This window comes from Mesorhizobium sp. M0030, from assembly GCF_040323695.1.
Taxonomy (GTDB): domain Bacteria; phylum Pseudomonadota; class Alphaproteobacteria; order Rhizobiales; family Rhizobiaceae; genus Mesorhizobium.
In genome coordinates this window covers 1-57,671 of sequence record NZ_JAMYVE010000020.1, presented here as the reverse complement: position 1 = coordinate 57,671, position 57,671 = coordinate 1, and the positions used below count along the sequence as shown (strand labels likewise).

Annotated in this window: 45 protein-coding genes and 5 pseudogenes (1 of these 50 running past the window's edge); 21 read left to right on the top strand and 29 right to left on the bottom strand. The window is 60.7% G+C overall.

Annotation, left to right across the window (positions count from 1 at the left end; genetic code table 11):
- On the top strand, positions 1 to 583 hold the 3' portion of the coding sequence (locus NKJ80_RS28950) for a LysR family transcriptional regulator (protein WP_023712679.1). The gene continues 443 nt to the left of window position 1, outside the view; the window shows 583 of its 1,026 coding nt (coding positions 444-1,026); the start codon falls outside the window, past its left edge; it ends in the stop codon at positions 581 to 583.
- Between the two features lie 80 nt (positions 584 to 663).
- Here NKJ80_RS28950 and NKJ80_RS31540 read toward each other — a convergent pair.
- From NKJ80_RS31540 to NKJ80_RS28940, 3 genes and pseudogenes are all read right to left on the bottom strand, one after another.
- Positions 664 to 897, bottom strand: a pseudogene (locus NKJ80_RS31540) (IS1634 family transposase); the annotation flags it as partial.
- A gap of 281 nt (positions 898 to 1,178) precedes the next feature.
- A complete protein-coding gene (locus NKJ80_RS28945; protein WP_023672231.1) occupies positions 1,179 to 2,210 on the bottom strand; it encodes a LacI family DNA-binding transcriptional regulator in 1,032 nt (343 codons plus the stop codon).
- A gap of 304 nt (positions 2,211 to 2,514) precedes the next feature.
- Positions 2,515 to 3,843 carry a dicarboxylate/amino acid:cation symporter gene (locus tag NKJ80_RS28940; RefSeq protein WP_023706359.1) on the bottom strand — a complete coding sequence of 443 codons (1,329 nt, stop codon included), beginning with the start codon at positions 3,841 to 3,843 and terminating at the stop codon, positions 2,515 to 2,517.
- Between the two features lie 1,151 nt (positions 3,844 to 4,994).
- Here NKJ80_RS28940 and nifA point away from each other — a divergent pair.
- From nifA to NKJ80_RS28925, 3 genes are all read left to right on the top strand, one after another.
- Positions 4,995 to 6,758 (top strand): nif-specific transcriptional activator NifA, encoded by a 1,764-nt coding sequence (gene nifA, locus NKJ80_RS28935; protein ID WP_352498805.1) that lies wholly within the window; start codon positions 4,995 to 4,997, stop codon positions 6,756 to 6,758.
- 234 nt (positions 6,759 to 6,992) lie between these two features.
- On the top strand, positions 6,993 to 8,132 hold the full coding sequence (hisC, locus tag NKJ80_RS28930) for a histidinol-phosphate transaminase (protein ID WP_352498804.1): 1,140 nt from the start codon (positions 6,993 to 6,995) through the stop codon (positions 8,130 to 8,132).
- 88 nt (positions 8,133 to 8,220) lie between these two features.
- Positions 8,221 to 9,261 (top strand): LLM class flavin-dependent oxidoreductase, encoded by a 1,041-nt coding sequence (locus NKJ80_RS28925; RefSeq protein WP_031194208.1) that lies wholly within the window; start codon positions 8,221 to 8,223, stop codon positions 9,259 to 9,261.
- Between the two features lie 554 nt (positions 9,262 to 9,815).
- Here NKJ80_RS28925 and NKJ80_RS28920 read toward each other — a convergent pair.
- The 15 genes from NKJ80_RS28920 to NKJ80_RS28850 form a co-directional block, all read right to left on the bottom strand.
- A complete protein-coding gene (locus NKJ80_RS28920) occupies positions 9,816 to 11,708 on the bottom strand; it encodes an ABC transporter ATP-binding protein (RefSeq protein WP_352498803.1) in 1,893 nt (630 codons plus the stop codon).
- Positions 11,708 to 13,576, bottom strand: a complete 1,869-nt coding sequence (locus NKJ80_RS28915; RefSeq protein ID WP_352498802.1) for an ABC transporter ATP-binding protein — start codon at positions 13,574 to 13,576, stop codon at positions 11,708 to 11,710. The genes NKJ80_RS28920 and NKJ80_RS28915 overlap by 1 nt, the downstream gene beginning before the upstream one ends.
- Positions 13,577 to 13,661: 85 nt before the next feature.
- Entirely contained in the window at positions 13,662 to 14,555 is an 894-nt protein-coding gene (locus NKJ80_RS28910; protein ID WP_352498801.1) for an SIR2 family NAD-dependent protein deacylase, read from the bottom strand.
- Between the two features lie 32 nt (positions 14,556 to 14,587).
- Positions 14,588 to 14,800 (bottom strand): putative nitrogen fixation protein NifT, encoded by a 213-nt coding sequence (gene nifT, locus NKJ80_RS28905; protein WP_023672220.1) that lies wholly within the window; start codon positions 14,798 to 14,800, stop codon positions 14,588 to 14,590.
- Positions 14,797 to 15,117, bottom strand: a complete 321-nt coding sequence (locus tag NKJ80_RS28900; protein WP_023687354.1) for a nitrogen fixation protein NifZ — start codon at positions 15,115 to 15,117, stop codon at positions 14,797 to 14,799. The genes nifT and NKJ80_RS28900 overlap by 4 nt, the downstream gene beginning before the upstream one ends.
- Positions 15,118 to 15,215: 98 nt before the next feature.
- Positions 15,216 to 15,410 (bottom strand): 4Fe-4S dicluster domain-containing protein, encoded by a 195-nt coding sequence (locus NKJ80_RS28895; RefSeq protein ID WP_023672218.1) that lies wholly within the window; start codon positions 15,408 to 15,410, stop codon positions 15,216 to 15,218.
- A 31-nt stretch (positions 15,411 to 15,441) separates the two neighbouring features.
- Positions 15,442 to 16,920 (bottom strand): nitrogenase cofactor biosynthesis protein NifB, encoded by a 1,479-nt coding sequence (nifB, locus tag NKJ80_RS28890; RefSeq protein WP_023724583.1) that lies wholly within the window; start codon positions 16,918 to 16,920, stop codon positions 15,442 to 15,444.
- 960 nt (positions 16,921 to 17,880) lie between these two features.
- On the bottom strand, positions 17,881 to 18,180 hold the full coding sequence (locus NKJ80_RS28885) for a ferredoxin family protein (protein WP_023687351.1): 300 nt from the start codon (positions 18,178 to 18,180) through the stop codon (positions 17,881 to 17,883).
- 11 nt (positions 18,181 to 18,191) lie between these two features.
- Positions 18,192 to 19,499 (bottom strand): FAD-binding protein, encoded by a 1,308-nt coding sequence (locus NKJ80_RS28880; RefSeq protein WP_023687350.1) that lies wholly within the window; start codon positions 19,497 to 19,499, stop codon positions 18,192 to 18,194.
- A gap of 10 nt (positions 19,500 to 19,509) precedes the next feature.
- Positions 19,510 to 20,619, bottom strand: coding sequence for an electron transfer flavoprotein subunit alpha/FixB family protein (locus NKJ80_RS28875; RefSeq protein ID WP_023685019.1), 1,110 nt, complete (start codon positions 20,617 to 20,619; stop codon positions 19,510 to 19,512).
- A gap of 18 nt (positions 20,620 to 20,637) precedes the next feature.
- On the bottom strand, positions 20,638 to 21,489 hold the full coding sequence (locus NKJ80_RS28870; RefSeq protein WP_023672212.1) for an electron transfer flavoprotein subunit beta/FixA family protein: 852 nt from the start codon (positions 21,487 to 21,489) through the stop codon (positions 20,638 to 20,640).
- A gap of 185 nt (positions 21,490 to 21,674) precedes the next feature.
- Positions 21,675 to 22,055, bottom strand: a complete 381-nt coding sequence (nifW, locus tag NKJ80_RS28865; RefSeq protein WP_023687348.1) for a nitrogenase stabilizing/protective protein NifW — start codon at positions 22,053 to 22,055, stop codon at positions 21,675 to 21,677.
- On the bottom strand, positions 22,052 to 23,260 hold the full coding sequence (nifV, locus tag NKJ80_RS28860) for a homocitrate synthase (protein ID WP_023750034.1): 1,209 nt from the start codon (positions 23,258 to 23,260) through the stop codon (positions 22,052 to 22,054). The genes nifW and nifV overlap by 4 nt, the downstream gene beginning before the upstream one ends.
- A 25-nt stretch (positions 23,261 to 23,285) precedes the next feature.
- Complete coding sequence (nifS, locus tag NKJ80_RS28855; protein WP_023685015.1) at positions 23,286 to 24,452, bottom strand: cysteine desulfurase NifS; 1,167 nt, start codon at positions 24,450 to 24,452, stop codon at positions 23,286 to 23,288.
- 442 nt (positions 24,453 to 24,894) lie between these two features.
- Positions 24,895 to 25,215: a HesB/IscA family protein gene (locus NKJ80_RS28850; protein WP_023672207.1), complete on the bottom strand. Its 321-nt coding sequence runs from the start codon at positions 25,213 to 25,215 to the stop codon at positions 24,895 to 24,897.
- A 536-nt stretch (positions 25,216 to 25,751) separates the two neighbouring features.
- Here NKJ80_RS28850 and hemP point away from each other — a divergent pair.
- The 6 genes from hemP (at position 25,752) to NKJ80_RS28820 (ending at position 31,710) form a co-directional block, all read left to right on the top strand.
- Entirely contained in the window at positions 25,752 to 25,856 is a 105-nt protein-coding gene (hemP, locus tag NKJ80_RS28845) for a hemin uptake protein HemP (protein WP_023685012.1), read from the top strand.
- A 30-nt stretch (positions 25,857 to 25,886) separates the two neighbouring features.
- Positions 25,887 to 26,978, top strand: coding sequence for a hemin-degrading factor (locus NKJ80_RS28840; protein WP_352498800.1), 1,092 nt, complete (start codon positions 25,887 to 25,889; stop codon positions 26,976 to 26,978).
- An 843-nt stretch (positions 26,979 to 27,821) separates the two neighbouring features.
- Positions 27,822 to 29,039 (top strand): cytochrome P450, encoded by a 1,218-nt coding sequence (locus NKJ80_RS28835; RefSeq protein WP_023727121.1) that lies wholly within the window; start codon positions 27,822 to 27,824, stop codon positions 29,037 to 29,039.
- Between the two features lie 40 nt (positions 29,040 to 29,079).
- Complete coding sequence (locus NKJ80_RS28830) at positions 29,080 to 29,271, top strand: ferredoxin (RefSeq protein ID WP_352498799.1); 192 nt, start codon at positions 29,080 to 29,082, stop codon at positions 29,269 to 29,271.
- Positions 29,272 to 29,598: 327 nt separating this feature from the next.
- Complete coding sequence (locus NKJ80_RS28825; RefSeq protein WP_352498811.1) at positions 29,599 to 30,210, top strand: nitrogen fixation protein NifQ; 612 nt, start codon at positions 29,599 to 29,601, stop codon at positions 30,208 to 30,210.
- Positions 30,211 to 31,212: 1,002 nt separating this feature from the next.
- Entirely contained in the window at positions 31,213 to 31,710 is a 498-nt protein-coding gene (locus tag NKJ80_RS28820; protein WP_352498798.1) for a hypothetical protein, read from the top strand.
- A 308-nt stretch (positions 31,711 to 32,018) separates the two neighbouring features.
- On the opposite strand, the pseudogene NKJ80_RS28815 reads toward NKJ80_RS28820, so the two are convergent.
- The 6 genes and pseudogenes from NKJ80_RS28815 to NKJ80_RS28790 form a co-directional block, all read right to left on the bottom strand.
- A pseudogene (locus NKJ80_RS28815) lies at positions 32,019 to 32,984 on the bottom strand (IS256 family transposase).
- Positions 32,985 to 33,293: 309 nt separating this feature from the next.
- A complete protein-coding gene (locus NKJ80_RS28810; protein WP_352498797.1) occupies positions 33,294 to 37,037 on the bottom strand; it encodes an anti-phage protein Upx-like protein in 3,744 nt (1,247 codons plus the stop codon).
- Between the two features lie 488 nt (positions 37,038 to 37,525).
- The gene (locus NKJ80_RS28805) at positions 37,526 to 37,771 is read right to left on the bottom strand and encodes a helix-turn-helix domain-containing protein (protein WP_352498796.1); all 246 of its coding nucleotides are present in this window, start codon (positions 37,769 to 37,771) and stop codon (positions 37,526 to 37,528) included.
- Positions 37,772 to 38,970: 1,199 nt separating this feature from the next.
- On the bottom strand, positions 38,971 to 39,243 hold the full coding sequence (locus NKJ80_RS28800) for a GNAT family N-acetyltransferase (RefSeq protein ID WP_352498810.1): 273 nt from the start codon (positions 39,241 to 39,243) through the stop codon (positions 38,971 to 38,973).
- On the bottom strand, positions 39,132 to 39,515 hold the full coding sequence (locus tag NKJ80_RS28795; protein WP_352498795.1) for a GNAT family N-acetyltransferase: 384 nt from the start codon (positions 39,513 to 39,515) through the stop codon (positions 39,132 to 39,134). The genes NKJ80_RS28800 and NKJ80_RS28795 overlap by 112 nt, the downstream gene beginning before the upstream one ends.
- Before the next feature lie 251 nt (positions 39,516 to 39,766).
- Positions 39,767 to 40,992, bottom strand: a pseudogene (locus NKJ80_RS28790) (ATP-grasp domain-containing protein).
- Positions 40,993 to 41,552: 560 nt separating this feature from the next.
- Between NKJ80_RS28790 and NKJ80_RS28785 the strand changes: the two are divergent.
- Positions 41,553 to 41,744 (top strand): annotated as a pseudogene (locus NKJ80_RS28785) (IS21 family transposase); the annotation flags it as partial.
- 15 nt (positions 41,745 to 41,759) lie between these two features.
- Here NKJ80_RS28785 and NKJ80_RS31535 read toward each other — a convergent pair.
- The 5 genes from NKJ80_RS31535 to NKJ80_RS28760 form a co-directional block, all read right to left on the bottom strand.
- Positions 41,760 to 42,020 carry a hypothetical protein gene (locus NKJ80_RS31535; RefSeq protein ID WP_023748880.1) on the bottom strand — a complete coding sequence of 87 codons (261 nt, stop codon included), beginning with the start codon at positions 42,018 to 42,020 and terminating at the stop codon, positions 41,760 to 41,762.
- 125 nt (positions 42,021 to 42,145) lie between these two features.
- On the bottom strand, positions 42,146 to 43,357 hold the full coding sequence (locus tag NKJ80_RS28775; RefSeq protein ID WP_352498794.1) for an MFS transporter: 1,212 nt from the start codon (positions 43,355 to 43,357) through the stop codon (positions 42,146 to 42,148).
- Positions 43,358 to 43,414: 57 nt separating this feature from the next.
- The gene (gene rpoN, locus NKJ80_RS28770; RefSeq protein ID WP_352498793.1) at positions 43,415 to 44,851 is read right to left on the bottom strand and encodes an RNA polymerase factor sigma-54; all 1,437 of its coding nucleotides are present in this window, start codon (positions 44,849 to 44,851) and stop codon (positions 43,415 to 43,417) included.
- A gap of 69 nt (positions 44,852 to 44,920) precedes the next feature.
- Positions 44,921 to 45,454 (bottom strand): peroxiredoxin, encoded by a 534-nt coding sequence (locus NKJ80_RS28765; protein ID WP_031243734.1) that lies wholly within the window; start codon positions 45,452 to 45,454, stop codon positions 44,921 to 44,923.
- Positions 45,455 to 46,653: 1,199 nt separating this feature from the next.
- Positions 46,654 to 46,914, bottom strand: a complete 261-nt coding sequence (locus tag NKJ80_RS28760) for a hypothetical protein (protein WP_352498792.1) — start codon at positions 46,912 to 46,914, stop codon at positions 46,654 to 46,656.
- Positions 46,915 to 47,120: 206 nt separating this feature from the next.
- Between NKJ80_RS28760 and NKJ80_RS28755 the strand changes: the two genes are divergently transcribed.
- From NKJ80_RS28755 to NKJ80_RS28710, 10 genes and pseudogenes are all read left to right on the top strand, one after another.
- Positions 47,121 to 48,323, top strand: coding sequence for a cytochrome P450 (locus NKJ80_RS28755; protein WP_352498791.1), 1,203 nt, complete (start codon positions 47,121 to 47,123; stop codon positions 48,321 to 48,323).
- A gap of 89 nt (positions 48,324 to 48,412) precedes the next feature.
- On the top strand, positions 48,413 to 49,702 hold the full coding sequence (locus NKJ80_RS28750; protein ID WP_352498790.1) for a cytochrome P450: 1,290 nt from the start codon (positions 48,413 to 48,415) through the stop codon (positions 49,700 to 49,702).
- Positions 49,686 to 49,829: pseudogene (locus NKJ80_RS31530) on the top strand (ferredoxin); the annotation flags it as partial. The gene NKJ80_RS28750 and the pseudogene NKJ80_RS31530, both read left to right, overlap by 17 nt.
- Before the next feature lie 168 nt (positions 49,830 to 49,997).
- Complete coding sequence (locus NKJ80_RS28740) at positions 49,998 to 50,840, top strand: glucose 1-dehydrogenase (RefSeq protein WP_031204274.1); 843 nt, start codon at positions 49,998 to 50,000, stop codon at positions 50,838 to 50,840.
- The gene (locus tag NKJ80_RS28735; protein ID WP_352498789.1) at positions 50,840 to 52,183 is read left to right on the top strand and encodes a cytochrome P450; all 1,344 of its coding nucleotides are present in this window, start codon (positions 50,840 to 50,842) and stop codon (positions 52,181 to 52,183) included. The genes NKJ80_RS28740 and NKJ80_RS28735 overlap by 1 nt, the downstream gene beginning before the upstream one ends.
- 129 nt (positions 52,184 to 52,312) lie before the next feature.
- The gene (locus tag NKJ80_RS28730) at positions 52,313 to 53,302 is read left to right on the top strand and encodes a polyprenyl synthetase family protein (RefSeq protein WP_352498788.1); all 990 of its coding nucleotides are present in this window, start codon (positions 52,313 to 52,315) and stop codon (positions 53,300 to 53,302) included.
- A 148-nt stretch (positions 53,303 to 53,450) separates the two neighbouring features.
- Positions 53,451 to 55,001, top strand: coding sequence for a hypothetical protein (locus tag NKJ80_RS28725; protein ID WP_352498787.1), 1,551 nt, complete (start codon positions 53,451 to 53,453; stop codon positions 54,999 to 55,001).
- Positions 54,998 to 55,900 carry a terpene synthase family protein gene (locus NKJ80_RS28720; RefSeq protein WP_352498786.1) on the top strand — a complete coding sequence of 301 codons (903 nt, stop codon included), beginning with the start codon at positions 54,998 to 55,000 and terminating at the stop codon, positions 55,898 to 55,900. The genes NKJ80_RS28725 and NKJ80_RS28720 overlap by 4 nt, the downstream gene beginning before the upstream one ends.
- 28 nt (positions 55,901 to 55,928) lie before the next feature.
- Complete coding sequence (gene fni / locus NKJ80_RS28715; protein ID WP_502902246.1) at positions 55,929 to 57,032, top strand: type 2 isopentenyl-diphosphate Delta-isomerase; 1,104 nt, start codon at positions 55,929 to 55,931, stop codon at positions 57,030 to 57,032.
- A 476-nt stretch (positions 57,033 to 57,508) separates the two neighbouring features.
- Positions 57,509 to 57,671, top strand: a 163-nt coding sequence (locus tag NKJ80_RS28710) for a transposase (RefSeq protein ID WP_352498808.1), incomplete at its 3' end; no start/stop codon positions are given.

The window sequence follows — 57,671 nt, the reverse complement described above, 5'->3', positions numbered from 1 at the left end:
TCTGATTATGCCGGAAGTGTTCATGTCGAAACATCCTCGCGCAGCCCTGTTCGAAGATAAGCTCGTAGGCGTAGGCTGCGGCACGAACAAGCAGCTGTCGGAGCCACTTACATTCGAGCGATACTTGTGCATGGGGCATGTTGTGCTCAAATTCAGGCACACCCGGCAGCCCACCATGGAGGAATGGTATTTGCTCGAGCACGGTTTCGAGAGACGTATCGAAGTTGTCGTACAGGGCTTTAGCCTGATCCCGCCCGTCCTGTCAGGCACCAGCCGCATCGGGACTATGCCCTTACGGCTGGCGCAGCATTTCGCAAAAACAACACCCCTGCGGATTGTCCAACTTCCGCCGCCACTTCCTCCTCCTGCATTCACGGAAGCCGTCCAATGGCCTGAGCTTCACAATAGTGATCCGGCAAGCATGTGGATGCGGGAAATGATGTTGCAGGAGGCATCTCGCCTGGCGCCTTTGCCTGAAATTATTGAGCGTCTCGGGCACGCCGATCCGACCTTTCGTTTCTTGGTACCGACTGCCACCTCGAAATCGCGTGCGAAGTCCCGGAAGATGTTGAGCCCCACTTAATCACCGCCTGTAAGACAGGCTGATCAGCATGTTCGACAAGCGCCGGCGCGGCGCGTGTTACCTACGTTCTGGGGCTGATCTCAGGCGAGTTGCTCGTCGAGGATGTGTGGCAGAGTGATGCCAGCTGCCTTGATTGCCCGCTTTGGCCGTAGGTGGTGACGACGCGAGCATTCTTTTCGATGGCGGCTCTGGAGGCGGACGCGATCGCGTAGGAGCGGTCGCCCTTCGGGCGTCGGGCCTTTGGCCCGGCAGAGCGGCGCAGTTCCTTGCTAAGTGTGGTCGCTGAGGGGCCGGAACGAGCAGAACACACGCCCGGGCTGCTACTGAATTGACTGCCGCCTCGATTTGCGTGCGAAGTCCCAGAAGATGGTTTTCCTACCTTGCCGGCTGTGCCGCAGCTTGTCACGTGCAGCCAGGCGAGGAGATGGCGGTCGACGAGGTCGACCCCAAATGGACTGTGCTGGCCTCGCTCGGCTCTTGCCGTGCGGGATCATTGACCACACCCCCCTTGCACGAGAACTTCGGGCATGTTGGCAAGTGAAGCCGGTGGAGGTTGACGCTGCGGATCTAGGCAATCTACCTCGCGCTTCCGCCTTCATATATTTTCCGGCAGATGGATGTCGAACGGCAGAAATGTCTGTCCGGGTGTTTCAGCGGTGCCGGTCTCGATAGCCCGTGTCATCAGCGTTATCAGCTCCTGGCAAAGCCGGCGCATTGGCGTGGCGACCGCCATCGTGACGATGTTATCTGCAAGCGCTGCCCGAGACTCAGGTGTGATTTCATTCACGATCGCGACGAGATCCCGACTTTTGCCCTCTTCTCGGAGCGCGGAGATCGCGCCCTCCATGCCGCCGCCGGCGACATAGAAGCCGACGAGCTCGGGCTCCCGCTGCATGAGATCAAGCGTTGCCTCGTAGGTGATCTGCCGTTTCTCGAGGTTCATGACCGGATCCAGCACCTCGAACGTGGGCGCGTTCTCACGGCAATAGGAGCGAAAGCCGACGTCACGGAGCTCGTGCCCCTGGAAACGATGGCTGCCGACAAACACCGCCACTTTGCCGGGCCGTTTTGCGACCTTGGACACCATCCAAGCGGCCGTGCGCCCCACCTTGCGGTTGTTGAGGCCGATATACCCCTGTCGCACGCCGGCGGCGAAGTCGGAAAGCAGTGAGAAAACCGGAATGCCCTTGGCCTTGAGGTCCTCAACCGCTGCTGTGATTTTCGGGTGGTCCGGTGCCACCATCGCGATTGCATGGCAGCGTGCGCCCAACTCCTTGAGCGGCGCGATCAGGTCGCTTGGCATATGTGACGGGGCGAATTCGACGAGCGGAATGCCGTGGAAGGACTGGGCCAAATTGACCGATGCTTCGACCTCGCGCGCAAAATCTTGGTAGAAATGCTGGGCCGGTTTTCTCAAGATGAAGCCCAGACGGTAGTGCGGTAGGTCTCGCCGCAACCGCTGCTTGATTAGCCCGGCAGCATGATAGCCGATCGCCTGGGCGGCGTCGTGGACCCGCCGCGCGGTCTCCTCGCGCACCGGATGGCGGGCGTTCAGAACCCGATCGATCGTTGCTACGCTGACTCGGGCTTCGCGGGCGAGATCGGCAATTGTGGGGCGCTTGGTCATAGGTCCTATTCTGATTGGTTTTTGACGCGGGCCGGCTCTCTGTCCGCCTAACGCGTTTCGGTTTCGGGTGGCAAAGTGAAGACGTCCCCATACGAATGGGCACAGCGTGTTGGACGAACATCATTGCAGACGTAAACCGGCCGGGTATACTGAAAGGCTCATTCGCTTAAAGGGCGGTGACGATTTGCACTCACACATTTAGCGCTTCTGATACATGGTCCGTGAGGAGCCGTTTAGAGGCTGCGGGTCGGTCGTTCAGTTATGTGACCAGCTAAGCGACTTCACAGGTCGTGGGTCGCCCACCTTACTTGCAGGAGGGTAGCCGGTTTGATGCCTCGGTAAGCTGATGACCGCTGAAGGCAGCTTTCATCTGTGCTCGGTCCAACTCTCCTTCCCAGCGTGCGACGACGAGGGATGCCACTGCGTTGCCGACGCAATTCGTCAGCGCCCGGCATTCGGACATGAATCGGTCGATGCCGAGTATCAGTGCCATCCCAGCAACGGGAACACTCGGAACTACCGCGAGCGTAGCCGCCAGGGTGATGAAGCCCGCACCTGTCACACCTGCAGCGCCCTTGGAGGAAAGCATTGCTACGAGCAGCAGCAGCACCTGATCGCCGATGGACAGATCCGTGTTCGTCGCCTGTGCGATGAAGAGAGCCGCTAGCGTCATGTAGATATTCGTGCCGTCCAGATTGAACGAATATCCGGCCGGGATGACGAGACCCACAACCGAACGCCTGGCGCCCGCCTTCTCCATTTTCTCCATCAGCGACGGGAGCGCCGCCTCCGAGGAGGACGTTGCGAGGACAAGCAGCAGCTCTTCCTTGATGTAACGAATGAGAGAACAAATCGAAAAGCCGTTGTAACGGCAGACTGCGCCGAGAACCCCGAACACGAAGAGGAAGGCGGTGAAATAGAACGTCGCGACCAGCATCGCGAGGTTGACTACCGAACCGATGCCATATCTGCCGATGGTGAAGGCCATCGCGCCAAAAGCGCCGATCGGCGCGGCCTTCATCAGAATTCCGACGAGCTTGAAGACAGGCACAATTAGCGCCTGGAGGAAGGAAACGACAGGCTTGCCCGTCTCTCCGGCCATCGCAAGCGCCATGCCGAACAGAACCGAGAAGAACAGCACCTGCAGGATGTCGCCTTCCGCGAAGGCACCGACGATCGTTGGCGGGATAATGTTCATCAGGAAGCCGGTGACCGACTGCGCTTTGGCTTTTGCGGCATAGGTATTCACGGCCTGGACATCGAGCGAGGCCGGATCGATGTTCAGGCCGTCGCCAGGCTGGACGACATTGGCGACGATGAGGCCGACGATCAGCGCGAGCGTTGAGAAGGTGAGGAAATAAACCATTGCCTTGCCGGCGACCCGGCCGACCTTATGAAGATCGTTCATGCCGGCAATGCCGGTCGCAATTGTCAGGAAGATGACAGGCGCGATGATCATCTTGACCAGCTTGATGAAGGCATCACCCAGCGGCTTCAGGCTCTCGCCGGTCTCCGGATAAAAATAGCCAATTGCGACGCCGAGCGCGATGGCGGCAAGCACCTGGGCGTAGAGCTTGGTGTAGAAGGGTTTGCGGGGCGCGGGACTCGCGCCGCGGACTTGTGCAGCTGACACTGTTTCTCTCTCCCTGACCGGATCGAGGTGGCGTGACTTCTCCCGGGCTTCTCCCTATCGCGGCGCTCCGGTCGAACGCTGCACCAACGCCGCCGCAATACCTATGCCAGATGAATCCGCATCACCTGAACTGATGTGGGCTCGCCAATGATGGAGGAGCGGTGTCAGACCAGCGGGCAAGCCCGCGGTCCGAACGCCCTTGATGGTCTGTGGCAGAGTGCTGCCGGTCGATCCCTCTGGCTAGCGGTTTTGCTGCACAGAGCGTGGTGGGTTCCTCGTTAGCCGGCTTTGGACCGGGCCCCATCGTTGGCGCCAGCGCGTACCAATAGGTCGCCTGTTCAAGGCCGTCCAGATGACAGGCTAACTTACCCCTGTTCGGAAGCGCTCGTTTCTAGACAGCCTACGACCATGCAGCCACTGCAATCACAGAATAAATTCGGACGGCCTTTTGGACGACCCATTTTGCAAATCAACGCCCGCAGCAGGGGCAGCCGTTTCCAAGCGGTCGCATCGTAATCTGTTCAGACTTTTCGATACGCTCATTGAGTGTGCCGATTTCGGCCCCCAGTGATGGTGCTGACCACGACGATGCGATTCATAAAGTTGCGAGCACCGCCTAGGAAGTCGTACTCAACGCCAGCTTCGCGCCTTCACACCCGACATCGCCGCCGCCTGATCAACTCGAGAAAGATGGCGGTTGCCGCAACCGACCAGTGCCGTTGGCGGTTATTATCGCTCCCGACCCTCCTTCGGGCGCTGGTGAATGGCACGGCCCCGCATTTACACTCCGCGCGGTCAGCCGCTCGGGCAACGCATGGCCGGCCCAGGTATTTCTGCTTCAACGCAAAGATAGAACTGATGAATCCTATCATAGGCCGCGAGGTTTCCTTTCACAGATGAAAGAAAGCTCGATTGACTATGCCGCCTCGCTCCAGTCTTTTGAAAACAACGTGTGTTTGCCCGGGGCAAGCCAATAACATGGCCAAGCCTCGTGGAGGGAGTAGCCAAGCGATGCGTCAGGGCTAGACCCGCTTTGCACTCGACCACACGGCGGCGGCACGAGTTCACGTCGGAGCATTTTCGCGCGTGCCCACGATGTCGCGGCGCACATGCCGCCAGCCTAGATTTGATGGCGCGAGATCGAGGATCACATGCACCACAACATTAGCAAGTCAGAACAGAATGCCCGCGACTGCGGCATATCGCTGCCGAATGCGATAAAGGGTTGTCCAAAGTCCGACACGAATCCTGCGAGTGTGGCATTGCACGAGCGCGCGCTAACCGGCATCTTCGAAATATCGAAAGTACTCGCCGATGCCGCCCGGCTCGAACTCAAGTTGGCCAAGGTAGTCGATCTCCTGCACTCGTTTGTGCAGATGCGGCACGGCATCATCGCTCTCTGCGATGCCGAGGGCGGACTGGACATCACAGTGGCCAGCGGCTGCGGCACGAACGGCAATGAGCCCTCCCGCTCGCGCCTGCCGCGCAACGCCATCGACCAGATTGTGACGACCAACACGCCGCTTGTCGCCGACGACATAGTGATGCATCCGACCTTCACTGCCGCTGATATCGAGGTGCTTGGGGCCTCCGACACCGTGTCGTTCATCGGCGTTCCCATTCGTGTTGATGGGAACGCCATAGGCGCGCTGACTTTGGACCGGGTTTTGGAAAGCAGGTCAAGCTATCGGCTCGACGATGATGTCCGGCTGCTTACCATGATTGCCAACATGGTGGGACAGACAGTCAAGTTGCATCGCTTCTCCGCGGTCGACCGCGAGCGAACGCCGGAGCTGGAACATCGGCTGCAAACGAAATTTTCTGATGTTAAGCACCCTGCACCCCGGCGCAAAAAGGTCCACGTCGAGGGGATGATTGGTGACAGTCCGGCGATAAGCGCCCTGCTGGAGAAGATCGCGGTCGTAGCGAAGGCAAAAACCACAGTTCTGTTGCGAGGTGAGTCCGGTACCGGGAAGGAGCTGGCTGCCAAGGCAATTCACGAGTTGTCGCCGCGCGCCAAGCGGCCCTTCGTTAAACTCAATTGTGCAGCGCTCCCAGAGACAGTCCTGGAATCCGAATTGTTCGGTCATGAGAAGGGTGCCTTCACAAGCGCATTCAATTCTCGCAAGGGGCGTTTTGAGCTCGCTGACAAGGGGACGTTGTTTCTGGATGAGATCGGCGAGATCTCGGCCTCGTTCCAGGCAAAGCTACTGCGCGTGCTGCAGGAGCAGGAGTTTGAGCGCGTCGGCAGCAATCAGACCATCAAGGTCGATGTTCGCGTGATTGCCGCCACGAACAGGAACCTGGAAGAGGCGGTTGCAAGGAATGAGTTCCGCGCCGACCTATACTACCGCATCAACGTGGTTCCCTTGCTGGTACCAGCATTGCGCCAAAGGCGCAGCGATATTCCGCTCCTCGCAGCTGAGTTTCTCAAGAAGTTCAACGACGAGAACGGCTGTACGCTCACCTTCGATCCGCGTGCGATTGAAGTGCTGATGAAATGTGAGTTTCCCGGCAACATTCGCGAGCTTGAAAATTGCGTGCACCGGACAGCGATCCTGGCCGAGGGACTGTCAATCGGGAGAAACGACTTTGCCTGCTCCCAAGGCCAATGCTTTGCCGAGGCGCTGTGGAAGTGCAGATCGGGCAAGGCCGCGCTGCAACCACCGCCGATCCTGCCGGAGTCAGCGAATTTGGCCAAGCCCCCGGACGAGGCCGCCAGTTCGGCCGCGACTAACCCACTTGCCGGCGCAACCCACCCAATTGGCGCGAGGACGCCCGATATAGAGCGCGTCATTGCTGCCATGGAAAGATGTGGCTGGGTGCAGGCAAAGGCAGCGCGCTTGCTTGGGCTGACCCCGCGCCAGATTGGCTACGTGCTGAGGAAATACGGCGTCGAGATCAAGCGTCTTTGAAAGCATGACCCTGGGCATGAGCTGAGCAGCTTAGCGCCTTGGCGCCGCGCAGCGATGCAGATCCGCGTGCGCGTCAACTCGATTCGACCGAGGACAGGTGGCTGAATTCCCATGTCAGCCGGCGCTGCGACCATTGTGTGAAAGGCAACCCTGCCATCGTCCAATCCCGTCCGCCATGTTGCTCTCGTTGCGAGCTCATGCGGATGCCCCTGTGTGACTGAAACGGAGTTAAATATGTCCGACGCAAAACTGCAAACTGTGCTTTCGGCTCTTTCGCAAGTGACACGACAGTTGGATGCTCTGCCGTCCAACGGACCAGCGCCGGACGCAAATTTTATCAAGCTGAATACGAATGAGAACCCGTTTCCGTTGCCGCCAATCATAATGCAAAGTGCAGTGGCGGCCCTCAAGCGCCAGTATCTATATCCGGATGACGATAACTTCAGACTGAGGGAAGCAGCGTCCAGCGCCTATGGCGTTTCCAGGGATCAGGTCATCGCTGGCAACGGGTCGTCTGAACTGCTCGGACTGATCTACAGAGCTTTCCTCGCACCCGGCGACAAGGTTGCGATGATGTCGCCAGGGTTTTCGTTCAACCGCAAACTTGCCATGCTCCAGGGCGCTGAGTTCCTCGAAATCGGATGTCAAGCTCATTCCCTGCCAATGGAGCAATTGCTTTCTGGTCCGGCAAAAGACGCCAAGTTTATTATGTTGGCCAATCCAAACAATCCGACCGGAACATTCCTCCCGATAAGCGATATCGAACGCCTCGTAGCACAATCGGACCGCTTGATTGTCCTCGATGAGGCCTACGTCGACTTTGCACCCGATCACGGACTGCGCCTCATCAACCGGTATTCGAACCTTCTGGTCTTGAGGTCATTCTCGAAAAGCTATGCCGCCGCCGGCATTCGCGTCGGTTTCGGTTTCGGTCACCCTGAAATTATTGGAAGGCTGCGAAACATCCAGAACGTCTTCAACATGAACGTGATCGGGCATGCCGTTGGTATCAGCGTGCTTGCGCATCGCGGCGCCTACGCAGACAACCACAAGCACATCAAGGATGAACGAGAGCGAGTGACAGTTGCACTATCGCAACTCGGATTTTCCGTAACACCCTCCCGCGCAAATTTCTTGCTGGCCCGTGTGCCCGCGGGACAGGACGGCTCATGGTGGCAAGCAGCATTGGAGAGGCAAAAGATACTTGTCGCGTTTTTTCCGGACAAAGGCTTGGAACACTGTATCCGCGTCAGCATCGGCACAAAAGAGCAGATGGATGAATTTCTTGCTGCCGCTGGCGACATTGCTGGAAGCTTAACGGTGCCAAGCTCCAGAGGCAGGGAAGCGTCAGGCTCTGCTTCTTCGTTACGCTGACGCTAATCGGCGATCACACACATCTCTTCCGACTTGCTGGTGATCCCAGCAAGAAAACAGCCTGCTTTTAAAATCGGGGACTTAAAGAGTGACAAACGTCTTTCCTTCAAACCTGGCTTTCGGCATCTTCGATCATTTGGATGAGGATGGCCGCGATATAGGCCGGCAGTACGAAGATCGCCTAATATTAGCAGAGGCGTGCGATCAGCTAGGGTTCTATGCCTATCATCTCGCAGAACACCACTGTACTCCCCATGGGAGAGGTCCATCGCCGAATCTGTTCTTATCGAGCGTCGCCCAGCGCACCCGGCGCTTGCGTCTCGGACCCTTGGTGATGCTGCTTGCGCTTTATCATCCGCTGCGTGCGTTCGAAGAGATCTGTATGCTGGACCAGTTGAGCGGTGGCAGGCTCGAACTGGGCATAGGGCGCGGTGCTCTCCCGACCGAATTGGGCTACTTCGGGATTGGTGCGGACGCGGTGCCGGGCCGTTATGCCGAAGCCAGCGAAATTCTTATGCAAATACTTGTGAATTCGAGGGAGGTCGGCACGCTATGCTATCAAGGCCGCCATTTTGATCTCAATGACGTTCCTTTGACGCTAAGACCTCATCAGCGTCCACATCCGCCCACATGGGTCGCTGCCAATCGACCCGAGTCCACAGCTTGGGCCGCTGCGAATGGAACAAATATCGCGTGTGTAGGACCTTCCTCTTCTGTTCGCAAAACTACTGATGCGTTCCGCGCCTATCGAGAGGACAACGCAGGCGGCGGGGATCAAGGGAGATTTGTCGGATTGCTCCGCATGGTCGTGATTGGGCGTTGTGACACACATGCCTATTCGCTCGCGGCACCTGCTTACGCACGCTGGCTCAAGAGCTTCCAATTCCTTTACGAGCTTAACGCTATCCCCACTCCACCAAACTTGCCGCTAACCTTCGATGCGGCAGTCGAGAGTGAATTGTGCGTGGTAGGATCAGCAGAGTCTGTGCGAAAAGCTCTGCTAGATCAGTTGGAAGAGGCAGGTGCCAACTACCTGCTTTGTCAAATGGCATTTGGAAATCTGCCGCTAGATGCTTCCCTTTACACCGCGAGGACCATTCAGTCCGAAATCATGGCTCGACTTGGCTGACCATGTGCTCGAGCTTGCACGTGGTGGGGCGGGCAATCGGGAGGAGGCCAAACTGACGACGAGCAGGCGGCACAGAATACCAGCTTGTGCGTTGGCTGGCGTCTGGGCCATCGTGTGAACATGCACGATCCTAAGGAGAGGGTAGCCGAGCGCGTCACGATGCCGGCACGCGTCTGCTCGTCGCGCTGGCGCTAGTCGTTGCCCATAGCCAGCCGCAGGAGGTTCTTCTCGCCCGGGGCGGCGTCGGTGCGGCGCCCACTAATCCAGCTTCATCAGCGGCCCGTCGGTGGCAAAGCCGTCACTCGCTACGGCGCTATTGAGGGCGCGCTCGCGAGCGGCTTTGCGACGCCCAGCCAACACCTCCAGCGAGCTCGCCCGATGATGGTGGTGCACCGCGGTCGGATACGATGCTGGAGGAAATCGTTCGCAGCCGGTCTTCACGAATTGCGAGGAGTGCTCGTTCTTGAGTGCTGGCTGCTGGCCGGATGCGGTGGCCTGAGTGGTCTGCCGACACGCCCGAAAGTCAACGCCACTACCACAAGGCCGCCAAGATGTCAGGTCTGAGAGCCAGCTTGGACGGTGGTATCGTGTTCGGGAAGGTCGTCGAAGGAGGCGTAGTTGAGATAGTAGAGTTTGGAATACAGGCCGCCCATGGCTATTAACTCATCGTGGTTGCCAGTCGCAATAACTTGGCCATTCTGAAGCACGATGATGCGGTCGGCCCCCCGGACCGTGGCGAGACGGTGGGCGATGACGAGGCCAGTCCGCCCTTCAAGCAGCTTGATCAGAGCCTTCTGAATCTGCAATTCCGTGTAGCTGTCGATATTGGCGGTAGCTTCGTCGAGCACGAGGATCTTGGCGTCAGCGACGAGGGCGCGGGCGAAACTGATAAGCTGGCGCTGGCCGAGAGATAAGTTGTCGCCGCGTTCGCCAAGTTGGGTCTCATACCCGTCGGCGAGGCTCATGACGAAGTCATGCGCGCCGACAGCCTTGGCCGCCTCGATCACCTTGTCGCGCGTGGCTTCCGTCTTCTGGTATCGAATGTTCTCGAAGACCGTCCCGGTGAACAGGAATGGCTCCTGCAGCACCATGGCGACCTGGCGGCCGAGCGATTCCTGGGTGAGGTCGCGTACATCATGTCCGCCGACCAGCACCTGACCCTGCTGAACATCATAGAAGCGGTGGACCAGGGCCATCGCACTCGATTTGCCAGAACCGCTCGGTCCGACTAGTGCGACCGTCTCGCCCGGATTGACCTTGAACGAGACATTTTTCAGAACCGAACGGTTCGGATCGTAGCCGAAGGTGACGTCCCTAAACTCGACCGAGCCGTCCATTTCGGGCGAAAGCACCTCGGCATTGGGTTTGTCCTTAACATCGATCTTGACGTCGAGCACATCCGTCAGGCGCTTGCCTGAGGCCATGGCGCGCTGCATGACCGAATATTGCAGGGTGAGTGAGCGGATCGGGTCAAAGAAGCGCTGGATGTAAAATAGGTAGGCTACCAACACGCCCACATCTATACGGCTATTCATGACCATCGAGCCGCCGACCACAATAACGGCGGCCAAGGCGAGGCCGGTGATGCCATCGACGATGGGCACCATGACCAGTGCATATCTGGCAGCGATCAGGTGGGTCCTGAGGTTGGCATGGGCCCGATCGTCAAAAAGACTGAAATTCACCTGCTGGCGGTCCATTGACTGTATGGTCCGCACGCCGTGAATGGCTTCGGCCAGCGCGCCATTGACGACGGAATTGGTTTCGTGTGCAGCCATGAAGGCGTCGCGGGCACGCGGCAACCAGACAATGCGGACGATCACCAGGATCGGCAGAACCGATAGCGTCAGGAGGCCGAGGCGAAAGTCGAGCCACAGCATTACGAAAACGATGCCGAAGAGAAGCGCAACATCGCCTAGGGAATATACCGAGGTTTCCAGGAACTCCTGTATGGAGTTAACGTCGCCTTGCAGGCGCGACATCAGGCGTCCGACCTCGGTCTTGTCCATGAAAGAGAGCGAAACCTTTTGCAGATGGCCAAACATGGCGCGGCGGATGTCGAACAGGACAGTTTCGGCCATTTTCCCATCCAAGGCTTCCTGCATGTAGCCGGCGGCGAAATTGACCAAAATCGCCGAAAGGAACGCGCCGACGGCCGCAAGCTGGGCTGAGCGATCGGGCCTTGCCGGGTTCATGCCGAGGTCGATCGCGTAGCGGATGATCAAGGGGATGAGAAGCTGCGTCCCGGTGAAGATCAGCATCGCGACAATCGTGACAACTACCTTTGCCCGGTAGGGATGGACGAAGCCCCAGATGCGACGGAGGATGCTCTTGTCGAAAGCCCGGCCGAACATCTCCTCCTCGATCCGGTGCGAGCCGACGACCGCGCGCGGAGGGCGTCTCCCGTCGTCAGGTTCGGCTTCGAGTTCGCCGCGGCCCCGGTCCATCAGCGGGCGCCCCCATCCTGGCTAATAATGCTATCACCCGGGCACGTCTGGAGATCGTAAAGGGCCCTGTAGCGTCCCCGCTTCGCCAGAAGCTCTTCATGCGTGCCGCGTTCTACGATTTCGCCGTTATCGACAAAAAGGATTTGATCGGCATGCTTAAGCGCACTCAGCCGGTGCGCGATGATGATCGTCACCCGATCCTTTGCGAAGCGCCGCATCGCCGCGCGAATGCGCAGCTCGGTGCCGGCATCGATCGCGGCCATCGAGTCGTCGAAAATGATGACGGAGGGGCGCAGCATCATGGTGCGAGCAATCGTGAGACGCTGGCGCTGGCCGCCAGAGAGAGAAACGCCGCGTTCGCCCACGACCGTCTCATACCCTGCCGGGAGCCCGAGGATGTAGTCGTGGAGCTGGGCGAATTCTCCAGCGCGTTCAATTCGCTGTCTCTTCGCCCAGGGATCGCCATAAGCGATGTTGTTCTCGATCGTTGTGGTGAATAGGAACGCATCCTGCTGTACAACCGCGACCGCCTTGCGAAGGCTCTCGAGGGTGACATTGCGTATGTCCTGGCCGTCCAACGTGATGGCGCCACCGGTCACGTCGTAAAAGCGGGGGACCAGATGAGCCATCGTCGATTTGCCGGAACCCGGCGGACCGACGATAGCGATCGTCTCGCCTCTCCGGGCCTCAAAGCTGAGGTTCTTCAGAATGGCGCGGTTTTCGGCGTTGGGGTAGGCAAATGAGACATTGTGGAAGCGCAGAGTGCCGTCACTTATCTCAAGCGGTCTGGCCTCGAGAGCATCCCTGATGGTGATCTCCTGATCGAGGAGACCGAAAAGCCGCGAACCGCAGCTAGAAGCGCGGGCAAACGCATTGACCATGAGACCGATCTGGCGGACTGGCATTTGCAGCATGGTCATGAAGGTCAGGAAGGTCGCCATGGTTCCGACGCTGATCTCGCCAGCGACGAGCTTGTTGCCACCGATCCCAAGCACCAATCCCATTGCGAAAAAGTAGGACAAGGTCATCGCTGACGTGTTGGGTACGTAGATGTCAACGAGATCGTTGGCGAGGTCGAGCGCGTTCTTGGAAGCGCCGTCGAACTTCAGCATCTCATAGGATTGAGCCGCAAAAGCGCGGACCACGCGGATACCTGCGAGATTTTCCTTCATCACGCGGCTTAGTACCGAAAGGCGCTCATAGAGGTCGAGCCAGGTGGCGCGCAGCTTAAGCTGTGTGGTCGATGAGCGCCAAGCGACAAAAGGCACGAAGCTGAGCGCGGCCAAGCCGAGCATGGGATCGGTCGAGATCATCATGTAAGCGCCAATCCCGATCAGCATCGTCAGCAGGAGCACCCGCATAAGCCCGGTGGAAAAATACATCCGCACGCCTTCGAGATCGAGCATTCCGGCGGTTATCAGATCGCCTGAATGGACCCGGTCGTGAAAGGAAAAGCTGAGACGCTGGATCTTGTCGTAGTAGGCGAGCCGCAATTCGTACGCGACATGATGCCCGACGGCTTCGGCAAAATAGTTCTGCGCCATCGTGAAAACGCCGCGTAGCGCGCTGACGGCGAGCAGCAGGAGAGCCGGGGCCCAGAGCGCTTGTCCTGCCGCGGCCCCCGCGACGCCGCCCCCGATAGCTGTCTGGGTCTGGTCGACAGCCCGGCCGAGAAGCTGGGGAATGAGCAACTGGAGGATTGCCGCCATGATCGTCGAGCCCATAGCGAGGGCAACCTGCCACGGATGGCGCAGATTCATACGCGTGATGCGCAACAGCGTACTCAAATCCGGGCCCCAGCGCGCCGCTTCAACATGGGTCAACGAATTCAGTGCGTTCGTTGCGCTACTGGCAGCATCACTGTTCACGGGTGTATTCCCGACTGCATTTTGCGCCTTCGAGGAAAGCCGAAGCAGACATCATCAAAGGCATCCGTCATTGTTAATCCCGTCCTCAACCTGCAGCCGTGCCCGTTCCCACAAGCCGAGCCGCCGCTTGACTTAGTGGCATGTCGATCACCGTGATTCCGCTTGCCGCAAGGAAACGCGCTTCGTTTCTGGTCAGGGTTTCGGCGTCCATTACGGTGCAATAGGGACCGCGGGAGCGCTTCATGATCTGTCTGGCGTAGGTGCGCAGCATCTGATCGTTGAAGCGGCAGCCAACGAAGAAAAATCCACGGGTGATGCGCCGTTCCTTCACAGCGTCTGGGATCGGTGTCTGGATATCAATTTCGGACAGGACTTCGACGTAGTCGGAATCTGCGACGAGAAAGTTTTGCGCGGGCTTAATACTCCCGTGAGGTGAATAGAGAACCGTCTTGGCCCCCAATCGGGGGTCGAGCTCCCTCCCGGACAAATCGTAGGTTTTCGTCCAAATGTTGCCGATTTCATTCGCGCGCGTGACGCCTTGTATCTCAACGACGTCCGTTCGGCCGGTCTCTACCAGAGCCGTGCGCATCGCGCTGTCATACCAGCTGTCGATGATGAGGGAGAGTGGCAGCCTTGCGAGCCAGGCGTGGAAGGGGGTCGGCCCCACCGGCGCTGCGAATATGTCGGTCATCCAAGCTTGAAGCGTCCGGCGATGCCGGCGCTGTTCGATGAACTGTGCAACCGACCACATATTGGTGCGGATCCTGGAAGGGGCTGGAGCCCGTGCATTGAGTGCCGCGGCAACAACCTCCGGGCTATGCGGCACAGGCGGTTCCACACAGTTCAACTCAAGAAGACCCGGACCGAGATAGGGGATCACCTCATCGGCGGCGAGCGCTTCCTTCGCCAGGTCAAGCAGCTTTTCAGCAAAACTGTCCCGCACAATGACGAGGTGGCCCGATGTCAGGATCGTGTTCATCTCGTTTCCTCGCGACGCACCTAGGGGCAGCATCAGCCCTCTTCGGAAATCTTCCTTGCCTCGACGGTGATCGGCAGACGCGTATCATGTGGGAGATCGGGTAGGAGGAGCCGCCACCCGTTCCTGAGCGTGACCGTTCCGCCCCACAACTCTTCCTTCTCGAGTTTGATGATCGGCTCTTCGAGGTCCTTTTTGGGGACATACGCCGACAAACCAGCATCGGTCCTGCGGATCATGACTTTCATCTGGCCGTCCCTTCATTGGTATTGCTTTCAGCACTGCAGGGCGCCTCGGCCTTGTCGAGGCTCATCAGTTCACGCGCTCGCATACCGACGACGGTGCCACGGTCGATCCACTCGACCGCATAGATGAAGAACTGCTGGAGGAAGGTGCCAATGTCGCGCACATATCCCTCGTCCCCCTTCCGCACGAGATTTTCGCCGATCTCCCTGCCAGGATAGGTGCCGTCATTCTTTATGTGGCGAGTGGCACGTACCCGCTCTCCCGGCATGAATCGTGGAGGCCTGCGGATTTCGATCTCCTCTTCGCGTCCGAGCGACATGTCCGTTCCCTGATTTCTCTTGCGGCTGAGATTGCGAACAAGGCGTTCCAGGCGTCCTGCGTAGGCAGCCCCCAACCATGTCGGCAGTCCAATGTCCGTTACGCAGGAACGCAGGTCTTCGGCACCGGACATACCGAGGCACATTGCTGCGCATCGAAGACCCCCTCGCATTCGGTACACTTCTGTGACTCGATCACGTAGCTCTCGCCTTTGAACTTGATCGCGCCGGAAGGACATTCGAATTCGCAGGCGCCGCATTGGGTGCATTGGGATGCGATGATCTTGAAAGCCATTTTAACTCCTGGTCCGAATGAATGAGACAGCTCAGGCCGTCGCCGCGAGTGTGGGGGTCCCAGATGCGGCGATGTAAATCGCGCTGATTGCTGTCTCGATATAGTCATGGGCACAGGCGTCGGTGGCTCTGATTCCAGCCTCCGCGAGCTGATCCTGCGGGCAATTTCCAATCTTGGCGCACAGCACGATATCTATGCCTTGAAGCGCTGCGATGACGCCATCGAGGGCGGCTTCTGCGCCCCAGCCGCCAAGGCAATACTTGTCCACCTTCCGATGCCCGACGAAGCTGATCCCTTTCAGCGAGGCTTGATAAACCTGGAATTCCTTCGCATGGCCGAAATGCTCATTGACGCGGCCGCCGCCCTTGGTCGCCACCGCGAAGAGAAGGGACTTGCCGGGGCTCGCTGCCTTGACCAATCCGATCGCTTCTCTCCTAGCCTCGACGTGATCACGGCGCTCCTCCGCGACCAGCTCCCGATAGGCCTTGCGTTTGCTGGCATCGTAGGTGACCTCGCCGGGGATCCGGTCGACTGTGAATTCCTGGCCACGATCTTCTCCGAGCAGGCCCACGGCATCTGCCCGGCACTGCCGGCAGTGGCGCATCAACTGGGCGCCGTTTTCGACACGATCCTGAAGAGCCTTCATCTCCATGGCGTTTGGGCCGCGCTGCCCGCTCAGACCGTAGTGCGTGCCGTGGGCCGGGTCCGAAATCAGCGGCATAAGGTTGTGCAGGAACGCGCCTCGCTCCTTAATCCATCTATTCACCTCGATCAGATGCTCATCATTCACGCCCGGGATCACCACCGAGTTGATTTTGGTGAGGATGCCCCGCGCGGTCAGCATCTCCAGGCCCAACATCTGCCGCTGGTGCAGGATCCGGGTGGCTTCAATGCCGATGTAGCGGCGATGATCGTGAAAGATCCAAGGATAGATCTTTGCGCCGACCTCAGGGTCGACCATGTTGATCGTGATCGTCACGTGATCGACATTCATGTCAGCAAGCTCATCGACATGGTCGGGCAGCGCCAGCCCATTCGTGGATATGCAAAACTTGATGTCTGGGATTTCCCTGGCGACCCTGGCGAAGGTCGCCTTCGTCTTCTTCCAGTCGTAGCAGGCGTCGCCCGGTCCGGCGATGCCGAGCACGGAAAGCTGCGGCACCTCGTTGGCGACCGCGATCACCTTGCGTAGCGCCTGATCGGGCGTCAGCTTTTCAGAGGCCACCCCAGGCCGGCTTTCGTTGGCGCAGTCATATTTGCGATTGCAGTAGTTGCACTGGATGTTGCAGCCCGGCGCGACCGCGACGTGCATACGCGCGAAATAGTGATGCGCCTCTTCTGAAAAGCAGGGGTGATCCTTGATCTTCTCCCAGACAGCCGGATCCGTGTCGTCGGGCTTTGTCGACGAGCCGCAGGACGAAGACGCGCAGCCCCCGAGTTTCATGGTGCCAAGCAACTGGTCACCGAATGTCGTGCTGAGGCTCTCAAGCGAAATTGCCGGTGCAGACATGAACGGCTCCGTTGCTGCGTGATGTCGCAGTTCAAAGCGCAAGAGCTATGCCAACTCAAAGAGCTGTTTCGGTTCACGAATAGGCTTCTCGTGTCAGATTCCTTCGGATTGCTCCGACACACCTTTGTGGGGCTTACGACAGTGGACAAGCAAATAGGGTCGCGAGGCTAGCAGCCTCGGGCGCGCAGAGTGTGAGCGAGACCACTCCGGGCTGCTTACGCTTGACGTCATCACGACGTCCCGAATTTCTTAACCTTGACACCATGCCGGCGCAGGGCGTAGCCGATTATCCAGGGCGTGAGGCCAGGGATACGAGCCGCCCTGGAAGAACCCAACCGGCCTAGTCAATCGCGTCGATCAGCCGGTTGCGTGCCGTCAGATGCGGGCGACAAGCGGCATGGTTCGGATGCGGCCGTAAGAGGAGATACCTTGCTGCGGAGGCGCCGATGCGACTGGCCGGCAGCCGCAATTCGCTTGATCTGTTACGGCCTGTGATATGAGGCGGCGAGTGCCTGATTGAGGTGCGTGGGTATTGCCGGCAGTGGCGGCAATCTCCGGCTCTCCTTCAGCGTCCAGGACGACGATCGCTCAATTACCCGTCTGCAGAAACGTGGGCAGGACGTTCACGACAATTGGCCAGCGTATGGCGAGCGTAATCTCCAGCTCGCTCGGGGCGGTCAGCACCTTCACATATCGTAGAGTCCCTGAGCGGGTATCTGCTTAGGGCATGCTCGATGGGCGGTTCAGGGCCTCGTCGACCCGATCTGCGGCCCGGTGGCTCATAGAGACGACTTCAGCGGTTGTCGTCCAGAGTGAACCTGCATTTTTTATCTGAGGCTGAATTATGCAAGAACAGTATTCGTGCAATTTCTCTTCATTTATTGGCGATTAAAGCAAAAAATGGCATGGCCGAGACTCAGCTGTACTGGATGATCGCCGCCTTAAGTGTGCGTGCGCCGGTCATCCGAATTTAAAGAGGATTCCGAAACCGCCGCGTGGATAGTTCCACTCGATCTCACCACTCGTCTCGCACAAAATCCGGCAGGTGCCGCACTCCATGCAGCCGTCGGCAGTGATCTCCACTTGACCCTTGTCGTTCAACTCATAACATTTCGCCGGGCAGACGTGGGTCAGCGCGAGCAAATTCGCGCTCGGCTTCTGGTGCGGCCGCACTTTGATGTGCGGGCGGCCGGAATCCACCAAGTAGCGGTTCTGGTAAAGCTTGTCCTCGACACGTGACTTCGTCGCTGCGCTGGTCATATCGTCTCCCCTCAGCGCCACGCCAATGCAAGGCGGACCGCGTCGCTGACCAGCCCCCAGCGCGAGCGCGCCTTGATGAAGGCCGCCGTGGTCGCCTTTTCCTTCTCGATCTTCGGCGTGCCGTCGACACGCATGAAGTTCTGCGCAGCTTGCGACATCAACCGCGGATAAGTCGTGAAATAATTGCTGGAATTGGTGTGGAGCAAGGCCGGCATGTCTTTGTATTTCCTCAGGTCCTTGACCACGAAGGACTTGTCCAGCATGGCTTTGTAAAGGGCGAGATTCCGTTTGTTCATCGGACCGTTGCGGCTCTTGACCTCGACGATTGCCTCAGCCGCAATGCGGCCGGAGGTCATGGCGAGGTTCGAACCCTCGCGGTGAATCGCGTTGTTCAGTTGCGCGGCATCGCCGACCACGACCCAACCATCGCCAAAGAGCTGCGGAATAGCCTTGTAGCCGCCTTCGGGAATGAGGTGTGCGGAATATTCTTTCACTTCCGAGCCGGCGATCAGCGGCCGGATCGAAGGATGGCTCTTCAAGGCATCAAGGAGAACGTAGGGGCTCTCGACCATCGCGGCAAAATCGGAGACGAGGCAGCCAATGCCCAGTGAGATGGACTCCTTGTTGGTATAGAGGAAGCCGAGCCCGGCCATGCTGCGGGAGGTCGTGCCCACCGCCTCGATCACGCAGCCCTCATCGCCCTTTACGCCGAACCGCTGCTCAATGACCTCTTCGGGCAAGAAATGCATTTCCTTGACGGCGAGGGCCACGGTTTGCGGCTTTGGCATCTCGCGCAGGCCTGCTCGAGTGCCAAGCAGTCCGCAGACACCTTCTGCGAGAACGACCACGTCCGCGTAGATGGCCCCGCCCGCCCGGTCTGTGCGGACGCCGATCACCCTGTCCTTGGCATCACGGATGAGTTCCGTCACGGTCGTCTCGCACAGAACGGTCGCGCCGGCCGCGCGCACCTTACGCGAAAACCATTTATCGAACTGGGCACGGATGATCGTGTATCGGTTGGGCTTCGCCTCATTGAAGTCGTCCGACCTATAGTGAATCCCGGTATGGGATGTGTCGTCCATCACCCAAAGCCGCTGTTCAACCAAATGCCGCTCGAGAGGCGCATCATCCCGGAAATCCGGGATGATCTTCTCCAGCATGTTCGCGTACATGATGGCACCCTGGACATTCTTGGAGCCCGGGTATTCACCCCGCTCCAACTGCAGCACCTTCAGGCCATGGCTGGCCATGGTGTAAGCAGCTGCGTTTCCGGACATGCCTGCCCCAACAACAATGGCGTCGAAGTTTTCCTCGATCATGTCCATCCCCTTAGCTCGAAAGCTTATCGCGACTGTGGGGCGACAGCCGCCGGGTGAAGGCTTCCGTCAGTGCGGGCAGGAAGCGGATCGCGTCGGTGACGATTCCGAGGTGAGCGAAATCGAAAATCGGCGCGTTCGGGTCGGTGTTGATGGCCACGATGAGATCCGCCCCCTCCACGCCAACCCGATGCTGGACGGCGCCGGAAATCCCGGCCGCTATGTAAAGCTTCGGCCGGATCGTCTTGCCAGTTTGGCCGATCTGCCGATCAGCTGGCATCCAGCTCTTCTGGACTAACGGACGCGAACAGCCGTGCTCGGCGCCGATTGCTCGTGCGAGGTTCTTCACAAGCTGCAGGTTCTCCGCCGCGCCAAGACCAAGGCCTCCCGCAACCACGACGTCGGCATAGGCAAGGTTTGCCTTCGCCGACTGATTGTCCGGCAGGAAGCCGAGGACTTTGGTAGCGATCTCGTCCTCGGCAAGCGAAAGCTTGTGCCGGATGACACGCCCGACCGGTTTATCCGTCCGCTGCGGCATGGGCATGACCCTCGGCCGCACGGTCGCCATCTGCGGGCGGAAATTGAGCGTATAGATCGTGCACAACAAGGAACCGCCGAAAGTCGGACGCGTGGCGGCGAGCGAACTGTCGGTATCTACATCGAGTTCGGTGCAGTCGGCCGTGAGCCCCGTCTGCAAGGTCGTCGCCACGGAGCCGGCAAGATCCCTGCCCAGTGTGGTGGCACCGAGAAGAAGGATTTCGGGTTTGTGGGTATCGACCAGATCCGTCAACGCCTTGGTGAAAGGTTCATTCCGATAGTCGGCGAGCAGGGGCGCCTCGGCGATGTAGACAAGGTCAGCGCCATACGCGAATGCTTCGGCAACGGCGTTCCCCACGGCCTCTCCCGGCGGTCCAAGCACGACACCTGCAAGCTGGACCTGAAGCTTGTCTGCTAAGTTGCGGCCTTCGCCGAGCAGTTCGAACGATACCGGATGGACCTCGCCACGTTCGAGCTCGATGAAAACCCAAACGTGCCGGTAGTCCTTGAAATGGGCGGGCAACTCCTTCTTTATGCCGGCGCGGCCGGCGGCAGGGCGAGGGGTTTCTCCGTTCGCGGTCGACATCGTTTTTGCTCCTTGCCGTCACGCGCCGCCGTTAAAGGCGAGCTCATGTTCCAGCGCCGGCTGGCGGGTGAAGATTGCGGTGATGAGTTCGTCAGCGACATCGCGCAAGGCCTTCTCGGCGGTGTCGATTTGTGCCGCCTTTTCAGCTCGAGCAGGAGGGGCGAAAACACGTTTGACGACCGTCGGTGAACCGCGCAGGCCGCATTTGGTGAGATCCTCAATGCCGGCGTCGGCCGCGCTCCATTTCAAGACCTGGCTGCGCGCGGCGCACAAGGCGTCCTGGATCGAGCCCCGGCGGATCTCGTTTGTGCCTTCCAGCATGGTGATGAGGCAAGGGAGCCTGCTCTTCAGCATCTGTGTGCCGCCTTCGGAACGGCGCTCGACCTTGATCTCGCGTGCAGCAAGGTCGACAGAAGGGATCTTCGCGACATAGGTCAGTTGCAGGAGTCCGAGGCGCTTGGCGATGCCGGGCCCGACCTGGGCGGTGTCGCCATCGATCGTCTGCTTGCCGGTGAAGACGAGGTCTGGCGTGCCGAACGTCTCGCCAATCTTCGCGATTGCCTGGGAAAGGGCGAACGAGGTTGCCAGCGTGTCGGAGCCGGCAAAATAGCGGTCGGTCAAGAGCACCGCTCGGTCGGCGCCGTAACCGAGCGCCTTGCGCAGCGCGTCCTCTGCCATGGGCGGACCCATGGTGAGCACAGTGACTTCGCCGCCATGTGCGTCGCGCAGTCTGAGCGCTTCTTCGAGGGCGAACAGGTCGTAAGGGTTGATGATGGTCGGAACACCCTGGCGCATGATCGTGTTCGTGACCGGATGGACCCTTATCTGTGCCGAGTCCGGCACCTGCTTGATGCAGATTACGATGTGCATTGGCGGTTTCTCTAGGCTCCTGTCCGGGTCCGGCATTGCGGTTATCTCCTTTGTCCGCATTATTCGTGCCAAGTCTCTTGCGCTCCCCCTTTCCTACAACTTCGGCTGGTTGCTTCTGACGGCGCTGTGGTGATGACCGCATTTGGCGGCTGCTCGACATTGTCGCGTCGCACCCTTGTCGCCGATCATTCCCGTCCGAACCGCTTCAGTACCGAGTCGAACGGAACAAAGGTGTGACCCGGCGCGGCAGGTTTGTTCGGATCGTGGTCCTTGAGCACCTTGAAAATCCGATGCGTGAGCGGCGAGGAAATCGCAAAGTCCTCGTAAGCTCGTTCGAGCGTCGCGCGCACCCTCGCGGCAATCACCTGGTCGGGCAGACCGGAGAAATCTTCTTCGGCGAGGTATTGGCCCACACGCTTCATGATATGGAGCCGCGAGACATTCAGTACCTTCGGGTCATAGGCGACGCCTAGGACTGAGAAGAATTCCTCTGCAGCCGACAATCGCTTCAGTCGTGCGAGGATGTCGGTGACATCCATGGGGCGGCTGTCAGCGGAACAATTCATTGCATTCTTCCTGGTCGCAAAACTGTGGCCTCTGTGCGCTCGCGCACGGCTGACTTGGACCCGCACAGCTCGATGAGGGATGCCTCGCTGCACATTCCATCGTAGAGCTCGACCAGTCGAGTTGCAGTGACGGTCGATTTGGTCTCGGCCGCCTCGCGTCGGACGCGGGCCACCATCGCGGCTGCCAGATCCGGGTCGAGATCGCGACCGCTTTCGCTCAGCACATGGGCAATCGCAGTGGCGCCGGAATGCTTGCCGATGACGATCCGCCGGCAGCGGCCCACGAGAGTCGGATCGAGCCCCTGATAAGTACGCGAGTCCTTCAGCAGCCCTGCGACGTGAATGCCGGATTCGTGGGTGAATACATCGGCGCCGACGACCGGCTTAGTGGCTGCGGTCTGCCGGCGGGCGGCCCAAGCCACCTGGGCGGCGAGGCCGGGCAATGCGGTCAGCTCAATGCCGGTGTCTGCGCCGTCGAAGACTGCCATTGCGGCGGCCACCTCCTCCAGCGCGGCATTGCCCGCACGCTCGCCGAGCCCCAGGACGGTGACGGAGGCATGGCGCGCGCCTGCGCGGATCGCAGCCAGCGTGTTGGCGCCAGCAAGTCCGAGATCGTTGTGCGCATGAAATTCAAGGTCGATTGGAGACTGCACCACGAGCTGGGCGACAAGTTCGAAGGTCGAAAACGGGTCGAGAACACCGACTGTGTCGGCCAGCCTCACGCGGCTTGCGCCGGCGCGTGCGGCCGTCTCGATGACGCGGGCGAGATGATCCCGATTGGCCCGGGAGGCATCCTCGCAGCCCACCGCGACGAAGAAGCCGGCATCGGCGGCGCGCCTGACCATATGATCGATGACCTGGAGCGCTCCCGCCTTGTCGAGGCCAAGCTTGGCGGCAAGTTGGATGTCCGACGCAGGCAGCGACAAATTGACCGCTTGGACGCCGCTCTCGATCGCTGCATCGAGATCCAACGACGTCATCCGGCACCAGGCCATGAGCCGAACCGGAAGACGCCGCGATACCACGGCGCGAATTGTTTCCATCTCGTCGACGCCCATGACCGGCGTGCCGATCTCGATCTCTGTCACGCCAGCCGCCGCAAGAGACTCAGCGATCTCCAGCTTTTCCGTCGTGGTGAAGGCGACGCCCGGCGCCTGCTCGCCATCGCGCAAGGTCGTATCGTTGAGGGAGACATGACCGGTCATGACAGGCAGCCTGTTCTTCTGCGGCTCACGCATAGACCGGACTACCCGGCCCAGAACCGGAAAAGCTGCGCAGCTTCCCCACGATTCCCGGCATGACCTCGAGCACCCGGTCGATGTCCTCTTCGCTGTTGTCCCGCGCCAAGGAGAAGCGGACTGCCGCGTGTGGCGTTTTCATCGCGCTTAGGACATGGCTTGGTTCCAGAGAGCCGGAGGTGCAGGCCGAGCCAGAGGAACACGCGATGCCAATGCGGCTGAGGAGAAGTGGAATTCCATCACTTTCGACATGTTCGAAGGAGATGTTTGCGGTGTTGGGCAACCGTTGCAAGGGATCACCAGTGACACAGGTGCTTGGGATGCGCTGGAGGATCCCGCCCTCCAGGCGATCGCGGAGCGACTTTACCCGTGTGGTCTCGTCGTCCATGAATTTCAAGGCGAGTTCGGCCGCCGTGCCGAGCCCGGCTATGCCGGGCGTATTCTCGGTGCCAGCACGCCGGTTGTGCTCTTGGTGACCCCCCTTGATCAGCGAATGGAAATCGACGCCACGTTTTACGAAAAGCGCACCGATCCCTTTCGGCCCGTGCAGCTTGTGGCCGGAGAGCGACAGCATGTCGATTGCGGTCGACTTCAGGTCCATCGGAAGCTTGCCGACCGCCTGCACAGCATCGGTATGGAATAGGGCGCCCACTTCCTTGGCCAACTCGGAAAGCCTTGCCACGGGGAAGATCACACCAGTCTCGTTGTTCGCCCACATTATTGACACGATTGCAACCTGTGGGGTGAGGGCGGCCATATAGGCGTCGAGATCGAGCCGACCACGGCAATCCACCGGGATCCTGTGCACCTTGAGGCGGCGGGTCTTCTCAAGATGCGCGCAGAGCGTCAGCACGGCGGGATGCTCGACCGCGGACGTCACGATCTCGGTTCGGTTGGGCGCCGCCTCGAGCGCTGAAAGAAGCGCTGCATTGTCGCTTTCTGTCCCACCCGAGGTGAAAGTGATCTCATCCTCGAACTCCGCGCCGATTAGAGCTTGCAACTGCCTCCGCGCCTTTCTCACCGCCGCACTGACTGAGGCGCCAAGAGCGTGTGCCGACGAAGGGTTGCCGAATTGATCCCTAAAGAACGGCAACATCGCTTGCACGACCTCAGGATCGACCCGTGTGGTTGCGTTGTTGTCGAGGTAGACAGGCTTCATAGGTGCGATCCTCAGTTAAACAGAATGACGCGAGCGCTAGACCGACTCGTTGAGCCTCTGGCGCATGCCGTTGATGATCATTTGGACTGGCAGCGCGCGCAGGCGCCCGGAGTGTTTGACGTAAACCGGATCTCCGTCGACATGGACATGTTCGCAGTGGCCGTAGGTCAGCCCGCAGGTAAGGACGCCCGAACGCGATAACGCTACCGATGAGCCGAATTTGGCGCAGCGGCGCGATTTGTCCGCAAGCAGCTCGGGTGCCACCAGGAACCGAGCTGCTTCGCGAGGCGACGTTCTTTGAATCCTACTGGGAGCGAATGGCGGTCCCGAGATCGGCTTTGACCTTGTCTTGTTTTTTAGGACGGGGACATCTGTTGTGCCGGCCATATAAGTCTCCTCTGCCGCAAAATCACTCTGTCGGCCGCACAGGCGCTTCGGGCGTTTAACTGAAGGACTTGCCGCAGCCGCACTTTTCGCGCGCATTGGGGTTATCGAAGACAAAACCGGAAGATTGGAGCCCGGTGAGGAAGTCGACGGTCATGCCGGCTACATGGGGTTGGGAGCCCGCGTCCACGAACAGCTTGACCCCATCTGTGTCAGTGATCGCGTCGCCCTCGCGCGACACGCTCTCCAGGCCCATTAAGTATTTGAAGCCTGCGCAGCCGCCGGCCTCGACCATAATGCGAAAGCCTTCCGCCGGCTCGCTGGCACGGCAAAGAGCAGTCTTGAAGGCGGCAACAGCGTTGTCGGTGAGCGTAATCATGGCTCCATTCTCCTCAGTCCGCGACCTGCTTGCCCATCACGTTGCATGCACCGTGCCAAAGCCAAAAAACGTTTCAACACAGCGCGGCATCTCTCGCACTGGTGCCTCTTGATTGCTGATAAGGTGTCGGCTAATCGACACGTGCTGTCGGGTTTGTCGGGTCCGGCACGAGGGATGTTGGCCTGAGTTCTTGGGTGAACTCACATCACCAAGGACAGAACTTCTTCTGAGCTTGCCTCGGCGCAATTGGCACGGTTTTTGAAGCTCCGTTTGGCGAGACGGCAAGAGCATGCCGATCCACAACCATGCCGTGGGTGCCATCGCGATGGATGGGGCGAAGCAAGGGAGTAACATGTCAGGACCGTGGTCAGATACGCGTTGTTGGCAAAGCAGCGCCGCTCGTGGCATCCGAATGCCCGCTTGGCCGATTGCGACAACATCCATACTGGCTCACCACCGCCCAGTAGCCGCCGACCGGCTCGATGGAATGCCATCGGCATGTGGCTGCTCGCCGGTTTTCGCATCGGTGCGACGCCGTGCGCACGCTGTCCAGCGACACCTTGTTCATGGGCCAGCAGCAGATCAGGATCGAGCATTTCGGCGCGCCTTATCGGCTGAAGATTCCCGGGCAGGGCAGATGATCCTCACACGTCGTAGAAACAGGGGTAAGCATGGACCAACGCGAGAAACCGTCGCCCGACGAAATCCGGCGGGCGTGCAAAGACAATCCGAAGATCCGGGAGCATGATCTCGCCGCTCGATTGGGCATTTCGGAAGCCGAGTTGGTCGCGGCGCATTGTGGTCACGGCGCGGTGCGCATCGAGCCGCGCGTCGATGATCTGCTGACCGGCCTCGAAGCGGTCGGCGAGGTGATGGCGGTCACCAGCAACGAAAGTGCCGTGCACCAAAAGATTGGCGTCTACGGCAAAGTGGTCACCGGCAACCAGCATGCCATACTGCTCGGCGACGAGATCGACCTGCGCATCTTCCCGAAAGCGTGGGCGTATGGCTTCGCCGTCGAGAAGCGCGAGGGGGCCGAGATCCGCCGCAGCCTGCAATTCTTTGATGCCACCGGCGAGGCGATGCACAAAGCTCATCTCACGCCCGCCTCGAACCTGCAGGCCTATCAGGATCTGACGGCAGAGCTTGTATCCCCCGACCAGGAGCCGATCATATCGCTCGAGGCGAGCGGGGCGCGCGATAACGCAGTGAGTCCAGACCACGCCACCACGGTCGACGACCTACGCGAGCACTGGGGCCGGCTAAGCGACGTGCATCAGTTCTACCATATGTTGAAGACACTGAAGCTCAGCCGCTGCCAGGCGATGCGTATGGCCGACGAGGATGACGCCTGGCTACTCGACAATGATGCCATTGGCGCCCTGTTCCAACAGGCGGCCGAAGACGAGATGCCGATCATGTGCTTTGTCGGCAATGGTGGTTGCATTCAGATCCATTCCGGCCCGATCAGGTCGGTCAAGCAGATCGGGCCGCGGATCAATGTGCTCGAAGAGACCTTCCATCTGCATCTTAGGACCCATCGCATCCGCGAGGTCTGGGCCGTGCGCAAGCCGACGAGGGATGGTCACGTTACGTCCATTGAAGCCTATGGCGCGGACGGCAAGATGATCATCCAGTTCTTCGGCACGCGCAAGGAAGGCGAACGCGAGGGCAGCGACTGGCGGTTTCTGGCCGAGAGTCTGCCACGCGTTCCCGGTCCGACCTCCAGGGGTGTGTTGACTGCCGACAGGTCCTCGGATTGAATTGGCCGCGATAGGACTCAGCACCACGTTCCGACAGCGGCTCGCGAGCAAATCTAGGTCCATGAGCGGAAAGGATGCCGTCGTAGCGCATGCGCATGGTCAGGTGATGCACGCCGGAATGGACCGCATCTATACAGTCAAGCTGGTCGCCGGTCGGCACCGGTGCGCACGAGTGCATCGCCGTCTGCCGGAAAAGCCTTGCAGCGCCTGCGAGCGATAAAACGCATACGCCATCAGCGCCGAACCGAAGCGCGGCTTGACCTTTTGATATTTCCGATCGTCTCGCGCAAGCGCCGTCGGGTCTTCTCGGACCGCACCCGATCCTTGCGCTGGATCGCGTCATTGCTCAATCCGGGCCGTGCGAGCGATCTACTCGCTCGTCGACCGGCAGGCTGTGCAGCAAAAGCCAAGCCGAACAGCCCGATGTCGCGGGCTCGACAAAACCGACCACGGATGTCGGTTGTCGGACGTTGTCATAAGAATGATGGACAGGTGATCATCAGCGGCAGACCCAGCGCAGGCTGGCATTGCTTGGTGCACCGCCATGGCTACCCTATCCGGCACGCGACTTGCTTCGACAATTTGATCAGCAGGGCAGAGGTGATTGACCAGTCTCTCAACCCTAACGGGGAAGCGGCCGCTTTGCTTCATGACCGGAGCGCGGCGGAGATGCCCCTCTGATCGACTTCGCAACCCATCTCATCCGCGCTGGTGCAGGTGGGCTGTATCAGGCGACAGAATCTAGAAGGCGCCCGACAAGAGACGTGCCCATGCTGGAAATCGACTTTATGAACAGCGGTGCAATCTCAATTGAGCCATGAACGCCAATGTAGAGAAAACAAAATGGCGACCAACCCCGTTCCAGATCATGTCCCGCCCGAAATGGTGAGGGACTTCAGCCTGTTTACATCGCCAGGGATGCCACCAACACCCAACGGGGATCCACACGCAGCTGTCGCTTGCGTACATGACGGGCCTCCGATCTTTTACTCCCGCTACAACACGCAAGATGGCCGGGGTACCTGGGTCATCACCCGTGCCGCGGACCAGCGGAAGGTGCTGCAGGACGCAGAGACTTTTTCCAGCCATCGCAGCATCTTCTCCTCCATACTGGGTGAGAACTGGCCGACGATCCCGCTTGAGCTCGATCCACCGGCCCATGGCGTCTTTCGCTCACTGCTTAATCCTCTGCTTTCGCCAAAGCGGGTGTTGGCTTTGGAACCGGCTGTCCGCGAACGGGCGGTCGAGCTGATCGAAAGGATCGCCGCGTCGCGCACAAGCTGCGACGTGATGAAGGATTTTGCCTTTCCTTTCGCGGTGAGCACCTTTCTTCGCTTTCTGGGGTTGCCTGATGACCGACTCGATACATTCGTCGGCTGGGGGAAAGATCTGCTCCACGGCGACGATAAGGAACGACCTGTGGCTGCCCGGACGATCGTGGCATTCATCGACGAACTTGCAGCCATGCGCCGCGATGAGGCGGTTGACGATTTCATGACCTTTATAGTGCAGGCACAGGTCGAGGGCCGCCGGCTGACTGACACCCAAGTCCGCGGCATCGGCGTGCTTGTCTTCGTCGCTGGGCTCGACACGGTCGCAGCAGCTATAGGCTTTGACTTGGCGTACCTCGCACGCAACCTCAAAGATCAGCAATTGCTGCGGAGCGAACCGGACCGCATCCCGCTCGCAACCGAAGAATTGCTGCGGGCCTATCCGCCCATTCAGTTGATCCGCGTGGCCACGAAAGATATCGACTTCGAAGGCGCGCCGATCCGGAAGGGGGACTATGTTTCCTGCGCCACGATGATTGCCAATCGTGACCCGGCGGAATTCGAATGCCCCAACACGATTGATTTGGAGCGGGAGGACAACCGCCACGCAGCGTTTGGCTATGGTCCCCACCGTTGCCTTGGCTCACACCTTGCCCGGCGCGAGATTGTCATTGGCCTGGAGGAGTGGCTGGCGCGCATCCCGGCTTTCAGGATCAAGCAGGGTACGGCGCCGATAACTTCTGGCGGCCATGTGTTCGGGATCGAAAATTTGATCCTGGACTGGTCTTAGGCCCGCCCCGAGCCCGGGCACAGACAATGGAGGCAGCGCCATGCGCATCATCGTCCAAAAGGCCAAATGCCAGGGCCACGCGCGATGCGCGGCGCAAGCGCCGGACATCTTTAAACTCGATAATGACGGTTACATCCTGCCTGGTGACATCGAAGTTGCGGAAGGGGAGGAACTGCCTGCATTACGAGGCGCGCGATCCTGTCCTGAACGTGCGCTGGAACTCACTCGCTGACGCTCTGGATGAGACAGCATTCAACCGTGAGTCTGGCGGCTTGAACCATGTGGACGCACTCAGCACGCGACCTCTGTCCCGCACGGTTCACGTCCAACTCTGCGGGGCAAATTCCGGCGCCAGTGTTCCCCGTGAGGCGCAAACGGCAGGGCCGGGGTTCGCGAACCTCTTCGAATCACAGAATTTGCGCCAGAGCCGATGGACCAGAATTGCCGAACTACTCGACGCGAGGCGACCCGGAGTGCCGTACCGAAGAACTGCCCGACCCATGTTGCGGCAGGCCGGGTCTCTGCATGATTTGATCGGGCGAAACCAGGAGAACGCACCATATTTGCCCAACATTATGCCCGGCTCAGCACCGGCCAATGGCCGCAGCTGGAGAGAAGGTTCGACCAGCATGTGCTTGCCTGTGTGCTTTCACGTGCGCTCGAGGAGATGGAGGCCGGCGAGGCGACGGCGACGGAGGCAACCGGACTTTCGCGCGCCGAGTTGCGCGATGTCCTGTCCCGCTGTTTCCCTGCTTTTCCTATCAACGCGTTTGCCTTGGAAGAGGGGAGCGAGCCTGAGCCGGATCTGGAAGAAGAACTTCTGCGCGGACTGCTGCTGGCGCATGCCCGGCCCGACGACAAGGCAAGCGCCCGCTTCGCCAAGATCATCGCCCGGCGTGCCATGCGCAATGACCACCTCTGGCAAGACCTTGGCCTTTTTAGTCGAAGCGACCTCGGCCGCCTGCTCGCCTCGCATTTTCCGACGCTGGCGGCCGGCAACACCCAAAACATGAAATGGAAAAAATACTTTTACCGAAAGCTCTGCGAGGCCGAAGGCTTTTCGCTGTGCAGCTCCCCCAGTTGCCGGGACTGCAATGATTTCGAAAGCTGCTTCGGCCCGGAGGAAGGCGAAAGCCGCCTCACACGGACCAAGGACAACGCCCAGGATTGAGAGCCGCTTGCGTCAGTCGTACAGCGTCAGAGCTCGCGCCGCGCCATCTGTCTGTTGTCAAATCTCGACGGATGCCTTGGGGGATTTGAATACTGTGCGCTCGCGATGCTCGCTTCGGCGGGTCGTCGTCATGGCAGGCGCGAGTCGAATGTTTGTTAGATGCCGCCACAACCTAAGCCGGCATCATCAATCGCTACAAGCGCAAGGAGTTGAAGGACACGTTGCGCGATCTTGAGCAGGCCGGACTTGGTGACCAGCTCGTTAGGTTTTCCAATTCATGAGTGGCTAGAGCGATGGCTGTACTGGCGTTCGATCTCGTCTATTTTTCCGGCCTGACGGCAGACCAACTGCTAGGCAGCGTCATCTCACTTCTGGCGTGTTTGCTCCTTTATAACGCTCTGGCTCCGGACCGAGTTAATCGATAGGTCGGCGGCCGCTCGGCGTCACTGCTAATGCCCTGATACGATTTTAGGAAACGGGGTCTGCAGTGTTTTCTTCCGCTTCGGCGCCACATAGCTTTCAACCAGGCGAAATGCTCGACGTCGACAGTTACCAGCGGCCGTAGGTTGATGGTCACCGTGTTTGGCGCTCAGAACTTCCTCCGTGCTAGTCAATGGCGAGCATCGGAAGCGATTTTGCAGGTTTTGCGCTGACGGGATTCTGGCTCGGCCCGCCGGTCGGGTTCGTCAAAAAGGTGCTAATATAGCGTTGTATGTCCGATCGGCGGTAGTAGCCGCTTACTGATCGCCGGACGGTCATCCCTGAACCTTGTTGCACCGCACCTGGAGTGCTTAGGGAATGATATTATCTGACAAATGGAAAAATCACGTAGGAGCCAAAGTAAAATTTTATTATATCTGACTCCTGAGAATTACCAAGTAATGATCCAAGAACGAATCTTTCGCGGGCCGTTAAGTTGTTTTTCAACTCTAGTGCGTCACTATGGGGTCCGTAGGTCCCAAAAAATGTCCCATCCTTTGCAGGGCAACAAGGAGGCGTACTATGGCAAGAATTTTTGAAATTCTTACGGGCAGTCTGACTACCGGATCTGTTCTCGCAGTTCTTTGCATGCCAGCGACTGCAGCTGGAATTAATGTCGGAGGCGTCGGCGGGGTATCCGTCGGCAGCGGAGGCGCCAGCGCTAATGTGGGCGGCAACAGCGGCGCTACGGCTAGCGTATCCCTAGGCGGTTCTGGGGCAAATGCCGCAGCCTCCGTCGGCGACACTGGCGGAGCCACTGCTTCCATCGGCACCGGCGGCGCCAACGTCGGTGTCGTTACCGGGGTCGGTACCGACGTAAATGTCGGCGTTGGAACCAATCCAGCCGCCAACCCCAGCAACCCGACCGCTTCGAGCAACCCGAATCTGGCTAGCGTTGTCGGCGATATGTCGAACGCCCAGGTCACTCGGATGAAGAAGCGCTGCGTCGAAGTGCTTAGCAACGAAGATACCTATGATCGTGACCTGCGCCGGCTCTGCCTGCTGATCTCGCGCCGCTAACCAGCGACCCCTTTCCGACCTGTCGGGGCTGTCGACATGACACTCTCCAGTTCCGGCAGTGGAAGCCCGCCCGCCGAAAGGTTGGCGGGCTTTTACAGTCAGCGTTTTTCCATCCGCAGCAGGCAGGATGTTTAGGCGCTTTCGCATATGTAAACGTTCACAGTTAATTTTCTGCTTGTAGCCAAGTGTGTAAACGCCTTGTTCTTGAACAAAACATGTGAGAACGCCTAGTGCTTAGGCGAAAAGCGCCTTACCGGGCGGATATCAGAAAGAACATTGTAATGATCTTGCAACCGCCCGAGGCCGCTTCAGTGGAGCTTGGCGCGATGTTGCTTGGGGAAGGTCATGTAGGCCAGCACGTCGGGCTCGGCGTCGTCCATGATTGTCGCCAGCTTCGGCACCTTCGGCCGGATCTGGTCGGCGACGGCGCGCCATTGTACGGACGCGGTCTCGGGCGTTTCCTGGGCGAAAGCGGTGGCGATGAAGGCTGAGACGACCCTGCGGCCGCTCTTGCCGGCATGGGCCAGCACGTTCCTTATGAAGTGGACGCGGCACCTCTGCCATGTCGCGCACAGCACCTTGGTGACGGCCGCCTTGAGGCCTTCGTGAGCATCGCAGACGACGAGCTTAACGCCGCGCAGGCCGCGACGTGTCAGCTTGCGCAGGAACTCTGTCCAGATCGGCTCGGCCTCCGAGGTGCCAATCTCCATGCCCAGTACCTCGCGCCGGCCGTCCGCGTTGACGCCGACGGCGATGATAACGGCGACCGAGACGATCCGCCCACCGCGGCGGACCTTCACGTAAGTGGCGTCGATCCACAGGTATGGCCAATCGCCCTCGATCGGCCGATCGGGGAAGGCCTTCACCTTCCCGTCGATCTCCTCGCACAGCCGCGAGACCTGGCTCTTGGATGCCGCTCATACCCATGGCCTTGACCAGGTCGCCAACCGACCGGGTCGAGATGCCTTGCACATAAGCTTCATGGATGACGGCGTTAGCGCCTTCTCGGCCATGCGGCGCGGTTCGAGGAAACCTGGGAAGTAGCTTCCCTTCCTGAGCTTCGGGATGCGCAGCTCGACCGTGCCGGCCCGCGTCTCCCAGTCCCGGTCGCGGTAGCCATTGCGCAGGGCGAGCCGCAGCGGGTTCTTCTCGCCATAGCTGGCGCCGGTGGCCGCGCCCACCTCCATTTCCATCAGTCGCTCGGCGGCAAAGCCGATCATCTCCCGCAGCAGATCGGCATCCGGGGTCTTCTCCACGAGCGTGCGCAGGTTCATCATGTCGTCGGTCAATCGGTGGTCCTTCCGAAATGGGTTGGCGTCAACAACCAAACCTTACCGGAAAGCGCCGATGACCACCCACACGCCGCTCGCTCGCTACAGCGCTACTAACGGCGCGCTCGTAAGCGGCTTCGCTACCGCCGAGCTACACCACCTGATGGGACACGACCCCTGCATCGGCCGTTGCGGTCTGCTAATCTAAAGGCCGCTTTTGGCCCGAAGCGGTCAGGGACCCCACACCCGTGGTGCGGCGTAGGGGGCGCTTCCCATCCATAGCGACGTTGGCATGCCTCGGCTGCCGCCGCCTCACGACGAACCGAACTGCTTGGCGAGATCGCGGAAAGTGCAGGTTCGATCTACCAGGGCCGACATCATCTTGGTGAACTGCATGGGTACGATCTTGTCGGTCACGAGCGCGGCTTTCAACTTGATGTCTTCGACAGGGATTTTGGTTATCGACGCCACGGCCGAAAGGTTGGCTCTGAGGAAGTCGACACGATCGAGGTGCTTCTGGATCGGAGTGCGTTTCGTGTGACGGGTGCCCGTGGTGGTGTAATCGGCTAGGCGCTCGCCAATCTCACCGATTGTCCGATCGAGAAGCAGCCTTTTGCATTCGATGGCCCAGACCGTCCCGGTCTTTTTGTCCCAGGCCAGCACGTCCACATCGCCCAGCTCCTTCTTGCCGCCGAACAGCGTCATCAGTTGGTCAGGTTGTGCATCAAGACCAATTTCCTGCAGCTTCGCTGCGACGGAATGGTTGAAGGCATGGCCTAGCTCGTTGACGATCTTGCCGAGCCAGCGATTCACCTCCTTGGTGTCGAACATCTCGGCGCCCAGCCGACCGTCGACAAGACCGAACAGGCGAAAGACGACCTTGGAAATGAGCGCAGAGGCTACGATCACTTCTGGGTCATCGGTCTCGTCGATCTGGATGAGCGGACGCCGCGTCAGCGACAGCTTTCGGTTCATTCGCCAAGGCTGCCAGTCTCGCGCCGACGCGCCTTTCGGATTTCGCTCGCCCCACTCTGCTCGCGGTATCAGCGTGAGAGCGGCAAATGCTCGCTCTGCATCAACGGCGCCGTCCATCTTGCGGAAGAAGTCGAGCAACTCGCTCTTGCGCATGCTGAAACAGGCTTGTCCTACTTCGATCGCCATTTCGGCGAGGCCATGTGAGGTCGCAACGAGATGTTCCAAATCCATCCCGAACTCGGCCCGCATCGCAATCTTAAGGCCCGGATCGATCACCGGCGCCGACGGCAGCGGTGCACCGGGGGCGGGGACGTCGAACGACGTTGCGTACGAGTCAGCGGCGTCGTGGAAGGCTCGGTCGCCCTGGGCAAACATATAGGGCACGTGGGTGTTTTCCCCAAAGCCCCTGTCGAACTGGAAGTCGCCGTTCGGTGCAACGCTGAGTGGGCCTGTGGCTAGCCCATAGAAATGGGCATCACATTGCCCGGCACAGTCCAGCATCGCCGCGACCTCGCCGATCAGGTCATCGAGATCGATGTCGGTGCACTGCCGGCCGCCCGTCGTCGGTGAGGTGCAGATCGCCATCTCGGCCAGTGCACGGCTCGCAACGCCGGCAGCCGATCTTCTGAGTTCGGCCTTGTTGTTCGCGGCCAGTACATCCGCTTGGTCGTCATGGAGTGCCCGTAAGGCGGCGGCGGTCTGCTGCCACTCCCGGCGATCCCTGTCGATCGCCTCGTGGTTCAACAGCGCCCTGACGACGATCGAGCGCCGGTCCAGTTTCTGAAGCTTGTCCTTGATCCGCTCCCAGATTCTCAGCACCGCTGTCTGAAGCCGTGATCCGACATCGCCCGCAAGGACCATCCCTGCCGCATTCGCTCCGGCGTCAAACGCCAGTCCGAGATGAGCCCAGCTACGGTCCTCATCGAACACGAAGCGGGGTGGCGGCAGGTCCAGGTACGATCCGACGATATCCGTTGCGTCGTTAGCGGGAATTGCATGCGCGAAGCGGGCATGAGACGAACCGGTCACCTCCGTGGCGAGGCGGTCGCCCCACTCCGCGTCCTGAGGCGTCCCCGCCAGTTCCGAGGCCGCGAGGGCCATGGAGGCGAGCAACTGCCTCTCTGCGATATTAGTCGCGTCCATGTAGCCACGCAGTGAAGCGACGCCAGATCGGATGGCAATGACGCCGTCAACCAGTTCGAACTGTGGACGCTCTGGCGGAGTTGCATCGCTCATCGCCGCATCGGTCAGCCGATCGATATCGGGAAATTCCAGCTTGAAGTGGATGGGCCGTTCAGGCAGGCCGGGCAGGAACTCCTCGAGCCTCAGAGCGAGCCATACGAGCCAGCGCTGGGCCGCGTCCCAGATTCTCGCTGAGAACGCCCGATATGGTCCATCGACGATGGGTAACTCGACCCACCAAGCGCGGCTTGGGGTTTCCACTACCGCAAGAAACTCGCCGTTGAGGGCGTCAAACGGCGCAACGTATAGCGGCAGGTTGCTGATCTCCCTGAAATACGAGCTCGTGGAGCGCCGCTGTACCTCGACGAACCGACTGACGGTCGGATCAACAACCAGATGATAGTCAAGGGCACTGCGGACTCGGTGGCGCACCGCCGCCGCATAGTGTGTCGTCACCAATGCAAACGCGCCCTTCGACATCTCCGGCCGCACGGGATCGAATCCTTGCGCTTCTAGGTAACCGTAGCGGTTAATGAAGTCGCCGACGCTGTGGATGTCGTAACCCCGTGCGTGCAGCTGTTCCTGCTGAGAGATTATCTTCCACACGCGGTTGGTGTCGAAGTCAGCGTCCCAACTCATCCGCAACGCGTCACCGAGCCCGATACTGACACGGTGCCACTCGGGAGGGCTTTCATCGAAACCCATGGCGACGCGTCGCCCGACACCGCCATGGACGATCAACGTCAAGCCCCGGCGATAATCGGACGAGGCCGCCTGCTGCTTTTCGAGCTGCGAGACGGCCGAGGCGCCGCGATCCAGGTCCTTGTCGTTCATTCCCTGGAGGCCGGTCCCCATCGCCTCCGAAAGCTCGTCAGCAACGAGCACAATCAATGCAAAGCCGCCCAGATCGAACTCCGCCTTGACGACTGTCAGCTTCGGTTCGGCCGGCAGAGGGAGAATAGCCTGCTTGGACAACTGCATGTTTTCCGCCAAAATTTCCCGCACGTCCTGCAGTTCGGCCTGGCCGATTTCGGCCTGGAGTTTGGAAAGCGCGCCGGCGGCAGCTGCCTTGTCGAGGATCAGCCGCCGCGCCGCCGCACCGATCGCCGTCGGAAGCATAACCAACCAACCGTCTTCATGTCTCAGCAGGGGAAACCGTTCGAGCGAGCTGTTTGTCAGGGACTCGCTTTCGAGACTTGCCAGGTCATTTGCATCGCCGACGAAAGGCGCGAGGTCGCGGGCGACGAGACCCAGCCCGAATATCTCTTGCAAGCTGAAGCTGACGGCCTTCACCCCGGCCTCGACATTCCCCGGAGCAACTCTAACCCGCGAAACTGGCTGGGAGTCGGCTAGGGTGTATCGCGTCACTCCGGCCTTTTGCGCCATTGCCTCGCCCAGATAGAGCAACGACATCACGGACTGCATCGCCTCGTTCGCCCAAGCCTCCTCGCGTAATGGCAATAGCGCACCCATGATCCGCGCCAGATGGTAGCCGTTATCTTGCCATGCTCCTTCGAGGATCGTGGCGCTACCGGACGATGACGGCACTACCGAACTGAACACGTCCTCGACCGGGTCTTCGCCTGCGCCTATGCCGTCCTTAAGGAGAATCTCGTTCACCCATTCCCTAATCTGCAAGAGCGTGGGCTTCACAGTGCCTTTGCAGTTGAGGACAGCGAGGTGGATGAGCGCCTCGATGCGCAAAGTGGCTGCATGGTTTGCTGGCTGGGTAAGAAGCCCGGCAAGGATTTCAACGACATGGCGCTGGCTGAACTTTGCCAGCCGAGCGCACAGTTTCGCCTGACGCTTCGCTAGTGCGTCCAAGCTAAACATGTCGCCCGCTCGCGCAGCGGCGAACAGGGATGACAGTGCGTCGATCGTGGAACCGTTGGCGGCCATGTTCTAATCCTTCAATACCTCGGCCGGCTGAATCGCCCTGCGCGATGGGACGAGGCCTTTTAGACCTTGCGGGCAGTGCTTTGACGCCGCGGTAGGATCGTTGAATTCCTTCGCATCCCAAGGGGGCTTTCACGAATCCGATCAAGATGTCTCGCCTCCCCTCTGGTGCCAGATCGGAAGGGTGACTTGTGCGGGCCAGACTCCGAGGGATCTTGCCTACACTACCGCCGAAGCCCGGCGAAAACTCGCTTCTGCGATCCAGACCCGGCACGGTCCCGATCTTGGTTTGATAGCGAAGGTGAGTGAACTATCGCTCGACTTCTACAACCGGACGGGTCTATTTGCAGGAGGACGCTTCGCCAGGCCAACTGCTACGCCTCACACCGACTGATTGCAGTTCGACCTCTATAACGTCCGCTTTTGGCGCCTTGCTGACATTGATTCGGAAAAAGATAATCCGTAATGCCGCCCTCAGGTGCCGCCTTCGGTTAAGTGTTTTCGGTACCGCGTGACAAGCGCACACCAAGGCCACCGCCGTTCTCTGGAATGAATTCTATTCCGGCTGCTTCGAGCGATAGCTTCAGCACTTGTAGGATCGATTCAGATGCTGGTTTCGAACCGCGTTCGAACTGCACGATCGTCCTCAAACTTACCTTGGATAGATCCGCCAGTTCCTGTTGAGAAATGTCGAGAAGCCCGCGGGCTGCGCGAACTTGGGCCGCACTTACCTTCATTGTTCAAATGCCCTGTTGCACAAAAAGTGCAAATATGCTTGTTTTACGTTGGGGGTGGTTCCCCGCTTCCAACAGTCTAACCACGCCCACGCTTTGCGGAGCTCGGATCATGGCTGATTCAGACCATAGCACGACTATGCCTCTCGTCACGAATGGCGGGAGCACGGCGTCGCACCGGTTGTCGATGCAGACCCTCCAATTCTACTGCTGCGAGATTGGTTGCGGGCGCAGCATGTTTCTCAAATCCTTTGCCGTCTTCAACAGCGTCTAGAGAGGCGTTATCTCCACGCTAGCTAGAGGCTCGGAAGCGATGGACAAGCGGGTCGCCTACTCGATCGCCTGCCAAGCTGAGGTCGAGTCTTCCACTGTGGCCTTGAAGCTTCAGGACGAGCTACCGCAAAATACGGGCGCGGTCGCTTCTTGGCATTATCGCCAAGCTCGAAATAATCGCCGGCTCAGATCGCGATATCGACGAACCGACAAATTTTCCCTGGGGTTCCTGGAAGCTTTTCGAATTTTCTGGATCCCGCCTCAACCCTAATGCTGTGCTTGTTGGACAAATTAGGTTACTGGATTCGGACTTATGATAGATTCAGGAGGCTTCGAATTTCTAGGGCATTTGCAGCGCTCAGCGCAACTAGAAACGCGTCGACAAGTGTTTCCCTTCTGGTTTTTACTTCGGCATCACCCCGAGCAAACCGTCCGCGTATTTCGCGAAATGCAAACCGTAGTGCTTCAGCCGATCCAGGCGCGACATCGACAATATGTCGAATGATTGTGCAAATCGTGCTCATGCTGTGCTCGCTGTCGCGTCCGCATCGAAATGCGGGGTTCCTTCGGGCTTATAACAATGCCTATCAAAAGTTGGAGGATTGGCGCCTACAACGAGGTCCATGCGATCCGGCATAAGGTGCCGATCTCGTTGCTTCAATGGCGCAGCCAGGCCGCAATCGTGAGAAGACAGGGGAACTCTATCGCCGGACGCAAGAATGGCCATCAGAGCAGACAGGATTCTGCCGGTTTGATCTGATCCCAATGTTTGCCCCCCAGCCCCGTCGCTCCATGATGCAGCGGCAATATCAACCGCGAAAGAACAGCAAAGTTGCTTGCTTCGGTTCCCCGATTGACGCCCCTCTCCGGAACCGATGTCCTCAATCCCATGCCAAATCGCAGCACACGTTACCCCTCAGTGTATCCACTTACCGTGGCACCCGGTGCCGCGGCTGGGAAAAATACTCCTCGCGGGTCATTTCGTAATATTGGTAGAATCTGCCGTCATGCCAGCGGTCGTCAATATACCGCAGCCCAAGCTTTGTGGCTGCTCGCTGCGACCGCAAATTACAATGCCTAATGAGACCGACTACCTTTTCCTTGGTCGAACTTCGCAAAGCGTGCGTGATGGCGAATCGTGCGGCCTCCAGCCCCAAACCTCGTCCAACTCCGCGTTCGACCAATGAAATAGAGAGTTCGATATTATTTGGGTCAGCGTGGTCGCGCAGGCCACAGCGACCGATGAAAACCGGACTGTCACTGCATTTTGGTATACGATCCAGGTGCCGAAGCCGTTCTTGCGCCACTGGGTCAAAGACCTTTCGACCCACTCGCGCACATCCTCAATCGTTTGCGGAGTATTATCATAGATTATCTTCTGAACCACGGGATCGGCATGCAACTGGAACAATTCCGCCGTGTGTTCGGGTCGCATGGAGGTGAGAATTAAACGTTCGGTCTGATACGTGATCATAAGTATTTCCAATCTGAACGCTATTATGATGTCACAGGCAAGCGCCTACCCGCATCAACGGTGACCATGGACTTTCGAAAGGGCCAAGAGAGGCAATGTGGATCGAACTCCATCAGTTGCCTGCAAGAGCTGCGCCAGTGCTGCGTCGCGATTCGGATTTTTGTTGCAGGCGGAGGGCATCGCCAGCTTGTCTCGGCGGATCGTCGGCCCTTCATCTCGGCCTACAACTGCACAGCCCGAATGGTTCAAGCCTAATCCGCTCCAGATAGGGTCGGAAATGGAGTTATCGACCAATCGATTAAGTCGACGGCATCCTGCAGTATCGCCTCTGTCCGAGCACGGCTGGGCGAAGTAGCGACAACATGTGCGATGCGGTCTCCGGAATCGCTGTTCATGATTATCGGCGCCTTGGGTTCAACGTAAAATTTTACCTCGGCAACACCCGATAGGGCAGCCGCCCGTCTCCCGCCATCGATCCGATCGAGAGTGCCATCGCACTCGGGAAGTAGGTACCGCGAGGCCGCAGCGTGTGACTGCCTTTCGCGCAAATCCAATTCCTCACCAACAACGAGCCTGATGTGGTTGGTGATGAGATCGACACCGTAAGCCAGTTGGACCATGTTAGGAACGGGCGAACCCGCAAGACGCGGATTGACTTCAATGACGGTTGGACCGTGGTTCGTCCACCTAAGTTCAATGTTCGTCGGCCCCCAACCGAGCCCGAGAGCTCGCAAACAACTCAGCGAAAGATCTGCGATACGTTTGCACTCTTCCTCAGACAGCGGGGCCGGATAGATGTGTCCACGACAGAAGAAATTAGGTGGACCGTAGTTCGCAGCGCCAATGGCGATAACCTGACCTCCCATTATTTCTAGGTTATACTGGGGGCCTTGTGCGAACTCTTCGACAAGTATCCTTGGTGAGGACCGCCATTTGTGCTTCCCACTCAACAGATAGATCATATGTTCGGCCATCTCATCGAGAGTGCGGCACAATCGGACACCACTGCTGCCGATGCCGATGGCTGGCTTGAGAATTACCGGTAGGCCGATTTCGGTGGCAGAGCGTTCAACCTCCGTCGCATTCACTGCCAAACGATATGCAGGTACTCGAAGGCCAGCCTCAGCGAGCAGCTGACGTTGAACGAATTTGTCGCAACACCGTTCAACCGCCATGGCGTTCGGTCCCGGCAGATCGAAGTACCGGCAGAGCTGGCCAACCATCGCATAGGCCGACTCCTGGGCGCTGGTAATACCGCTATTTCATAGGTCGATCGTAGCCGGATACATTCTCGGATCAGCGAATCGAAGTCGTTGTTATCGACACGGACCGCCTCAATTCCCAATGCCGCGAGGTAATCAAATAACTCCGGGTCAGCAGATATGGTAATGGGATAAATATCAAGGCTCCTAGCGGCTTTAATGTATAAAAGGCTATTACTTACGCCTTCAAAGAGTATTATTGCCCGCTTTAACATATATCGACACCTAAAGTTTTACTTAGCGCCCACGTTTGTTTGGGGTAACTCGATCGCCCGTGAAGTAATTTCATTTCCGCCGACCTTCTGTTGCAAAACATTCCTTAAATGAGTTGTTTTACAATTTTGTTGCATGGCCTCCCAATATGATGAGAACGTCTCAAAATTCATGTCAATTGCGCCGAGGGAGCCTGAGAAATAGTTTTTCTGAGTTTTGTTCAGTGACTTGACCCGGAGTGCAGCAGACTGTCAGGCCGAAAACAATGTGTCGCGGATTCGACAAACACGTCAGTAGGTGTCGGTTGCCCGGCGTTTTATCAAGAACGGCTCGGACGCTAACGACGGAGCAGGCCCTCCGCTCCGACAACAAGATTGCGCCCTTTGTCGACTATCTGCGTGAAAGCGTTGCCGCCTATCGCGATCCCACCGCCGTTCGGCTGAAGCGCAGATTCGCGAACGCGGTTATGAAGGCGGCTACACCGCCGTGAAGCGATCCGTCGCCGCTTGGCCACGCGCGCTACATCTTCGCCGCCTATCGTCATGCATGCACCAGGACCTGCAGATTCTGCTGCGCGTATCGCCTAAAAACCAAGGGCCAGGTCGAGCGACCGTTTCGCTACGTCCACGAGGACTTCTTCCTGGCCCGCTCGTTCCGCAATCTCAACGACCTGAACGACCAGTTGCAGGACTGGCTCGACACCGTCGCCAATGCCCGCCTGCACTGGCGCAACAATCGCGCAATCCAGCGACACGTTCGGGGATCTAGGTTAGTCTGCGGCCGAAACAAGGTACGCGCGGTCGACGGTAATCCGGCCGCCGTTGATACGACTGGCAATTCGCTGCCTGTCTGCGCTACCGAGCGGCATCGTCACCGGCGTTCTGACGGGCATGGCCGGCGCGTAGCTGTCGCTTGCCCAGGATGCGGATATGACCGCCAGCAAGCGTTCCATCGCGCCGGCAGCGCTCACCGTCGCCAAATGGAAACCGGTGCCGGCGAGGTCCACGTGTCTGGCGGGGAAGGTCGCCATGGCCCGGAGGTGAAGCCGGCGAGGCGCTTCCGCTGGTCCATGCAAGCGGAGGATCGCGCCGAGCCGTGCATCGCATCTCTCGTCCCGCTGCGCTGCTGAGATCTCTCCTGTCAGGCGGTCCAGGTTTAGCGCTTCGGGCCGAGCAGGAACACTATGAGGGCAGCGATGAACGTGGCAACAGCACTGTAGGCAATGGCGCTGGCGATCCCCGCATTCTCCACCAACAGCCCGCCGAAAATCGCGCCGGCTGCGATTGCCACTTGGAATGCTACGACCATCAGCACACCGGCGCTTTCGGCCTGCTCGGGAACGGCCCGCCGCACCATCCACGTCTGCAATCCCACTGGCACCGCGCCGAAGGCAAAGCCCCACGCGCCAACCGCAATCCCCGAGGCGAAGGCCGATGCTCCCGCCGTCAGTAGCGAAACAGCCGCTATCCCTATGAGCAGCGGTGCAAGTGCCGCGACTGCCTTGAGACTGTACTCGGCCAGAAGCCCGCCGGCCAAATTGCCGAAGAATCCGCCGATGCCAAAAGCAAGCAACACAAGCGAGATCGTCTCGACGTCAAGCGCGGGAATCTTTTCGAGGAAGGCGCGGATATAGGTGATTCCGGCGAAGTGGCCGGAAGCGACCAGCAGGATGACAAAAAGCGCAACCTTGACCATCGGAATCTTTGCCACATCCAGCAGGCTGCGGACGCTAGTCACTCCAATCGGAGGCAGTCTCGGAATGGTTATGAGCTGCACGAGCAGTGTAGCGACGCCGCCGGCTGCGGCGAGCGTGAAGGCGCTTCGCCATCCCCAGATGTCGCCGACATAAGCGCCGATTGGAGCTGCGCAGACGGTAGCTACGGAAACGCCGGTGAGGATGATCGACATAGCGCGCGGCAGGAGGTGGCTTGGAACGAGCCGCATCGCCAGTGCTGCCGACATCGACCAGAAGCCTCCGAGCGCTATGCCGAGCACGACGCGTGCAGTCAGGAGAACCGCCAGCGACCACGCGCCGGCCGCCAGAACGTCCGACAGGATCAGCAGCAGCGTCATGGTCCACATCACGGTCCTGCGGTCCAGGCGCTTTGTGATGATGGCCACCGTCGGCGCCGAGATCGCCCCGACGATAGCTGTCGCCGTCATCGCCTGTCCAGCCGCTCCCTCGCTGATACCGAGATCATGCGCGAGGGGCGTGAGCAGGCTGACAGGCAGAAACTCTGCCGTGACCAGCCCGAAGGTGCCCAAGGAAAGCGAAATGACGGCACCCCATGCGGGACCAGACGGTGGGACTGGCTTTTCTGGGTCGTGCAGAACAGCGTTCATAACGCCTGCTGCGGATCGGGTCATGAACGAAGTCTCCACTTTGATGCAATGCAACGTGATGTTGGCTGCCTTGACCCAAATCTAAAAACACAAGCGCATTTCCCGGCGGCGTTGTACGGAGGAGGGGATGTTCATTGCTTCGCGATACTTTGTGACGGTGCGGCGCGCAACATCAATGCCGGTTTCCTTCAGCCGGACAGCGATGTCCTCGTCGGAAAGCACGTCGCCGGGAGATTCTGCGGCAATGATCGCTTTGATCCGATGCCGGACAGCTTCGGCGGAGTGCGCATCGCCGCCTTGGCAGGACGCGATCGCGACGGTGAAAAAATACTTCAGTTCAAAAACTCCGCGCGGGGTAAGCATGTACTTGTTCGAGGTCACCCGGCTTACCGTCGACTCGTGCACGCCGATCGCGTCAGCGACGGTTCTAAGATTGAGAGGCCGCAGGTGGGCGACGCCATGTTCCAAAAAGGCATCCTGCTGACGCACGATTTCAGCCGCAACCTTAACAATCGTCTTGGCGCGCTGATCGAGGCTGCGGATTAGCCAGTTCGCGTTTTGCAAGCATTCGTCGAGAAATGCTTGATCTTTCGAATTTTGGGCAGTCTGACGCGTGACTTCGGCATAGTAGGTTTGGTTGATCAGCAGCTTCGGCAGCGTGGCGGGATCAAGTTCGATCTGCCACCCGCCTTGCGGCGAGGGCGTGACCCAGACGTCGGGTATGATTGATTCAGACGCACCGGATTCGAATCTGTTCCCAGGCTTTGGATCGAGCGCACGAACCTCATGCATCATGTCGAGAAGGTCTTCTTCATCGACGCCGCAATGCTGCTTCAGCGCCTCAAAATCGCGTCGCGCAAGCATTTCAAGATGGGCAACCAAAGCTGCCATTGCCGGGTCGAGCCGGTTTCGCTGGCGCAACTGAATCTCGAGGCATTCTCTGAGACTTCGCGCAAAAACTCCCGGTGGATCAAATTGCTGCAAGGTTCCGAGAACCCGTTCCACAACAGCCTCATGGACATTTAGGCTCTCGGCCAGCTCCAAAAGGTTTGCCCGAAGATAGCCAGTGTCTTCCAGATCGGCGGCAAGCTGGCCAGCGATCAGCCGCTCCTGTGGTGTGAACGCAGTGAGGGCGATCTGACGAGCGACATGGTCGTGCAATGTTTCGGCGAGGGTGGCAAACTCGTCGAGGGAAGGGCCATTGCCCGGCGGGTTGTTGGTCGTGTTGCGAAGTGATTTCCATTGCCCGAGCCGTTCAGGCGACCCTGCCCCGGTCGGACCTTCAACGGGGTTTGCCCCAAAGCCGACAGGCTGATCCGCTCCCGAAATCGAAGCATCGTCAAAAGGCCCGCCATCGTTTGACGCAGATTCCAAGAGCGGGTTCTTCTCGATTTCCCCCTCCACGAACTGATGCAGTTCGGTATGCGCCAGTTGCAGCAAGCGAATCGACTCAATGAGTTGAGGCGATGCGACGATGGATTGCTTCTGGCGCTGAAACAGGCTTGCTGAAGATTGCATGGTGAGTGCGATAATCCTGTCGAGGAGCCTCTTGGGGCCTGCAATGGCGCCAGTGAGACGTTTTCTAGGTCATGCGGCGGCTCTCAGCGTTTCGAGAACGTTTTGCGGGGATGAGACGCCATACGGGTCGGCCTCGCAGTTGTCGGAGAAACCTTCCTCCTCGAACCAGTGCTCCACCACGCCATTGTTGATCAGGGCGGCGTAGCGCCATGAGCGCATCCCGAATCCGAGATTGTCCTTGGCAACCAGCATGCCCATCTTGCGTGTGAACTCGCCTGAGCCATCGGGGATGAGCTGGACCTGCTTCAGGCCCAAGGACTTCCCCCACGCATTCATGACAAAGGCATCGTTGACTGAGAGGCAGTAAATCGCGTCAATTCCCTGCTTCGCAAACTCATCATAGAGCTCTTCGAACTTGGGCAATTGGTAGGTCGAGCAGGTCGGGGTGAAGGCGCCAGGCAGCGAGAACAGGATGACCCGCTTGCCGGCAAAGTAGTCGTCAGATGTTTTTTCTTGCCAGCGATATGGATTCGGCCCCTGGACTGACTTATCGTGAACACGCGTGAGAAAGGTGACGAAGGGAACTTTCTTTCGAACTGTCATCAAGTTGCTCCTGAAGAAGACTGCGCTGAATTCTGGCAGAGGCTGGCGCAATACCGGGCAAAGGCTCGTATCCCCGGCACGGAATGAGGGCCTCGCGGCTCGCAACCTCCTTTTTCCCTCCCGACGTATGGGAACGTCTTGGCGGTTGGTCTTGGCCACCCGAACGCAATCGATCTGAGCGAGCTGGACACCGTCGAGCCGGTTGCTTTCCACGGCTATGGCGCCGGAAGCGGGATCGGTCACTAGCGATAGTGCGTTTGGAAAAGGGATAGCGGCCGGAAGGAGCCAATATCGCAAAGCATGTGGGGGCCTGAAATGTCACTTCACGCAACAGACCCGCGTCATTGGATTCCGCGTCACTGGACTGGTTCAGCATGTTGTCGATATGTGGCAGTGACCCGCCGGCCTTGGTTTGGGTGACGACCCTTTGACAAGGCTTTTCGGCACTCACATGCTGAACAGAACCGGCAAACCGCATTTGCGCGCGCGGCCCGCGTTGGCGCGCCGGCATCGGACCAGCCATGCGCAAAGCGGCCACCCAGAACGGACTTCCGGAGGAGACGATGCCCCGATGTTCAGCTGGAAGGGGCACCGTCTCCTCAGGCCACGGTCTGGAGCTTCGCGTATCGGGCATGGCACAAGTCGCTTTCATCGTGATTTGATGGTGCTCTAACCAGGAGCAGCAAGCGGCGTGCCATTTGGAATAGAGGTGCCGTTGGACCGCCCCTTTCTTCTCGGAGGCCGTGTCTTGGAAGATCGGGCGCGCGCTATAACCGCCTCGTCACCACACGCAACAACGGTGCTGTATGGTGCGGGTATTCGGCGCCCCGGCTGGGCAAAGACGAACCGGAAGCCGAGCCGATGCACTACCCCACACCGGCGGGCACTGCAGCGATTGTGTAGCGTGTGCCACTAGCGTGTTCTTGCGTGCGGAGGCACGGCTATCGCGAACACGCGCCTGTCGCAGCAACCATGAGCGCGCGTTCTTCGGCAAGCGCCGTGATTCCGTGAGGATCGAATTCCACAATCGTGTCTGTTTGCCGCCCTCTTATGTTCGAAACTGGACCAGAATGTCGCAAGCCCGACCTAAAGGTCGCCGAGGCGTTCTGTCCGACACTGTTCCGTCGCCTTTGTTGGCCGGCGACACCGGCCTATTTCGCCTAGCTCTTCTCTGGCCTCAGGCTAAGCCCCTAAAAGCATCACAGATTTTTTTCTTCGGTCGGCCAAATTGGCACGAGGTTTGAAGCCTCTTCGTTGCGGGCCGGGAGCCGCCGACCGACTTTCATTTCGTGGATGGCACTAATGGAACGAAGAAAGAAAAGCAAAATGTCAAATCCGCGTCGGATAGCGCCTATGGGCATGGGGTCCTCGGCGAAACCGCCCTTACCCACCAGCTCGCCGCTCTTGTCGACCCTTGCGCAGGAAATCTTGGCTGGCGGCGGCTCAAAGGCCCACCACACCGACCTTATCCTGAAATCGATGGTGCGGGATAAAGTTCTGCAACTCGCCGCGCGGTGTGCCTAGACAGTTACACGTTGGCCGATGTTGATAATCGGTCTGCCTTCGGACGACGTCCTCTACATGCCGTCTTAGGCCTTCGCTGCCGCAGCACCAGCACCCGCCGGTCACCTTCCGCCCTTCCATCGCTATAGAGTGAAGTGCCAGCATGTCCGAACAACCTTTGCCGACGCTGCCGATGTGGCGGGTCGATCACATTGAGCCCTCGCCCGAGATGTTGGCGCTACGGGCCAACGGTCCGATCCACCGCGTGCGCTTCCCGTCCGGGCACGAAGGCTGGTGGATCACAGGCTATGACGAGGCCAAGGCGGTGTTGACCGACGCGGCGTTCCGGCCCGCCGGAATGCCGCCGGCGGCATTCACCCCGGATTCGGTGATTCTCGGTTCGCCAGGATGGCTGGTCTCGCACAAGGGGGGCGAGCATACGCGGTTACGCACGATCGTGGCCCCGGCCTTCAGCAATGGCAGGGTGACGCAGCTCACGCAGCAACTGGAGGCGATCGCCGCGCAGTTGTTCGAGACGCTGGCGGCCCAGCCCCAGCCCGCCGATCTGCGGCGCCACCTCTCCTTTCCGCTTCCGGCCATGGTCATCAGCGCGCTGATGGGCGTGCTCTACGAGGATCACGCCTTTTTCGCCGGGCTGTCCGACGAGGTGATGACGCACCAGCATGAAAGCGGCCCGCGAAGCGCGTCGCGCTTGGCCTGGGAAGAACTCCGCGCCTACATTCGCGGCAAGATGCGGGACAAGCGCCAGGATCCGGGCGACAACCTGCTGACGGACCTGCTCGCGGCGGTCGACCAGGGCAAGGCGACCGAGGAAGAGGCGATCGGCCTGGCCGCGGGCATGCTCGTGGCGGGTCACGAGAGCACCGTCGCGCAGATCGAATTCGGCCTGCTGGCCATGTTCCGCCATCCACAACAGCGCGAACGCCTGGTCGGCGATCCATCCCTGGTGGACAAGGCGGTGGAGGAAATCCTGCGCATGTACCCGCCGGGCGCCGGCTGGGACGGCATCATGCGCTATCCGAGGACCGACGTGATCATCGCGGGCATGCATGTTCCCGCGGAGAGCAAGGTGCTGGTCGGCCTGCCGGCGACGTCGTTCGATCCGCGCCATTTCGACGACCCGGAAATCTTTGACATCGGACGTGACGAAAACCCGCACCTGGCGTTCTCCTACGGGCCCCACAACTGCGTCGGCTTGGCGCTGGCCAGGCTGGAACTCAAGGCGGTGTTCGGTTCGATCTTCCAGCGCTTTCCCGCGCTGCGCCTGGCCGTGCCGCCCGAAGAACTGAAGTTGCGCAAGGAGATCATCACTGGCGGGTTCGAGGAGTTCCCGGTGCTCTGGTGATGCGCGGACGCCACCAGGAATCCCGATGTTCTCGAATTGCCGGCGCGCCTGCCGCGCGCCGATCAGAAGCCAGCCAACAGGTGACCAAGATGGACGTGCAAGAAACCACGGCAGCATGCCGGGACGCCTTCGCCGAACTGGCGTCGCCAGCGTGCATTCAGGACCCGTACCCATTCATGCGGTGGTTGCGCGAGCACGATCCGGTACATCGCGCGGCGTCGGGCCTCTTTCTGTTGAGCCGCCACGCCGACATCTACTGGGCGCTAAAAGCCACTGGCGATGCTTTTCGGGGGCCGGCACCAGGCGAACTGGCGCGCTATTTCCCGCGTGCGGCGACCAGCCTGTCGCTAAGTCTGCTGGCGTCCACTTTAGCGATGAAGGAACCTCCAACGCATACGCGTCTGCGCCGGCTGATCTCGCGCGATTTCACCATGGGCCAGATCGACAAGCTGAGGCCGACCATCGCTCGCATTGTCGCAGCGCGCCTGGACGGCATGGCGCCCGCGCTGGAGCGCGGGGAGGCGGTGGACCTGCATCGGGAATTCGCGCTGGCCTTGCCCATGCTGGTTTTCTGCGAACTGTTCGGCATGCCCCCGGACGACATTCTCGCGCTCGTCACCGGCATCAGCGCCATTCTGGAAGGCCTGAGCCCGCTCGCCAGCGATCCGCAGCTCGCCGCGGGGGACGAGGCCAGCGCCAGGGTGCAGGCCTACTTCGGCGACCTCATACAGCGCAAGCGCACCGATTCCCGCCACGACATCGTGTCAATGCTGGTCGGCGCACACGACGAGGATGCCGAGACGCTGTCGGATGCGGAATTGATCAGCATGCTCTGGGGCATGCTGCTGGGCGGCTTCGCCACCACTGCTGCGGCCATCGGCCATGCTGTCCTGGCGATGCTGGCGTATCCCGAACAGCGGCACTGGTTGAAGGGAGATGCCGTGGGGGTGAAGGCATTCGTCGAAGAAGCCCTGCGCTACGACGCGCCCGCCATGTTCAGCTCCATTCCGCGTATCGCCCAGCGCGACATCGAATTGGGCGGCGTCGTGATCCCGAAGAACGCGGACGTGCGCGTGCTGATCGCGGCCGGCAATCGCGACCCGGACGCCTTCGCAGATCCCGATAGCTTCGATCCCGTGCGGTTCTGCGGCACCAGTCCTGGCATGTCGATCGACGGGAAGATCATGCTGACCTTCGGCCACGGCATCCACTTCTGCCTTGGTGCGCAACTGGCCCGGGTGCAGTTGGCCGAAAGCCTGCCGCGGATCCAGGCGCGCTTCCCCACGCTGGCATTGGCCGAGCAGCCGACCCGGGAGCCCTCCGCGTTCCTTAGGACGTTCCGCGCGCTGCCGGTGCGGCTGCATGGGCAGGAGGGCTGAGATGCGCGTCGTGGTCGATCAGGATCTGTGCGGAACTACCGGACAGTGCGTGCTGACGCTGCCGGGCGCCTTTCGCCAGCGCGAACCGGACGGCGTGGCCGAAGTGTGCGTGGCGACGGTCCCGCAGGCGCTGCATGACGCCGTGCGGCTTGCGGCCAACCAGTGCCCGGTCGCCGCCATTCGGGTGATCGAAAGCGACGCCGGCCATGACGAGCGCGCCAGCGCCGACCCTGCGCCTTCTCCGGCGCAGGCCGAGCGGCATGCCCCCGAAGAACAATGCAATTCAGGAGGCACGATGGGACGGTTTGAAGGCAAGGTGGCCGTGGTGACCGGCGCCGGCGCCGGCATCGGCAAGGCATGCGCTCTCGCCATCGCGCGCGGGGGCGGCAGAGTGGTGGTGGCCGACATTGATGGCTCGGCGGCCATCGCCTGCACCGCGCAGATCGCGGCCGATGCAGGCCACGCGCTGCCCATAGCCATGGATATCGCCGATGATCAGGCGGTGGCAGCGCTGTTCGAGACGGCGGAGCGGCACTTCGGGGGGGTCGACCTGCTGGTTAACAATGCGAGCGCCATGCATCTGACCCCGCGCGACTGCGCGATCCTCGACCTGGACCTGGCAGTCTGGGATCAGACCATGGCGACCAATCTGCGCGGCACGCTGCTCTGCTGCCGGCAGGCCATCCCACGGATGATCGCCCGCGGCGGTGGCGCGATCGTCAACATGTCGTCGTGCCAAGGGCTCAGCGGTGACACGGCGCAGACGTCCTATGGCGCGTCGAAGGCGGCGATGAACATGCTCTCGGCTTCGCTCGCCACCCAGTACGGTCATGCGCAGATTCGCTGCAACGCGGTTGCGCCGGGTCTTATCATGACCGAGCGTCTCCTCGCCAAGCTGGACGAGTGCATGCAACGGCATCTGCGCCGGCACCAGCTCCTGCAGCGCGTCGGCCGCCCCGAGGACGTGGCCGCGCTCGTGGCGTTCCTGCTCTCCGCCGATGCTGCGTTCATCACCGGCCAGGTCGTGTGCATCGATGGCGGCATGCTGGCGCATGTGCCAACATACGCGGACGGTGGCAACAGCTGCGCCGCGCGCCCTGCCGGCGACACCGAATCGGCGACGGCGGCGCGCTGCTGATGGACATGCTGCTCAACCCACTCAACCGTCGGCACCGGCTGCGATCCGACATCCCGGTCATGCCCGGCGCTTTCCCCCTGGTCGGGCATCTTCCCGCCATTGTCTGCGACCTGCCGCGCCTGCTGCAACGCGCAGAACGGACGCTGGGCAGCCACTTCTGGCTGGATTTCGGCCCTGCCGGACATCTGATGACCTGTGTGGATCCGGACGCTTTCTCACTGCTCAAGCACAAGGACGTGTCCTCGGCGCTGATCGAAGAGATCGCGCCCGAATTGCTTGGCGGAACGTTGGTTGCCCTGGACGGCGGCGCGCACCGGCAGGCGCGCGATGCCATCAAGGCAGCGTTCTTGCCCAAGGGACTGACCCAGGCCGGGATCGGCGACCTGTTCGCGCCCGTCATCCAGGCGCGGGTGCAGGCGTGGCGCGCCCGCGGCGAGGTAACTATCCTGCGCGAGACCGGCGACCTGATGCTGAAGCTCATCTTCAGCCTCATGGGAATCCCCGCGCAGGACCTGCCGGGATGGCATCGCAAGTACCGGCAATTGCTGCAGTTGATCATCGCGCCACCGGTCGACCTGCCCGGATTGCCTTTGCGGCGCGGCCGCTCCGCCCGCGACTGGATCGACGCGCAGTTGCGCCGGTTCGTCCGCGATGCGCGCGCGCATGCCGCGCGCACCGGGTTCATCAACGACATGGTGAGCGCTTTTGACAGCAGCGACGGTCCGCTCTCCGATGACGTCCTGGTCGCGAATATTCGCTTGCTGCTGCTTGCCGGTCACGACACCACTGCCTCGACGATGGCCTGGATCGTGATCCAGCTGGCGCGGCAGCCTGTGCTGTGGGACGCCCTGGTCGAGGAGGCGCAACGCGTGGGCGCGGTGCCGACCCGGCACGCGGACCTGGCGCAGTGTCCGGTCGCCGAGGCGCTGTTCCGCGAGACACTGCGCCTGCATCCGGCGACCACGCTCCTGCCGCGTCGCGCGCTGCAGGAATTGCAACTCGGCCAACGGCGCATTCCCGCGGGCACCCACCTATGCATCCCGCTGCTGCATTTCTCGACCTCGGCGCTGCTGCACGAGGCGCCTGATCAGTTCCGCCTGGCGCGGTGGCTGCTACGCACAGAGCCGATCCGGCCCGTGGACATGCTGCAGTTCGGTACCGGCCCACACGTCTGTATCGGCTACCACCTCGTATGGCTGGAAATGGTGCAGTTCTGCATCGCATTGGCGCTGACCATGCACAAGGCCGGGGTGCGGCCGCAATTGCTGAGCGACGTCGAAAAAGGCCGGCGCTATTACCCGACCGCACATCCGTCCATGGCAATCCGCATAGGCTTCTCATGAGCTGGCATCGCATGCCCCGTGTGGAAGGCAGCCGCGCCGGCGAGGCGCGGCATTGCTGCACTCGGCGCTCGCACTCGTGTGACGACTTGCGCTCGCCGTGGCCGTCTCAGCTACAAGGACATCAACAACATGCAGACCGGTTCCACTCCACGCGACCGAATCGGCGTTTCCGCATTCGGCGGATTGGGCGCGCAGGCGCGCGCCGCCTCCGGCGGGCTGCTCCCGGAGATCTGGATGCAGGACGGCGCAAAGCGGGTCGAACAGGCTCTGGGGCGTCTGCTCTGCGCCGAAGACGACGGTAAGACGGAGCTGATGGCGGCCATGCGCTACGCCACCTTGCATGGCGGGAAGCGCACCCGCGCCTTGCTCTGTCTGGCTGCCGGCGCACTGGCGGGCACGCCGGCGCACATGCTCGACGACGTCGGTGCCGCCATCGAGATGATGCACGCCTGTACCCTGGTCCACGACGATCTGCCCGCGATGGACGACGACGTGCTTCGCCGCGGCCTTCCGACCGTGCACGTAAAGTTCGGCGAAGCCACTGCGATCCTGGTCGGCGATGCGCTGCAGGCCCACGCCTTCCTGACGCTGGCGAGCCTGGATGCGCCGGGCGACAATCGTATTGCGCTCGTGCGCGAACTGGCGCAGGCGGTGTCCGCCGAGGGTGCCGCAGGCGGGCAGGCCATGGATCTGTCGCTGGTCGGAAAGCACGCCGGGCTGGACAAGATCCTGGCGATGCACCGGATGAAAACCGGAGCGCTAGTGCGCGCGTCGGTTCGCATGGGCGCGCTATACTCCATCGCGGAGGATGCCGCGCACGCTGCGCTGTACAGTGCGCTCGATCGCTACACCGCCTGTTATGGCCTGGCGTTGCAGGTGGCCGACGACATTCTCGACGCGACGGCGGATACCGCGACTCTTGGCAAGACCCACGGCAAGGACGCGGCGGCGCAGAAGCCGACCTGCGCGTCGATCATGGGGTTGCAGGCAGCGCGCCTGTTCGCGCTGTCCTTGTTGCACGACGCCGGGGAGGCCATCGCCCCTCTGGGGCCGCGTGCGGAAGGGTTGGCGCAGATGCTGCAGCGGGCCGACCAGTATCTGTCCGCGCCATACGCATGAGCGGCCCATTATCCGTAAGGACTCGCCCCTGTGCTGGTGCGATCGGCCGGCGGGCGCTGGATGCTGCACTGTGTCCGTGTCGGCGGCGACGTGCGCGGCGTCTGCACGTTTCTGTTCTCGTTGGCCCTCTGCAGAAGGAACATCCCCCGTGAACGCGCTGTCCGAACAGATCCTTTCCGAATTGCGTCACCTGCTGAGCGAGATGAGCGACGGCGGCAGCGTCGGTCCGTCCGTATACGACACGGCGCGAGCTCTGCAGTTCGACGGCAACGTCACCGGTCGGCACGACGCGTACGCGTGGCTCATTGCGCAGCAACGAGCCGATGGCGGATGGGGAAGTGCGGACTTCCCGCTGTTTCGCCATGCGCCTACCTGGGCGGCGTTGCTGGCATTGCAGCGTGCCGATCCTCTTCCCGAAGCTGCTGACGCAGCCCGGGCTGCAATCCGGTTCCTCGAGCGCCAGCCCGATCCCTACGCGCATTCGGTGCCGGAAGACGCGCCCATCGGGGCGGAGCTGATCCTGCCGCAGTTGTGCAACGAGGCCGCATCCTTGCTGGGCGGCTTGGCGTTTCCGCGCCACCCGGCGCTGTTGCCGTTGCGGCAAGCACGCCTGGTCAAGCTGGGGGATGTGGCGACGTTGCCGAGCGGCCATCCGTTGCTGCACTCCTGGGAAGCCTGGGGGACTTCGCCGGCCACCGCATGCCCGGACGACGACGGCAGCATTGGCATCAGTCCAGCGGCCACCGCCGCGTGGCGTGCGCACGCCGTGACACAGGGAAGAACGGCGCAAGTCGGGCGCACCGACGGGTATCTGCAGGCGGCATCGCGGGCGACGCGCACCGGCATCGAAGGTGTCGTTCCCAACGTCTGGCCGATCAATGTGTTCGAGCCATGCTGGTCGCTGTACACCCTGCATCTGGCCGGTCTGTTCGCGCATCCCGCGCTGGCCGAGGCGGTGCAAGTGATCATCGCGCAGCTCGACGCCCGCCTCGGAGTCCGCGGTCTGGGCCCTGCCTTGCACTTCGCGGCCGATGCGGACGACACCGCCGTTGCGTTGTGCGTCCTTCGCCTTGCAGGCCGCGACCCGGCGGCCGACGCGTTGCACCAGTTCGAAACCGGCGAGCTCTTCGTCACCTTCCCGGGCGAGCGCAATGCCTCGGTGTCGACCAACATCCATGCCCTGCATGCGTTGCGAACGTTAGGAAAACTCGCCGCCGGCACCAGCGCCTACGTCGAGGCCAATCGCAACCCGCACGGTCTATGGGACAACGAAAAATGGCACGTTTCGTGGCTCTATCCCACCGCGCATGCGGTCGCTGCGCTCGCGCAAGGCAACCCCCATTGGCGCGACGAGCGCGCGCTGGCGGGGCTGCTGCGGGCGCAGCGCGACGACGGCGGCTGGGGCGCCGGTCGCGCGTCTACATTCGAGGAAACCGCCTATGCGCTGTTCGCGTTGCACGTAATGGACGGGAGCGAAGAGCCGGCAGGGCGCCGGCGCATCGCGCAGGCGGTGGGGCGTGCGCTGAAGTGGATGCTCGCCCGCCACGCAGCCCACGCACTGCCCCAGACACCGCTGTGGATCGGCAAGCAACTGTATTGCCCCACCCGGGTGGTGCGCGTGGCCGAACTCGCCGGGTTGTGGCTGGCGCTTCGTTGGGGGCGGCGCGTCTCGGCCGAGCGAGCAGGAGGGGGGCCATGATCCCGACCGATCGCGCGCTGCAGCAGGTGCTGGAGTGGGGGCGTTCCCTGACCGGGTTCGCCGACGAGCATGCCATAGAAGCGGTCAGGGGCGGCCAGTACATCCTGCAGCGCATCCAGCCGAGCCTGCGCGACACCAGCGCCCGCACAGGCCGCGATCCGCTCGACGAAACGCTGATCGTGGCGTTCTATCGCGAACTGGCGCTGCTGTTCTGGCTCGACGATTGCAACGACCTTGACCTGATCGCGCCGGAGCAGATCGCCGCGGTTGAGCAGGCGCTGGGGCAAGGCGTGCCGTGCGTGCTCCCCGGATTCGAGGGCTGTGCTGTGCTGCGCGCCTCGCTCGCCGCGCTCGCCTACGATCGTCGCGACTATGCCCAGCTTCTCGAGGATACCCGGTGCTACTGCGCGGCGCTGCGCACCGGACACGCGCAGGCGGCAGGGGAGGAGCGCTGGTCCTACGCCGAGTACTTGCAGAACGGCGTGGATTCGATCGCCTACTCGAACGTGTTCTGTTGCCTGTCGTTGCTGTGGGGGCTGGACATGGCGACCTTGCGCGCGCGTCCGGCGTTTCGCCAGGCCCTGCGGCTCATCTCCGCGATAGGGCGCTTGCAGAACGATCTGCATGGACGCGAAAAGGATAGATCGGCCGGCGAGGCCGACAACGCGGCGATCCTGCTGCTGCAGCGCTATCCGGCCATGCCTGTGGTGGAGTTCCTCACCGACGAGTTGGCCGGCCACACACGCATGCTGCACCGGGTGATGGCGGAAGAACGTTTTCCCCCGCCGTGGGGACCGTTGATCGAAGCCATGGCGGCCATCCGCGCGCAGTACTACCAGACCTCAAACAGCCGGTACCGCAGCGACGCTGCGGGCGGAGGCCAGCGTGCGCCGGCTTGAACGCGCGGAAAACGGCGGCGTGCGCGCGCTGCCGTCGGTCCGATCCGACTCAACGCCGTCGCCCGATGACGCGGATGGAGCGAGCATCAGCGACACCAAGTTGAGCCGGCGCAAGGACAACCACCTGGACATCGTGCTGGATCGGCCAACGGCACGGGCCAAGGCCGCTGGCTGGGAGTACATTCGTTTCGAACACTGCGCATTGCCCGAGTTGGACCTGACGCAGATCGACCTCAGCGCCTCGCTGCTGGGCAAGACCATGCGCGCGCCTCTGCTGATCAGCTCCATGACCGGCGGCATGCCACGCGCCGAGGCCATTAACCGCCATCTGAGCGAGGCAGCGCAAGCCTTGGGGATCGCCATGTGCGTCGGTTCGCAGCGCGTGAGCCTGCAATCCCGCAACTCCCAGGGGCTGACGCGCGCGCTGCGCCGCCTGGCCCCAGACGTTCCCTTGCTGGCCAATATCGGCGCCGCGCAACTGCGCGAGGCCGACGGCCTGGACCTCGCGCGCCGGGCGGTGGATGCACTAGAGGCCGATGGACTCATTGTCCATCTCAATCCGCTGCAGGAAGCGGTACAGCCGGAGGGCGACCGCGACTGGCGCGGCGTCCTGGCCCAGATCGCTCGCGCCGCACGTAGCGTCGGCGTGCCGATCGTGGCCAAGGAAGTGGGGTCGGGCCTCTCTGCCTCGGTGGCTTGTGCGCTCGTTCAGGCGGGCGTGGCGGTGATCGATGTCGCCGGCGCCGGCGGCACCAGTTGGGCCGCAGTGGAGGGCGAGCGGGCCCCCGATGCCGCCGACCGTACAGTTGCGATGGCGTTCGCCGATTGGGGGATCCCGACCCCGGCCAGCGTGCAGGCGGTACGTCGGGCGCTGCCAGCGGTGAAGCTGATCGCGTCGGGCGGGGTCAGCGACGGCGTCGACGTGGCCAAGGCTATCCGCCTCGGCGCGGACATCGCCGGGCAGGCAGCCGGCGTGCTGCGCGCGGCTACGGTATCCACCGAGGCCGTTGTCGCGCATTTCGAGATCGTCATCCGCCAGTTGGCCGTCGCCTGCTTCTGCACCGGCTCGGCTGATCTGGCGGCGTTGCGCCAGGCCCGCTTATTGCCCTCGGCCCATCTGCCCGCCGGTTGATGCCGGCGTAGCCCGCAGGTGGCGGCGGGCGCATAGCCTTACTGAGTGAGAAAGTCTCGGAAGCGGGGACGCGCTGGTCACGGGCTTGTTCGGGTGCTGCTTCGTGATCGGGGAGGCACCCCGCCATGCCCCGAACGGACAGCCGAGAGTAAAGCGGTATTCGACGGCTATGTCGATGGTTGATCAGGGTGGTCACGCCGATCGAGCCGAGCCCCTGAAAGGGCCGGAACACCAGGTGCGGCGGAGACCGGCAGGAGCAGATGGTGCAAATCCATTGCAATGAAGGAGTATTCCTGCAAGCAACGGAGAAGGTAAGCCAGCCTCAATCTCTTGTGTTTGCTTGGCGTTATGCAAATTAGGCACCGATCCACATTGCCCCGGTAGTGTGCTGAGAGTTCTGCAAATTCGCTGAGAGGGGGCGGTCATGGCAGGCTGGTGATTGTTCACGTCACTGATTCCCGCGAAGGAACGCCGCCATGACCAAGACTGAAGTTAAGACCGCCAGCGCTGCCGTCAAAGACATTTTGCTTTCGAACCCGGATGGATTGCACGAGGTGCTCCGTGCGGTGATGCAGGAGGTGCTTGAGGCCGAGATGGACGAGGCGCTGGGTGCCTCGAAGAGCGAGCGCACGCCCGAAC

Coding starts and splice junctions, on each gene's coding strand:
- NKJ80_RS28945 (WP_023672231.1), bottom strand. CDS start 2,210: ATGACCAAGCGCCCCACAATTGCCGATCTCGCCCGCGAAGCCCGAGTC.
- nifA (WP_352498805.1), top strand. CDS start 4,995: ATGCACCACAACATTAGCAAGTCAGAACAGAATGCCCGCGACTGCGGC.
- hisC (WP_352498804.1), top strand. CDS start 6,993: ATGTCCGACGCAAAACTGCAAACTGTGCTTTCGGCTCTTTCGCAAGTG.
- NKJ80_RS28920 (WP_352498803.1), bottom strand. CDS start 11,708: ATGGACCGGGGCCGCGGCGAACTCGAAGCCGAACCTGACGACGGGAGA.
- NKJ80_RS28910 (WP_352498801.1), bottom strand. CDS start 14,555: ATGAACACGATCCTGACATCGGGCCACCTCGTCATTGTGCGGGACAGT.
- nifT (WP_023672220.1), bottom strand. CDS start 14,800: ATGAAAGTCATGATCCGCAGGACCGATGCTGGTTTGTCGGCGTATGTC.
- NKJ80_RS28900 (WP_023687354.1), bottom strand. CDS start 15,117: ATGTCGCTCGGACGCGAAGAGGAGATCGAAATCCGCAGGCCTCCACGA.
- NKJ80_RS28895 (WP_023672218.1), bottom strand. CDS start 15,410: ATGGCTTTCAAGATCATCGCATCCCAATGCACCCAATGCGGCGCCTGC.
- nifB (WP_023724583.1), bottom strand. CDS start 16,920: ATGTCTGCACCGGCAATTTCGCTTGAGAGCCTCAGCACGACATTCGGT.
- NKJ80_RS28885 (WP_023687351.1), bottom strand. CDS start 18,180: ATGACCAGCGCAGCGACGAAGTCACGTGTCGAGGACAAGCTTTACCAG.
- NKJ80_RS28880 (WP_023687350.1), bottom strand. CDS start 19,499: ATGATCGAGGAAAACTTCGACGCCATTGTTGTTGGGGCAGGCATGTCC.
- NKJ80_RS28875 (WP_023685019.1), bottom strand. CDS start 20,619: ATGTCGACCGCGAACGGAGAAACCCCTCGCCCTGCCGCCGGCCGCGCC.
- NKJ80_RS28870 (WP_023672212.1), bottom strand. CDS start 21,489: ATGCACATCGTAATCTGCATCAAGCAGGTGCCGGACTCGGCACAGATA.
- nifW (WP_023687348.1), bottom strand. CDS start 22,055: ATGAATTGTTCCGCTGACAGCCGCCCCATGGATGTCACCGACATCCTC.
- nifV (WP_023750034.1), bottom strand. CDS start 23,260: ATGACCGGTCATGTCTCCCTCAACGATACGACCTTGCGCGATGGCGAG.
- nifS (WP_023685015.1), bottom strand. CDS start 24,452: ATGAAGCCTGTCTACCTCGACAACAACGCAACCACACGGGTCGATCCT.
- NKJ80_RS28850 (WP_023672207.1), bottom strand. CDS start 25,215: ATGATTACGCTCACCGACAACGCTGTTGCCGCCTTCAAGACTGCTCTT.
- NKJ80_RS28840 (WP_352498800.1), top strand. CDS start 25,887: ATGGACCAACGCGAGAAACCGTCGCCCGACGAAATCCGGCGGGCGTGC.
- NKJ80_RS28835 (WP_023727121.1), top strand. CDS start 27,822: ATGGCGACCAACCCCGTTCCAGATCATGTCCCGCCCGAAATGGTGAGG.
- NKJ80_RS28830 (WP_352498799.1), top strand. CDS start 29,080: ATGCGCATCATCGTCCAAAAGGCCAAATGCCAGGGCCACGCGCGATGC.
- NKJ80_RS28820 (WP_352498798.1), top strand. CDS start 31,213: ATGGCAAGAATTTTTGAAATTCTTACGGGCAGTCTGACTACCGGATCT.
- NKJ80_RS28810 (WP_352498797.1), bottom strand. CDS start 37,037: ATGGCCGCCAACGGTTCCACGATCGACGCACTGTCATCCCTGTTCGCC.
- NKJ80_RS28805 (WP_352498796.1), bottom strand. CDS start 37,771: ATGAAGGTAAGTGCGGCCCAAGTTCGCGCAGCCCGCGGGCTTCTCGAC.
- NKJ80_RS28795 (WP_352498795.1), bottom strand. CDS start 39,515: ATGATCACGTATCAGACCGAACGTTTAATTCTCACCTCCATGCGACCC.
- NKJ80_RS31535 (WP_023748880.1), bottom strand. CDS start 42,020: ATGGCGACCTTCCCCGCCAGACACGTGGACCTCGCCGGCACCGGTTTC.
- NKJ80_RS28775 (WP_352498794.1), bottom strand. CDS start 43,357: ATGACCCGATCCGCAGCAGGCGTTATGAACGCTGTTCTGCACGACCCA.
- rpoN (WP_352498793.1), bottom strand. CDS start 44,851: ATGCAATCTTCAGCAAGCCTGTTTCAGCGCCAGAAGCAATCCATCGTC.
- NKJ80_RS28765 (WP_031243734.1), bottom strand. CDS start 45,454: ATGACAGTTCGAAAGAAAGTTCCCTTCGTCACCTTTCTCACGCGTGTT.
- NKJ80_RS28755 (WP_352498791.1), top strand. CDS start 47,121: ATGTCCGAACAACCTTTGCCGACGCTGCCGATGTGGCGGGTCGATCAC.
- NKJ80_RS28750 (WP_352498790.1), top strand. CDS start 48,413: ATGGACGTGCAAGAAACCACGGCAGCATGCCGGGACGCCTTCGCCGAA.
- NKJ80_RS28740 (WP_031204274.1), top strand. CDS start 49,998: ATGGGACGGTTTGAAGGCAAGGTGGCCGTGGTGACCGGCGCCGGCGCC.
- NKJ80_RS28735 (WP_352498789.1), top strand. CDS start 50,840: ATGGACATGCTGCTCAACCCACTCAACCGTCGGCACCGGCTGCGATCC.
- NKJ80_RS28730 (WP_352498788.1), top strand. CDS start 52,313: ATGCAGACCGGTTCCACTCCACGCGACCGAATCGGCGTTTCCGCATTC.
- NKJ80_RS28720 (WP_352498786.1), top strand. CDS start 54,998: ATGATCCCGACCGATCGCGCGCTGCAGCAGGTGCTGGAGTGGGGGCGT.